This window comes from Streptococcus sp. F0441, assembly GCF_000314775.2.
GTDB lineage: Bacteria > Bacillota > Bacilli > Lactobacillales > Streptococcaceae > Streptococcus.
On sequence record NZ_KB373321.1, the window covers coordinates 601,342 to 659,012 of the forward strand.

The window sequence follows — 57,671 nt, forward strand, 5'->3', positions numbered from 1 at the left end:
TTAGAGACAAGGAGATTGTGTAACTCTTCAATGGTTTTATGATTAAAAGTCATTAGGCATCTCCTCCATCGTCTAGAATAGCTGGTACCTTGATATAGTAGTTGTCTTTTTCAGGTACGTTTTTAAACAAGCGGTCACGGTCAGTTCCTTCTTCGGCCACATCAGGGCGGAGTACGGTCTTGCGGTCAGCCATCGTTGTAGTAGGTGCGACACCAGTTGTGTCGACTTCGCCCAGCAACTCAACCATGTCAACAATTTTAGACAAGGTTGTCGCAAAGGCAGCAGTTTCTTCTTCAGAGAATGTTAATTTTGAAAGATTAGCAACGTGTGTTACCTCTTCTTGCGTAATTTTCATCTTGCATCCTTTCGTGAAATGATGATTTTTAGTCTGTTCTATTTTACCATATTTTCCTATAAATAAGGGAGGTAAAGCTGAAAAAAGACATTTGGCAAGTCGAGAAAGAGGTTTTTAAAAGTGACAAAAAAATAGCCGTCCTAACTTTGGCGAGTTAACGAGCTATTTTTAGTTATGTAACTACAGCCACCGTCTTAAACGGCTCTGTGGGGTGTTGTTAGCGCAACACCTTTTTCTATATTCGTTGTAACATTTATTTTAAAAATTGCAAGGGGAATAAGCTCCCTAGTATCAGGTATTAAAATTGCTAGATAGTTTTTGTTTGTCGTTGATTAGCAAACTAAGATTCTTTGATTTTAATATGTACTCTTTTGGTATTCATTCCATAAAGCCTGAAGTTCATCTGCATTTTCTAAAACATATTGCCTTATTATTTTTATGTTTTTTGCTTTTACTTTACCATCTCTCAAATCACCGTTCAGAAACATTGAACCCACTTCTTATCCGTGGATATAAATGTGAATATGCGCTTTTTGACCTTTATGGTTATGTTCGTTAGGACGAATTTCAATACCATACTTTAAGAAAGAATATTTAGGCATGTAGTAGTCCCACGTAGTCCTTCCATGTTTCAAGGTAGTTATCGCGATTTAACTCAATTTGCTTTTGAGCAAAACGAATGTCATAGTCTGCCAAGTCCAAATTTTCCAAGACTTCTCCGGTTAGAATACTAAAGGTTCCAATTAATTCATCGTCATCATACATGCGCAAAATAGGGTTGCTTGGATTCTTGCAAATAGCATCTTTTGTCACTTCTAAATTGGTTACACCAAATTCTTTGAACATGATTACATCTCCTTTTGTTTTATTATATCATTTTTGCTAGAATTGTCATGATTTTCGATATATTTGACTACAAGGGAAAGCTTTTATCCAAGTTTGTAAAAAAAATTAAACTTTGAGCTAAATTTTAGGAAAAGTGATATAATTGAATTGTATACTTGCGTGGAGGTATTCGATGAAAAAGTTAAAAAATATTGATATTAGTATCAGTTATATTTGGGATTCGATTATGCGACACCCCATTATAAGCACATTCAGCTTTATTGTTACTACGGGTCTATCAGGTTTTTCTTTTTGGTTTACATTCTTAGAAATAAAATCTAATCTTGGAGAAGAGCACTTCTGGAGATATACCTCTTACATAGTTCTTGTGATTGTTGTAGTCTCCATATTCTTATATTCTTGGTCGAAAATAGCAACATATTTATTTTACAATGATTACACTAAAGCTGTTTCTAAATATATGTCCAGCGCTTCAAAACATGATGTATGGCATTTATCTAAAGCTTCAAAAGAATATAGGCGAGTGCCTAAGCCCGAATCTTCGAGCACAGATGATTATAGGCGTAAAGTTTTAGAAAATACTTATAAAAGTTTTTCAACTCTAACAAAACATACTTTTGGTGATATTTTTAATGATTTGGAGGAAGTTTTATCTAAAAGCCTTTATACCTCACTAAAAATTAGTTTGAGATTATTTCCTAAAGATTTTGATATGAATAAGCTAAATTCTTTTCAGGATTTAGCTGAATTGCAATATTCGGAATTTTTTGTTGAAGATGGTAGAATGAACCTTAGAGATAGTGTAAGGTGTCCTTTAAGTGAAGATATGAAGGCATTGATGTTTTCTAAGAATCTAACTCACATCTATAAGATTAAAGATGGTAATAGAGGGATTGTTTTCATACTAACAGCAAAAAGTTTCTCAGAGTTTCCTAAAATATATGGATTTTTAGACTTTAGTTGGACAAACCTTAGTCGTCCATTTATGGATGAAGAGTTTTTGATTGATTTCATAATCCCTATAATACTTGAACGGGTCAATATTCTATGCTATTATATATCAAGTATGGAAACGTATATGTATACTCTACCTTCAAGGATATTTGATGATCCACAAGCGATAGTTTCCGTAGGAACTGAATTTGATTTTTTAAAAACATTATATGATAAATATAATGAGTAAAGGAGATAGTAAAAATGTCAGCATTTTCATCATGCCGAAAGATAACCGTAAAAGAAGATTTATGGGAAGCAGGGCAAGCATTAAAGGTTTTAGCCTTTGCAGATTTAAGATATCTAGACAATGAGGCTTTTTGGGAAGCGGTAAAATATGAACCATATCCAAGAGAAATAGATATATGCAATAAAGAAGAGTCTTAATTATATCGTATCTGCTACTTCGCCCCATCATCGGTCAATCTTTTTCATTTAAGAATAGACTTTTGTTTAATACTTACTAATGTAAATTCACTGTACTGTATTTGTTGGTTAGATCCCTAGCTGATAACTTATAAAATAATAAATTGTTAAACCCAATGATCTTAACTGTATCGTTGAGTTTTAATTATGAATTATGACATAAGAAAACGAGTATCTCCAACTATGGGAATACTCGTTTTCTGATATTTAGAAGTTTTTTGCTCAGCTTCTTTTTTAAATTTGGTCAGTTTTAGTTAATCTTTTGTAGAAAAAATTATTTACTTAATAATTCTCTAAGCACATTTATTTTTCTTTCTCTTCAATTAAGTGACCATATGTATGAGTAATGTGTGTAATGTCTTGTTATCCCATGTTTGAAGCAGCAACTCAGATATCAAATAATATACTTGTATGTGTGTGTCAAATACCAGTCGCTAATAAATTACAGGGGGGACAGGGGAAACTCTAACGGAAAATAGAAATTGAAAAACTCCCCAAAATCCGATATAATGGAGAGTTGAAAGGAATAGTAAAATCCAATGTAAAAATCATTCTTAACTACTGAAACAACTAAAAATAGAAAATCAAAGAAAGAGAACTTATGACTATTCAAGAAGAAATCAAGAAACGCCGTACCTTTGCCATTATTTCTCACCCGGACGCGGGGAAAACAACCATTACTGAGCAGTTGCTCTACTTTGGGGGCGAGATTCGTGAGGCTGGTACGGTAAAAGGAAAGAAAACAGGGACTTTTGCCAAGTCTGACTGGATGGATATCGAGAAACAACGTGGGATTTCGGTAACCTCATCTGTCATGCAGTTTGACTATGATGGCAAGCGCGTCAACATCCTTGACACCCCAGGGCACGAGGACTTCTCAGAAGATACTTATCGTACCTTGATGGCGGTGGATGCTGCGGTCATGGTCGTCGACTCTGCCAAGGGTATCGAGGCCCAAACCAAGAAATTGTTTGAGGTTGTCAAACACCGTGGCATTCCAGTCTTTACCTTTATGAACAAGCTGGACCGTGATGGCCGTGAGCCACTGGATCTCTTGCAAGAACTAGAAGAAGTATTGGGGATTGCCAGCTATCCAATGAACTGGCCAATCGGGATGGGGAAAGCTTTTGAGGGCTTGTATGACCTCTATAACCAACGTTTAGAACTTTATAAAGGGGATGAGCGTTTTGCCAGTCTAGAAGATGGTGACCAGCTTTTTGGCAGCAATCCTTTCTACGCTCAGGTTAAGGACGATATCGAACTGTTGCAAGAAGCAGGAAATGAATTTTCGGAAGAAGCTATTCTTGAAGGAGAACTGACTCCGGTCTTCTTCGGTTCAGCCCTCACTAACTTTGGGGTGCAGACCTTCCTTGAGACCTTCCTTGAGTTTGCTCCAGAACCACATGGGCACAAGAAAACAGACGGAGAAATTGTGGATCCTTATGACAAGGATTTCTCAGGATTTGTCTTTAAAATCCAAGCCAATATGGACCCTCGTCACCGTGACCGCATTGCCTTTGTCCGTATCGTATCGGGCGAATTTGAGCGTGGGATGAGTGTTAACCTTCCTCGTACTGGGAAGACTGCCAAGCTTTCTAATGTCACCCAGTTTATGGCGGAAAGTCGTGAGAATGTGACCAATGCCGTGGCAGGTGATATTATCGGGGTTTACGATACTGGTACTTATCAGGTTGGGGATACCTTGACAGTTGGAAAAAATAAGTTTGAATTTGAACCACTGCCAACCTTTACCCCTGAGATTTTCATGAAAGTTTCTGCTAAGAACGTTATGAAACAAAAATCTTTCCACAAAGGGATTGAGCAATTGGTGCAAGAAGGAGCCATTCAGCTTTATAAGAATTACCAAACTGGCGAGTACATGCTAGGGGCTGTGGGACAACTCCAGTTTGAAGTCTTTAAGCACCGCATGGAAGGCGAGTACAATGCAGAAGTAGTCATGAGCCCAATGGGTAAAAAGACCGTTCGTTGGATCAAGCCTGAGGACTTGGATGAACGGATGTCATCAAGCCGCAATATCTTGGCTAAGGACCGCTTTGACCAACCAGTCTTCCTCTTTGAAAATGACTTTGCCCTCCGCTGGTTTACGGACAAGTATCCAGATGTAGAGTTGGAGGAAAAAATGTGATTCAGTAAGTCTACTTGATTGCATAGCAATCTAAGTAGGCTACGGCAAGTCCTATTAGACTTGCCTAACTGCCTCACTAACTGAGTTTTACAAATGAAATCGATTTGTAAAACTCAGTGTCGTAATTTAACAATCGGTAACCGCTATGGCAGCTTCCCTAAACACTTCATTAGGACAAGTGCCCGAATGATTTTGATTCGTGGAATTTGGATTTATTTTCATATAGTAAAGGTAATTGAAGTCAAAGGTAAATTAAAAACCTCAGAGAAATCATGTTACATGAATTCTTCTGAGGTTTTTCTAGTTTCCATATTTTTGGTAAAAATCGACCTTAACCTGGATAAAGGTTTCGGCTTCGCGTAGTAGCTGCAGGAGGGTGGCGCGGGTCTCAAACTCCTCACGTGTTTTAGGGAGACTCCGATTGCGGAAGACTCGCAGATAACGTTTGATGTCATCAAGTAGGTCATGAGCAGGATTGGTCTGACTTAGCTGGGCAGCAATCTTCGAAAAGAGCTGGGCCAAAATCAAACTCTCACTTGCGGCCAGATGACAGGTATTGATCTGCTGGGCCATATTTCGCAGGATGCGACTTTGTCTCTGTCTCATCTCAAAGTAGTGGATGTGGTAGTCCGTTTGGTGAAAGAGGTGGTCCGAGTGATCCAAATAAACCAGCTTGAGGGCTTCTTCAAGAAGCTCATCCAATTCGTCAACGAGTTGGGCTTGATTGCGTCCGTCTCCTCTTGACAGATAGTATTTAAAGCGAAGCAGGATGTCTTTTAACTTTTCTTCGACCTGAAGGTGGTAGCTTTGGATGGCTTTCTCACGAGAGGGCATATAAAGGTTGACCAATAGAGCAAAGCTTGTCCCGATGAGAAAGAGGAGTACTTCATTAAGCAAGAGCTCTGGGGAAGTAGACTCCTGTACCAAGAGATGACCGACCAAGACACTGCTAGGGGTGATGCCGATTTCCCAACCCATTTTATAGGCTAGAGGCACATAGAGAGCCAGATAGAGGCCTAGGCTCCATATGTGAAAGCCCGTAAGCTGAAAGGCTAGAACGCCGATAGCGAGCGCTAGGAGCATGGAGAAGAGGCGGTTACGTGCTAATTTCAGTGTGCTTCGGCGCGTGTCAGAAAGGCTTAAGAGGGCGATAATACCAGCTGAAACAGCTGAAGATAAATCCAAAAAATAAGCGAGAAAACAAGCGAGACAGGTCGCCAAGATCAGTTTTGTCGTACGTTGGGTGATAGACATGAGAATTTCCTAAACTAATAGAATCGAGTGTTTAACGAGGAATCAGGTACTAGGGCCGAGGTTTTCGGTTTGTAGCATACTCGGCAACCGCTGTAAAGAGAACATCTGTAGAAGAGTTTAGAGCTGTTTCGCAAGAGTCTTGCACGACACCAATCACAAAACCGACTCCGACAACTTGCATAGCCAAGTCGTTGGAAATCCCAAAGAGGCTACAAGCGACAGGAATGAGGAGAAGCGATCCCCCAGCAATTCCAGATGCCCCGCAGGCAGAAATGGCAGCTACTACACTGAGCACAAATGCTGTCCCAAAGTCTACCGAGATTCCGAGTGTATTGACAGCAGCCAGGGTCAGGACATTTATGGTAACGGCAGCGCCAGCCATATTGATGGTCGACCCAAGCGGGATGGAAACAGAGTAGGTGTCAGGATTCAGTCCCAGGTCTTGGCAAAGTTTCATATTGACCGGGATATTGGCAGCAGAGCTACGAGTGAAAAAGGCTGTAATACCACTGACACGTAGACATTTCAAAACAAGGGGATAGGGATTTTTCCTCATAAAAAGAAAGGCGATGAGTGGGTTGATGATGAGAGCAACAAAAGCCATGGTAGCAATCAAAAGTCCTAGGAGGACACCATAGTTTGCCAGACTGGCGATGCCCTTGTCTGAGATGGTCTTGAACACCAAGCCTAAAATTCCAAAGGGAGCTAGGTTGATAATCCATTCCACGATTTTAGAGGTGACATCCGCCATGGTTTTCAGTAATTCTTTGCTGTGTTTACTTGCCTCTCTCATAGCCAGACCAAAGACGACTGCCCAAGAGAGAATCCCGATATAGTTGGCTTCGACAATAGCATTTAGGGGATTGTCCACCAGTTTGAGCAAGAGATTGCTGAGGACTTGACCGATACCGTCAGGAGCAGCGACTTCAGTATTTGCACTGGTCAGGGTGATTTGAACAGGCAGTAAGAAACTAGCTAGAACGGCCACCAATGCAGCAGCAAAGGTTCCAAGCAAGTATAGGAAAATAACCGTTTTCATATTGGTATTTTGCCCCTTTTGGTGTTGGGAAAGGGCATTGGCAACAAGGGCAAAAACTAGAATAGGAGCGATGGCTTTCAGTCCGCCTACAAAGAGATCTCCAAGCAGACCAATTCCTGTAAGGTTCGGAAAGAGCATCCCCAATGTCGCTCCAAAAATCATTCCAATAAGGATTCGTTTGATGAGGCTTGCCTTGGTCCAGGCTCTAATGATTCGTTTCATATCAGTCTCCTTCAAAATGTATTGTTTATAATTATAGTATAAATATGCTATAGAGGCAAGTGATATTTTGAAAACGGAGACGATAATTGAATAATTATGAAAGAAAAGAGAAGGACGATTTTATGGTATAATAGGAAAAAGGAGTTTTATATGCAAGATTTTTTTCAACGTTATTTTGATAAACTTGATTTAACAACCATCTTAGAGAATCTCTTGACCAAGGTGATTTCTCTTTTGATTTTGTTTCTGTTATTTTATATAGCTAAAAAGATGCTTCACGCGACTGTACGAAAGATTGTCAAGCCCTCGCTTAAATTTTCAAATCGGGATGCAGGAAGGCAAAAGACAATCTCGCGTTTGCTGGAGAATGTCTTTAACTACATTCTTTATTTCTTTTTAATCTATTGCATCCTGTCTATTTTAGGCTTGCCGGTTTCTAGTTTGCTTGCCGGTGCGGGGATTGCTGGTGTAGCCATTGGGATGGGGGCGCAAGGTTTTCTATCCGATGTCATTAATGGCTTCTTCATCCTCTTTGAACGCCAGCTCGATGTGGGTGATGAAGTGGTCCTCACAAACGGACCGATTACCGTTTCTGGAAAGGTCGTTAGTGTAGGAATCCGTACAACACAACTGCGAGGTGACGATCAAGCCCTTCACTTTGTTCCTAACCGCAATATTACCGTTGTTAGTAATTTATCCCGTACTGAATAGTCCGACTATTTTAGCAGATTTGTGGTACAATAGAAGGAGTTTGGTAAAGGAGAGAGTATGCTATTTGTAGAGAAAAAATTAGGTCACGATCGTACTTGGATAGACCTTGATGTGGACAAGATTAAAAATATGGAAGATCTTTCTGACATCTATGGATTGGACAAGGAAACCATCGAGTATGCTCTAGATAGAAATGAACGAGCCCACATGGATTATAACCGTGAAACGGAGACGGTAACCTTCATTTATAATGTTCTTGATTTAGAAAAAGACAAAGAATATTATGAAGCGATTCCGATGACCTTTATCGTTGAAAAACAACGGCTGATTACCATCAGCAATCACAAGAATACTTATGTGATTAAACGCATGGCAACCTACCTTGAAAGCCATGAAATTATTTCAATCTACAAATTTCTTTTTGCCAGTTTAGAGATTATTAGCAATGCTTACTATCCAGTGATCGAAGAGATGGATAAAAGTAAGGATGAAATCAGTGCACTTCTTCGTCAAAAAACAACTAAAAAAAATCTTTTCGCCCTCTCTGACTTGGAAACTGGTATGGTTTACCTGACAGCAGCTGCTAAACAAAATCGTCTCCTCTTGGAACACATTCAAGGGCATGCACTTTATCGCAATCTTAATGAGGTGGAAAGAGAGCAGTTTGACGATGCTATGATTGAAGCCCATCAGTTGGTTTCAATGACAGATTTGATATCTCAAGTCTTGCAACAACTCTCAGCCTCTTACAACAACATCCTAAATAATAATCTAAATGATAATTTGACAACTTTGACAATTATCTCAGTCTTGCTAGCTATCCTTGCGGTTATTACAGGATTCTTCGGAATGAATGTTCCCTTACCGTTTACAGATGAACCAAATGCTTGGATTTATATTTTGATAGCTAGTCTCATTTTATGGGCAGTCTTAGCTCAATGTTTAAAGAAAATTGCTAGAAATTAAAAAAAGGAGCCAGAATGGCGATTGAAAACTATATGCCAGATTTTGCTGTGGAAGCAGTCTATGATCTGACAGTCCCAAGCCTGCAGGCGCAGGGAATCAAGGCTGTTTTGGTCGATCTGGACAATACCCTCATTGCTTGGAATAACCCTGATGGGACGCCAGAGATGAAGCAATGGCTACATGACCTCCGTGACGCGGGCATCCGCATTATCGTGGTCTCAAATAATACCAAAAAACGGGTTCAACGCGCAGTTGAGAAATTTGGGATTGATTACGTTTATTGGGCCTTAAAGCCTTTCACATTTGGGATTGACCGTGCCATGAAGGAATTCCACTATGAGAAAAATGAAGTGGTCATGGTCGGCGACCAACTTATGACAGATATACGAGCAGCTCACCGTGCAGGCATTCGCTCGATCTTAGTCAAACCCTTGGTCCAACATGACTCCATCAAAACGCAGATTAACCGAGCTCGCGAGCGCCGTGTTATGCGAAAAATCACTGAAAAATACGGACCGATTACATATAAAAAAGGAATTTAACTATGGAAGAAATTCTCTGTATTGGTTGTGGAGCAACCATTCAGACGACAGACAAGGCTGGTCTTGGTTTCACTCCCCAGTCGGCACTCGAAAAAGGTTTGGAGACTGGCGAAGTCTATTGCCAACGTTGTTTCCGTCTCCGCCACTACAATGAAATCACAGATGTTCAGTTGACAGACGATGATTTCCTCAAACTCTTGCACGAGGTAGGAGACAGTGATGCCTTGGTGGTCAATGTCATTGATATTTTTGACTTTAATGGTTCTGTCATCCCAGGCTTGCCACGCTTTGTATCGGGCAATGATGTCCTCTTGGTTGGAAATAAAAAAGATATCCTGCCCAAGTCAGTTAAACCAGGCAAAATTAGCCAGTGGCTTATGGAACGTGCCCATGAAGAAGGACTTCGTCCAGTGGATGTCGTCCTAACTTCGGCACAAAACAAGCATGCCATTAAGGAAGTCATTGACAAGATTGAACACTACCGTAAGGGCCGTGATGTCTATGTGGTCGGTGTAACCAACGTTGGAAAATCAACTCTTATCAATGCTATTATCCAAGAAATCACTGGCGACCAAAATGTCATCACGACTTCGCGCTTCCCAGGGACAACCTTGGACAAGATTGAGATTCCGCTTGACGACGGATCTTATATCTACGATACACCAGGGATTATCCACCGCCACCAGATGGCCCACTACTTGACGGCTAAAAACCTCAAGTATGTCAGCCCTAAAAAGGAAATCAAGCCAAAAACCTATCAACTTAACCCTGAACAAACCCTGTTTCTTGGTGGTTTAGGACGCTTTGACTTTATATCAGGAGAAAAACAAGGATTTACTGCTTTTTTTGACAACGAACTCAAACTCCACCGTACCAAGCTAGAAGGCGCTAGTGCCTTTTATGACAAGCATCTGGGAACTCTTCTCACACCACCAAATAGTAAGGAAAAAGAAGATTTCCCAAAACTTGTACAGCATGTATTTACCATTAAGGACAAGACAGACCTGGTCATCTCAGGCCTAGGCTGGATCCGCGTAACAGGCACTGCCAAAGTCGCCGTCTGGGCACCAGAAGGCGTCGCCGTCGTCACACGCAAAGCAATTATCTAAACACAGAAAGGAAAGGGTCATATAGACTTGGGCGAGCATTGCGAGCCCATAGAGAATACTTTTCGCCGTGGTGTTAGTTGGTACAAGTGATTGTACCAACTGCGGAAAATTTGAGACCTTGGGCTCAAATTTTAGTCATGAAAGTTCGAAGAACTTTGCTGACGTCCGTCACCACTTCAGAAAAGTATAAAAAGAAACTCTTTTTAAGAAATTATGTCATTAACATCAAAACAACGTGCCTTCCTCAACAGCCAGGCACATACCCTCAAACCCATCATCCAAATCGGGAAAAATGGTCTCAACGACCAAATCAAAACCAGCGTACGTCAAGCTCTTGACGCCCGTGAATTGATCAAGGTTACTCTCTTGCAAAACACAGATGAAAACATCCATGAAGTAGCTGAAATCTTGGAAGAAGAAATTGGTGTAGATACTGTCCAAAAAATCGGACGCATCTTGATCTTGTTTAAGCAATCCAGCAAGAAAGAAAATCGCAAGATTTCTAAAAAAGTCAAAGAAATCTAAAACCTACTCCAAACAACTGTTTTTACAGAGAATTAAAGGAAGACGAGCCTATGGCAATCGAATTATTGACTCCCTTTACCAAGGTAGAGTTGGAGCCAGAAATCAAGGAGAAAAAACGCAAACAAGTCGGGATTCTAGGGGGGAATTTTAATCCCGTTCACAATGCCCATCTTATCGTTGCGGACCAAGTCCGACAACAGTTGGGACTGGACCAAGTCCTGCTTATGCCCGAATACCAACCTCCTCATGTAGATAAAAAGGAAACCATCCCCGAGCACCATCGGCTCAAGATGCTTGAGTTGGCGATTGAGGGGATTGAAGGCTTAGCCATTGAAACAATCGAGTTAGAGCGCAAGGGAATTTCCTACACCTACGACACCATGAAGATTTTGACAGAGCAACATCCAGATACGGATTATTACTTCATTATCGGGGCTGATATGGTGGACTATCTGCCTAAATGGTACCGAATTGATGAGCTGGTCGACATGGTTCAGTTTGTTGGAGTTCAGCGCCCACGCTACAAGGCAGGGACTTCCTATCCAGTTATCTGGGTGGATGTGCCTCTCATGGACATCTCGTCCAGCATGGTGCGTGACTTCATTGCCCAAGGTCGGAAACCTAACTTTCTCCTACCTCAGCCAGTGCTAGACTACATCGAGAAGGAGGGGCTTTACTGATGGCATACCAAGACTATATCAACTGTTCCCGAGAGGCTTTGTTGGAAAGAATGGCAGAGCTTCTGCCTGAAAAACGCTTAACACATTGCTTGGGAGTGGAGCGTGCAGCCATAGAGCTTGCGAAGCGATTTGGAGTCGATGTTGAGAAAGCTGGTCTAGCAGGCCTTCTTCATGATTATGCAAAAAAGCTGTCAGATCAGGAATTTCTGGATTTGATTGACCGTTACCAATTAGACCCTGACCTCAAAAACTGGGGTAATAATGTCTGGCATGGCATGGTTGGCATCTACAAGATTCAGGAGGACTTGGATTTGCATGATCCAGAAATCCTGCGAGCCATTGAAATTCATACAGTCGGTGCTGGTCAGATGAGCGACCTAGATAAAGTTGTCTACGTCGCAGATTATATCGAGCATAACCGCGCCTTTCCAGGTGTGGACGTGGCGCGTGAGATTGCAAGTTTGTCACTCAATAAGGCAGTAGCTTACGAGACAGCTCACACAGTGGAGCATTTAGCTCATCAGGGATTCCCCATCTATCCCCAAACCCTTGAAACCTATAACGCCTTTGTGCACTATTTGAAAGAGGACTAGATGAGGACGGCTTTTATAATCATTGATGTTCAGAATATTTTAGTGGAAACCGGTTTTCAGACAAATAGTCTATTGGAAAAAATTTCTTATTTACAAAACCAGGCTAGAAGCAAGAATATCGAAATTATCTATGTTCAACATATTGAGGACTCTGAAGCTCAAACATCAGAAGATTGGCAGTTATCGGAGCTTTTAAGTCGAAAACCTAATGAAAAGGTCTTTCAGAAGAAGTATAACAGTATTTTCAAAGAAACTGGTTTAAAAGAATACTTGGATAAACAGGGGATTGAAAAATTAGTTTTATGTGGTATGCAGACAGAATATTGTGTGGATACCTCTGTCAAGGTTGCCTTTGAATATGGCTATCAGCTTATTATTCCAGAAGGAACTTGCACAACGTTTGATGGTGATGACATTCCAGCAGAAACGATAAATGAATTTTATGAGGACATTTGGGAGGGGCGCTTTGCAGATGTCCTAGATTACAAACATATTTTCTAGAAAGAGGACTAAATGAACGAAAAAGAATTACTAGAACTAGTCGTGAAAGCGGCTGATGAGAAACGTGCGGAGGATATCCTCGCACTTGATGTACAAGATTTGACCAGTGTTACAGACTACTTTGTCATCACGAGCTCGATGAATAGCCGTCAGTTAGACGCTATCGCTGATAATATCCGTGAAAAAGTAGCTCAAGCTGGTGTTAAAGGCAGCCATGTCGAAGGTGATGCAGCTGGAGGCTGGGTCTTGCTGGACCTTGGCGGTGTCGTTGTGCATATCTTCTCAGAAGAAATGCGTGCCCACTATAACCTAGAAAAACTATGGCATGAGGCGAATTCAGTAGATTTATCTGAAACTTTGGCGTAGAAGATGAACTCAGTTGTAGTCAACTGGGTTTATTTGCTTATTTTAGAAGAAAATTGATGGAAAGGTGAGGGCGAGTGGTGTTTGCCATGGAGGCTCTTGGTATCATGTTTTATGGCGACATATGAAACTTTTGCGGCTGTTTACGATGCTGTGATGGATGATAGTTTATACGATAAATGGACGGATTTTTCCCTCCGTCATTTGCCAAAGACTAAGGGGAGAAAGAAACTCTTGGAGCTGGCTTGTGGGACAGGCATCCAGTCAGTGCGCTTTTCTCAGGCTGGTTTTGATGTAACTGGACTTGATTTGAGTGCTGATATGTTGAAGATTGCGGAGAAGAGAGCGACTTCAGCCAAGCAAAAGATTGATTTTATTGAAGGCAACATGCTGGATTTGTCCAAGGCAGGGAAATATGATTTTGTCACGTGTTATTCGGACTCTATCTGCTACATGCAGGATGAGGTGGAAGTAGGGGATGTCTTTAAGGAAGTCTATAATGCCCTCAATGAAGATGGTGTCTTTATTTTTGATGTGCATTCGACTTACCAGACAGATGAGGTATTTCCTGGCTATTCCTACCATGAAAATGCAGAAGATTTTGCCATGCTCTGGGATACCTACGAGGACGCTGCACCTCACTCCATCGTGCATGAGTTGACCTTCTTTATCAAGGAGTCTGATGGTTCCTTTAGTCGCCACGATGAGGTACACGAGGAGCGTACATACGAAGTCTTGACCTATGATATTTTGCTGGAACAGGCTGGTTTCAAGTCTTTCAAACTCTATGCCGACTTTGAGGACAAGGAGCCAACAGAAACCAGTAGACGTTGGTTTTTTGTCGCGCAGAAGTAGGAGAACATCATGACCATCACAGGTATTATCGCGGAGTTCAATCCTTTTCATAATGGGCACAAATACCTGCTGGATCAGGCTGAGGGGCTGAAAATCGTTGCCATGTCTGGGAATTTCATGCAGAGAGGCGAGCCTGCTATCGTTGATAAGTGGGCGCGGGCCCAGATGGCACTGGAAAATGGCGCAGACTTGGTAGTGGAATTGCCCTTTTTAGTCAGTGTTCAGGCGGCAGATTTCTTTGGCCAAGGAGCTGTGGATATCTTGGCTCGGTTGGGCATTGATAGCCTAGCTTTTGGGACAGAGGAAGTTCTGGATTACCAAAAAATTGCTGACTTATACACAGAGCAAGGTGCTGAGATGGAGAATTTTGTGGAAAATCTGCCTGATTCTCTCTCCTATCCTCAGAAAACCCAAGCCATGTGGAAGGAATTTGCTGGTCTTGATTTTTCAGGCAATACGCCCAATCATGTCCTTGCTCTGGCCTATGCCAAGGCGGTTGCAGGACGCAACATCAAACTCCAGCCGATTCAGCGTCAGGGAGCGAGTTACCATTCTGTGGACAAGAATGTGGACTTTGCCTCGGCGACAGCCCTCCGTCAGCACCAGAGGGACAAAGATTTCTTAGAACGCTTTATGCCTTCTGTTGCCCTCTTTGAGCAAGCCAATAAGGTGAGCTGGGATGACTATTTTCCCTTACTCCGCTATCAAATCTTGTCAAATCCAGACCTAACCACTATCTATCAGGTCAATCAAGAAATGGCTGTGCGTATCAAAGAAGCAATCAAGCTAGCCCAGTCTGTGGAAGAATTGGTGGAAGCTGTTGCGACCAAACGCTATACCAAGGCGCGTGTCAGACGTCTCTTGACCTATATTTTAGTGCAGGCTAGAGAAAGTGACTTACCAGAAGCCATTCATGTCCTTGGCTTTACCGAAAAAGGCAGGCAACACCTTAAATCTCTGAAAGAGCAGGTCCATTTAGTCAGCCGAATTGGCAAAGAACCTTGGGATGCCATGACCCAAAAGGCAGATCAGATTTACCGACTAGGGAAGCCAAGTATAGCAGAGCAGAATTTCGGCAGAGTTCCGATTAGAATAGAAACAAACTAAGTCTACTGAAAGGTGGACTTTTTTGCTTCGTTTTTCGTGGAAATTTAAATTTTTAAAGATTCTTAATTTTGCTTGAATATCCAAGGGATTTCTTCTAAAATTCACACAAAACTCTTCAATTTGGGTTTGTGAAAATCGGTTTTTTATGATAGAATATTAAGGAATGTATGTCATTCGATAAACAAATTTAATGAGGTAAAAACATGGAAATCATGACACTTGCGATTGCTGTTTTTGCCGTCATCATTGGTTTAGTCATTGGATATGTCAGCATCTCAGCTAAGATGAAATCATCTCAAGAGGCTGCAGAGTTGATGCTTCTAAATGCTGAACAAGAAGCAACTAATTTACGAGGACAAGCTGAGCGCGAAGCGGATTTATTGCTAAATGAAGCCAAGAGCGAAAGCAAGTCTCTTAAAAAAGAAGCACTATTGGAGGCCAAAGAGGAAGCCAGAAAATACCGTGAAGAAGTGGACGCTGAATTTAAGTCAGAACGTCAGGAGCTCAAGCAAATTGAAAGTCGTTTGACGGAGAGAGCTACGAGCCTTGACCGTAAGGACGACAATTTGACGAACAAAGAAAAAACACTTGAACAAAAAGAACAAAGTATTTCTGATAGAGCAAAAAACCTTGATGCACGTGAAGAGCAATTAGAGGAAGTCGAAAGACAAAAAGAAGCTGAACTTGAACGTATCGGTTCCCTTTCCCAAACTGAGGCTCGAGATATTATCTTGGCTCAGACAGAGGAAAACTTGACCAAGGAAATTGCTAGTCGCATTCGTGAGGCTGAGCAAGAAGTCAAGGAACGTTCAGACAAGATTGCGAAAGATATCTTGGTTCAGGCTATGCAGCGTATCGCTGGTGACTATGTAGCGGAGTCAACAAACTCTACAGTTCATCTACCAGACGATACCATGAAGGGACGCATTATCGGTCGTGAAGGACGTAATATTCGTACCTTTGAAAGTTTGACAGGGGTCGATGTGATTATCGACGATACGCCAGAAGTGGTAACCTTGTCAGGATTTGATCCGATTCGTCGTGAGATTGCTCGTATGACCATGGAAATGTTGCTCAAGGATGGCCGTATCCACCCAGCTCGTATTGAGGAGTTGGTGGAGAAAAACCGTCAGGAGATTGACAATAAAATCCGTGAATATGGTGAGGCTGCTGCCTATGAGATTGGTGCGCCAAACCTTCATCCAGACTTGATGAAGATCATGGGACGCTTGCAGTTCCGTACTTCTTATGGACAAAATGTCTTGCGTCATTCGATTGAGGTTGCTAAGTTATCTGGTATCATCGCCAGTGAACTTGGTGAAAATGCAGCTCTTGCTCGTCGTGCTGGATTCCTTCATGACATCGGGAAAGCTATTGACCGCGAGGTTGAAGGTAGCCACGTTGAGATTGGTACGGAGTTGGCTCGTAAGTACAAGGAACACCCAGTTGTGGTGAATACCATTGCTAGCCACCACGGTGATGTGGAAGCAGAAAGCGTCATCGCAGTGATCGTTGCAGCAGCAGATGCCTTGAGTGCAGCGCGTCCAGGTGCTCGTAGTGAATCTCTTGAAAGCTATATCAAGCGTCTCCATGACTTGGAAGAAATCGCCAATGGCTTTGAAGGAGTGCAAAATAGCTTTGCTCTTCAAGCAGGACGTGAAATTCGTATCATGGTTAATCCAGGACAAATCAAAGACGACAAAGTCACAATCTTAGCTCACAAAGTTCGTGAGAAAATTGAAAATAATCTCGATTACCCAGGAAATATCAAGGTAACCGTGATCCGCGAACTTCGTGCAGTAGATTATGCTAAATAAATAAGAAAGAGCAGTTGAAAAATTACTGCTTTTTTGTTACACTAGATAGAAAGACTGTAGAAGGATAACTGACGTTATCATCAGTATCCAAGAGAAATTTTACTTTATTTCACAGACTAACTAAAGGAGACATAATGGCAGACCGAGGCTTGCTAATCGTTTTTTCTGGTCCTTCAGGAGTTGGGAAAGGGACGGTTAGAAGAGAGATTTTTGAGAGTTCTGAGAATCAATTTCAATACTCTGTATCGATGACGACACGTGCGCAACGTCCTGGTGAAGTGGATGGAGTGGACTATTTCTTCCGTACTCGTGAAGAGTTTGAAGAGCTGATCCGTCAAGGTCAGATGTTGGAATATGCAGAATATGTCGGTAACTACTATGGGACTCCTCTAACCTATGTCAATGAAACTTTGGACAAGGGAATCGATGTCTTTCTTGAGATTGAAGTCCAAGGAGCCCTTCAGGTTAAGAAAAAGGTTCCAGACGCTGTCTTTATCTTTCTAACGCCACCAGATTTGGATGAATTGCAAGATCGTTTGGTGGGTCGTGGAACAGATAGTGCAGAAGTGATTGCCCAACGAATCGAAAAAGCCAAGGAAGAAATTGCTCTCATGCGTGAGTATGATTATGCCATTGTCAACGATCAGGTGCCCCTCGCTGCTGAACGTGTCAAGCGTGTGATCGAAGCAGAACACTTCCGTGTGGACCGTGTCATTGGTCACTATCAGGAGATGTTGCCAAAATCTCCAACTACTCGATAAACTATAGGAAACAGGTACAAGCAAATGATGTTAAAACCCTCTATTGATACCTTGCTCGACAAGGTGCCATCAAAATATTCACTCGTAATCTTGGAAGCAAAACGTGCCCACGAACTAGAAGCAGGCGCGCCAGCAACTCAAGAGTTTAAGTCTGAAAAATCAACTCTTCGTGCTTTAGAAGAAATCGAGTCTGGAAACGTTACGATTCACCCAGATCCAGAAGGAAAACGTGAAGCGGTTCGTCTCCGTATCGAAGAAGAAAAACGCCGCAGAGAAGAAGAAGAAAAGAAAATCAAAGAGCAAATTGCTAAAGAAAAAGAAGATGGTGAAAAAATTTAAGGTTGGGGGGACTCAATCTTATTTTTTCTATTGCAAGAATTTACTGACAAGAAGGAGGTGAGAAGATGGCGAACGCAAAGATTATCGTGGATGTTCCCCTGATGCAGACGGACCAGCCATACAGCTATAAGGTCCCAGAGGAATTTGTAGAGATGCTGGAAGCCGGTATGCGGGTTCATGTCCCCTTCGGTAAAGGCAATCGCTTGATCCAAGGAATTGTGCTAGGTCTGGAGTCCCAGTTGGATGAAGAGGTGGCTGATCAGGACTTGAAGGAGATTGCAGAAGTGCTAGATTTTTCTCCTGTCTTGACTCAGGAGCAACTCTGGTTGGCTGAGGAATTACGCAAGTCCGTCTTTTCTTACAAAATCTCCATCCTAAAAGCCATGTTGCCTGGATTTTTAAACTCCAGTTATGATAAGATTCTCTATCCTCTGGAAGGTCTGAGTCGGCAAGACAAAGAGCGCTTGTTTGGTTCAGAAGATTCGCTAGCCTTTTCTTCTCTAGACCTTGCCAAACAGGCAGAAATGATGCGCTTGACCAGAAAAGGTCTACTTCGTTTAGAATACCAGGCAGTCGATCAAAAAAAGGTCAAGACCCAGTCTTGGTATGAGGTCCATGTTGACCAGTTAGAACGTATCGAGATTTCTGCGCGTGCCAAGAAAAAGGCAGAGCTGAGAGACTGTTTGCTGTCTCATCCTGAGAGTGCTCCTCTGGCTAGTTTGTTAGAGTCTTATTCGCGGGAGCAAGTCAACTTTTTTGTGGAGCAAGGAGCTGTGTCCATAGTCCAAAAGGAAGTGCAACGCTCAGCTACTTATTTTGAAGGCATTGAAGCCAGCCAACCTTTGGAATTGAATCCAGAACAAAGACAGGCGCGTGATGCCGTTGTCAGTGCTATTGGTAGTCAACAGCCTCCTTTCCTCCTTCAAGGGATTACAGGAAGTGGGAAAACGGAGGTTTACTTACAGATCATCCAAGGAGCCTTGGACAAGGGTAAGACGGCCATTTTGCTGGTACCAGAGATTTCTCTGACGCCACAAATGACGGAGCGTTTCATTGCTCGTTTCGGTGAGAAAGTAGCCATTCTTCACTCAGGCCTATCCAATGGTGAGAAGTACGACGAATGGCGCAAGGTTGAGCGTGGAGATGCCCAAGTTGTTGTTGGCGCTCGGTCAGCTATCTTTGCTCCTTTGAAAAATCTGGGTGTCATGATTATCGATGAAGAGCATGAGGCTAGCTACAAACAAGACAGCAATCCCCGTTATCATGCCAGAGAGGTCGCCATTCTACGGGCCCAGTACAATCAAGCAGCCCTGGTCCTTGGTTCAGCGACACCAAGTCTGGAAAGCCGTGCGCGGGCTGGAAAAGGTGTCTACCACCACTTACGACTAACCCAACGAGCTAATCCTTTAGCCACGATTCCTGAGGTTCAAGTGATTGACTTTCGGGACTATATCGGACAAAATGAGACATCAAACTTCACCCCTCCTTTGCTAGAAGCTATCCAAGACCGCCTGGATAAAAAAGAGCAGGTAGTCCTCATGCTCAATCGTCGGGGCTATTCTAGCTTTGTTATGTGTAGGGAGTGTGGGACTGTGGATACTTGTCCCAACTGTGACATTTCTCTGACTCTCCACATGGATACCAAGACTATGAATTGCCATTACTGTGGCTTTTCTAAGGGAATTCCTCATGTCTGTCCCAACTGTCAGAGTCGCAGTATTCGTTACTACGGGACGGGGACTCAGAAAGCCTACGATGAACTAGCAGAGCTCTTTCCTCAGGCCCGCATTCTGCGAATGGATGTGGATACGACCCGTAGGAAAGGCAGTCACCAAGCCTTACTTGACCAGTTCGGTCAAGGGGAAGCGGATATCTTGCTGGGAACTCAGATGATTGCCAAGGGCTTGGATTTTCCAAATGTGACCTTGGTAGGAGTGCTCAATGCGGATACAGCCTTGAATTTGCCTGATTTCCGTTCTTCTGAGAGAACCTTCCAACTCTTGACCCAGGTGGCTGGCCGGGCAGGTCGTGCTGAAAAGGCTGGGCAGGTCTTGATCCAGTCTTACAATCCTGAGCACTATGCCATTCGTTTTGCCAAAGACCAAGACTACGAAGGTTTTTATGCCTATGAAATGAGTATCAGGCGCCAACTCGGTTACCCGCCTTATTATTTCACTATTGGGATTACCCTCTCTCATAAGAAAGAAGAAGAGGTTGTCAAACGTGCTTATGAAGTCATGGGAATTTTGCACTCAGGTTTATCGGAAACTAGTAAAATCCTTGGACCGACACCAAAACCCATTGCCCGTACCCACAACCTTTATCATTACCAAATTTTGATTAAATACCGTTTAGAAGATGAGCTGAGTCCAACACTCAATCAGGTCTTGGTCTTGACTCAAGAACGGGAAAATAGCGAGCTTCGTCTCAGCATTGACCACGAACCGCAGCAATTTTTATAAGAAGGAGAAGAAATGACAAAACTAATCTTTATGGGGACCCCTGATTTTTCAGCGACAGTTTTGAAGGGTTTGTTATCAGATGATCGTTACGAGATTCTAGCAGTTGTGACCCAGCCAGACCGTGCTGTCGGCCGTAAAAAAGTGATCCAAGAAACCCCAGTCAAGCGGGTTGCTAAAGAAGCAGGTCTTCCTATCTACCAACCAGAAAAATTATCTGGAAGTCCAGATCTGGAAGCGATTATGAATTTAGGAGCGGATGGGATTGTGACCGCTGCTTTTGGGCAGTTTCTCCCAAGCAAACTTCTTGATAGCATGAATTTTGCGGTCAACGTTCACGCATCCCTCCTTCCCAAACACCGTGGTGGCGCTCCTATTCATTATGCCTTGATTCAAGGGGATGAGGAAGCTGGTGTGACTATCATGGAAATGGTTAAAGAAATGGATGCAGGTGATATGATTTCCCGTCGCAGTATTCCCATCACAGATGAGGACAATGTCGGCACCTTGTTTGAAAAATTAGCGATTGTTGGTCGGGACTTGCTTTTGGATACGCTACCTGGCTACTTAGCAGGAGAAATCCAACCTGAACCACAAGATCCTAGTCAAGTCACTTTCTCGCCAAATATTAAGCCAGAAGAAGAGAAACTCGATTGGACTAAAACCAATCGCCAACTCTTCAACCAAATCCGTGGGATGAATCCATGGCCTGTTGCTCATACTTTTCTCAAAGGCGACCGCTTTAAGATCTATGAAGCCCTACCAGTAGAAGGTCAGGGAAATCCAGGTGAGATCCTCTCTATTGGCAAGAAAGAATTGATCGTCGCAACGGCCGAAGGAGCTCTATCTCTCAAGCAAGTGCAGCCAGCTGGTAAACCTAAGATGGACATTGCTTCCTTCCTCAACGGAGTTGGACGGACATTGACTGTAGGAGAACGATTTGGTGACTAAAGTAGAAACGGCTAGAAGTCTAGCTCTAACAGTGTTAGAGGATGTTTTTGTCAACCAAGCCTACTCAAATATTGCCTTAAACAAACACCTCAAGGGCAGTCAACTCTCAGCAGCAGACAAGGGTTTGGTGACAGAGATTGTTTACGGAACGGTAGCCCGCAAACTCACCTTAGAATGGTATTTGTCCCACTTTATCCAAGACCGAGACAAGCTAGATAACTGGCTCTATATCCTACTCCTTATGAGCGCCTATCAAGTCCGTTATCTGGATAAGGTGCCTGACCATGCTGTAGTCAATGAAGCAGTGGAACTAGCCAAAGCCCGTAAAAAAGGCAGTGAAAAATTGGTCAACGCTGTCCTTCGTCGTATTTTGCGAGAAGGCTGGCCGGATATTGCCAGTATTAAGCGAAAAAATAAGCGTGATTCCATTGCCTATTCTCTCCCAGTTTGGCTAGTATCTAAGCTCAAGGAAGAATACGGCGAAGAGCGAGCCCAAGCTATTTTTGAAAGCCTATTGGTGCGCAACAAAGCCAGCATTAGAGTGACTGACTTGAGCCGAAAAGAGGAAATCAAGGCCGTGTTAAAGGCGAGTGATTCACCTTTGGCCGCTTCTGGTTTGGTCAAGGAGCAAGGCCACTTTGCAGGACATGATTTGTTCGCAGAAGGGGCCATAACCATCCAAGATGAGTCCAGTCAACTGGTTGCTCCCACTCTTGATTTACAAGGCCATGAACAGGTCCTAGATGCCTGTGCCGCTCCGGGTGGGAAAACAGCCCATATGGCCTCTTACCTCACATCTGGTAAGGTGACAGCTTTGGACTTGTATGACCATAAGTTGGACTTAATCCAAGAAAATGCCCAACGTCTGAGTGTGGCAGATCGAGTGCAAACGCAAAAATTGGATGCCAGAAAAGTGCATGAGTTTTTCGGTCGGGACTCTTTTGATAAGATTTTGGTAGATGCTCCCTGTTCTGGTATTGGGCTCTTACGTCGCAAACCAGACATCAAATACAATAAAGAAACAGCAGATTTCACGTTCCTACAGGAAATTCAGCTGGAAATATTAGGTAGTGTTTGTCAAACACTACGAAAAGGTGGTATAATAACGTATAGTACCTGTACTATTGTCTCTGAGGAGAACTTTCAAGTCGTTGAGGCATTTTTAGAAAGTCATCCCGAGTTTGAGCAGGTTAAACTAGAACACGAATGTAAAGATATCCTGAAAGATGGCTGCATCCTGATTACTCCTGAATTGTATGGAAGTGATGGATTCTTTATTAGCCAATTTCGCAAGATATCAGAATAGGAAGGAACTGACACAATGGAAATAGCATTATTAACAGATGTTGGTCAGAAACGTACAAATAATCAGGACTATGTCAATCACTTTGTCAACCGAGCAGGACGCACTATGATCATCTTGGCTGACGGGATGGGAGGACACCGTGCAGGAAATATCGCTAGTGAGATGGCAGTCACAGACCTCGGTGTGGATTGGGTGGATACCCAAATTAACTCAGTCAATGAAGTTCGTGAGTGGTTTGCCCACTACCTGGAGATTGAAAATCAAAAAATTCATCAACTAGGTCAGGACGAAGCCTACAGAGGCATGGGGACAACGCTAGAAGCTGTTGCGTTTATTGACAACCAAGCCATCTATGCTCACATTGGAGATTCTCGTATCGGTTTGATTCGTGGAGAAGAATACCACCAGTTGACGAGTGACCATTCCTTGGTTAATGAATTGCTCAAGGCTGGTCAATTGACTCCAGAAGAGGCAGAAACTCACCCTCAAAAGAATATCATCACACAGTCTATTGGACAAAAAGATGAAATCCAGCCTGATTTTGGGATGATTACACTGGAGTCAGGAGATTATCTCTTGCTCAATAGTGACGGTTTGACCAATATGATTTCGGCAAGCGAGATTTATGATATCGTAACCAGCGATATTTCTCTAGCAGATAAGGCAGCAACCCTCATTCGTTTCGCTAACAATGCAGGAGGTTTAGACAACATTACGGTTGCCCTTGTTTACATGAACGAGGAGGCGGCAGAATGATCCAAATCGGCAAGATTTTTGCCGGGCGGTATCGGATTGTCAAGCAGATTGGTCGAGGAGGCATGGCAGATGTTTACTTGGCCAAGGATTTGATCCTAGATGGGGAAGAGGTGGCAGTTAAGGTCCTGAGGACCAACTACCAGACGGACCCGATTGCTGTGGCACGTTTCCAGCGGGAAGCGAGGGCTATGGCGGATCTGGACCATCCTCATATCGTTCGGATAACAGATATCGGTGAGGAAGATGGCCAACAGTACCTAGCTATGGAATACGTAGCAGGACTTGACCTCAAGCGTTATATCAAAGAACACTATCCTCTTTCAAATGAAGAAGCGGTTCGGATTATGGGACAGATTCTTTTGGCTATGCGTTTAGCTCATGCTAGAGGAATTGTTCACCGAGATTTGAAACCTCAAAATATCCTCTTGACACCAGATGGAACTGCTAAAGTTACTGACTTTGGGATTGCAGTGGCCTTTGCAGAGACGAGTCTGACCCAGACCAACTCGATGCTGGGTTCGGTTCATTATTTGTCACCTGAGCAAGCGCGTGGTTCTAAAGCGACTTTCCAGAGCGATATCTATGCGATGGGGATTATCTTCTATGAGATGCTGACGGGACATATCCCTTATGATGGAGATAGCGCGGTTACGATTGCCCTCCAGCATTTCCAGAAGCCACTTCCGTCCGTCATTGCTGAAAACCCATCTGTCCCTCAGGCTTTGGAAAATGTTGTCATCAAGGCAACTGCTAAGAAATTGTCTGATCGCTATCAGTCTGTTTCAGAAATGTATATGGACTTGTCAACTAGCTTGTCTTATAATCGTCGAAATGAACCGAAACTGGTCTTTGACGATGCGAGTAAGGCAGACACTAAGACTTTACCTAAAGTTCCACAAAGTACACTGACCTCGATTCCTAAAGCTCCGGCGCAAGAAGAACGCCCTCAGCCAAAGAAACCAACTCAACCAGTGGCAGAGCCGGCTCCAGCGCCAAAGCCAGCCAAGAAACGGAAGTTTAAGGCTCGCTATATGATTCTTTTGGCCAGTCTTCTATTGGTTGCAGCCTCTTTGGTCTGGATTTTATCAAGAACACCAGCAACGATTCCTATTCCTGACGTGGCTGGACAAACCGTTGCAGAGGCTAAGGAAGCTCTTAAAAAATCCAAGTTTGAAGCTGGTGAAGAAAAGTCAGAGGCCAGCGATACCGTAGCAGAAGGACGTGTTATTCGAACGGATCCAGAAGCTGGTAGCGGCCGAAAAGAAGGAACCAAGGTCAATTTGATTGTTTCTTCTGGTAAGCAATCCTTCCAATTGAGCAATTACGTCGGACGCAAGTATACGGATGTCGTAGCCGAACTCAAGGAGAAGAAGGTTCCTGAAAATCTAATCAAGATGGAAGAGGAAGAATCCAGCGAAAGCAAACCTGGAACCATTCTCAGACAAAGTCCTGCGGCAGGTACGACTTATGATCTTTCAAAAGCCAGCACAATTACTTTAACGGTTGCTAAGAAAGTAACAAGCGTTTCTATGCCAAGTTATATTGGTTCAAGTCTCGAATTTACAAAGAATAATTTGACTCAGATTGTCGGTGTAAAAGAGGCCAATATTGAGGTTGTCGAGGTTTCGACTGCTCCTGAGGGGACAGCAGAAGGTACAGTTGTAGATCAAACACCAAAAGCGGGTGAAGAGGTTGACCTTGCTAGTACGCGTATCAAACTTTCCATCTACAAACCGAAAACACCACCATCAACTTCATCTTCTAGTTCTGCACAACGTGGGAACCAAGGTTCTTCTACAACTCCAAACCAGGGGAACCAACAAGGAAACACTCCTTCAACTAGTCAATCAAATAGTGAAGGAACACGTGAAAGTTCTCGAGATTAAACGAATCTTTGTCATGATTTCATGACAAAGATTTTTTTTCATTGATTTTTGTGATAAAATATAGGAAGCAGAAAAGGAGGAGAAAATGGACGAATCAAGAGAGTTGAATGCCGTTATTGATGTCATTATGTTAGCTGGAACCATTCTCTTAAAAAGCGGTTCGGAGATTTATCGGGTTGAGGACACCATGATCCGTATCGCTCATTCACAGGGAATAGTGGATTGCAACGTTCTTGCCATGCCAGCAGCTATTTTCTTTTCTATTGAGAATACCAATATTTCTCGTATGAAACGGGTAACTTCTTCCTCCTACAACATCGAAAAAGTCTGCGATGTCAACCAAGTATCACGGGAGCTTGTCGGAGGGCAGATCGATCTCTCTACGGCTTTTGAAAGGCTAAAGGAAATCAGAAATCAAGCTCTTCCTTATACCAAGTTCCAAGTGACTATTGCAGCAACTCTCAGTGCCCCTTTTTTCTCGATTATGTTCGGGGGGAATACCTATGATGCTTTTGGTGCAGCCATTGCGACCTTGCTTGGTTTTGCTTTTTCTCTCTATGTAGAGAAGTTTGTCCGCATTCCTTTTGTAACCGCCTTTGCGGGTGCCTTTGTTTTTGGCTTGATTGCCCAGTTCTGGGCCCGCTATACAGGATTTCCTTCGACGGCAGACTTGATCATAGCGGGAGCCGTCATGCCTTTTGTTCCAGGGATTGCTCTGACAAATGCAGTTCGGGATATCATGACCAACCATATCAACTCTGGTATGAGCAAGATGTTTGAATCCTTGCTCATTACCCTCGCTTTAGGGGCCGGCACCTCCGTCGCCCTGGTTTTGATGACATAAGATGACTCTAACAAGTATTTTACTCCAAGCAGTGGCGAGTTTACTCGCCATTATCACCTTTCTAATCGTACTAAATGTTCAGCGCTCCATGCTCCTACCTGGTGGTGTTCTGGGAATGGGTGTCTGGCTCCTCTACCTCGTGCTCAAAGAACCAACCAATGTTATTGTTGCGACCTTTATTGCAGCGGTGGTTGGTTCTTGTATCAGCCAAATTTTAAGTATTGTCTATAAGACGCCAGCAGTGGTCTTTGTCTTGGCCATTCTTGCCCCCTTGGTGCCCGGTTATCTATCCTATCGAACGACAGCCTTCTTTGTGACAGGCGATTACAGTCATGCCCTTACCAGTGCAACACTAGTAGTTATGTTGGCTCTGGTCATTTCCATCGGGATGGCCAGTGGAACAGTGATTCTGAAGCTTTATTACTATATCCGAAAACAGCGAGGCATATCCTCCTAATGCTGTCAAAGCAAAGACTTGATTTGTTGAATCAGGTCTTTTTTCTCTCATTTGTTCCTATTTGTGATAAAATAGAATAGAACGATTTTTTACAATGAATGAAAAAACAGAGGTAAATATGACAATCGGTATTGATAAGATTGGTTTTGCGACCAGTCAATATGTCTTGAAATTACAAGACCTGGCAGAAGCAAGAGGAGTTGACCCCGAAAAATTTAGCAAGGGACTCTTGTTAAACGAAATTAGCATTGCACCATTGACTGAGGATGTTGTCACCTTAGCTGCCAGTGCAAGCAACTCTATCCTCACAGATAAAGAAAAAGAAGAAATCGATATGGTCATCGTGGCGACCGAGTCAGGAATTGACCAGAGTAAGGCAGCAGCGGTCTTTGTTCACGGTCTATTAGGTATCCAGCCGTTCGCTCGCAGTTTTGAAATCAAAGAAGCTTGTTACGGAGCAACAGCTGCCCTCCATTATGCCAAGTTGCATGTGGAAAATTCTCCAAAGTCCAAGGTCTTGGTCATCGCTAGCGATATTGCCAAGTATGGTGTAGCGGCTCCAGGTGAACCAACTCAGGGAGCTGGGAGTGTGGCGATGTTGATTACGCAAAATCCGCGTACCATGGCCTTTAACAATGATAATGTTGCCCAAACGCGTGATATTATGGATTTCTGGCGCCCAAACTATTCAACCACTCCTTATGTAAACGGCTTATACTCAACTCAGCAATATCTTGACAGTCTTACGACGACTTGGGATGAATACAAGAAACGTTATGATTGGACTATGAATGATTTTTCGGCCATCTGCTTCCACTTACCTTATCCTAAGTTGGCCCTAAAAGGCTTGCGCAAGATGATGGATAAGACTTTGTCTCAGGAAAAAAAGGATAGTCTGCAAGAAAACTTTGATAAGTCCATTCTCTACAGTCAGATGATTGGGAATATCTACACAGGTTCCCTCTTCCTTGGGCTTCTCTCCCTTTTGGAAAATGCAGAAAATTTGAAGGCTGGAGATAAAATTGTCCTCTACAGTTACGGAAGTGGAGCGGTTTCAGAGTTCTTTAGTGGAGAACTGGTAGAAGGTTATGAAACTTACCTTGATAAGGATCGCTTGAGCAAACTCAAGCAACGTACAGCATTGTCTGTTGAAGACTATGAAAAAGTCTTCTTCGAAGAGGTAGAGTTGGATGAATCTGGTTCAGCCCAGTTTGCAGGTTTTGAAAATCAAGACTATGCCTTGGTTGAAATTCTCGACCACCAACGTCGTTATAGCAAGGTTGAAAAATAATGAAGAGAAGTTGGAATGGATTTTCTAAAAAGTCATACCATGAGCGCCTTGAGTTACTGAAAGCTCAGGCGCTCCTTAGTCCTGAAAAGCAAACCAGTCTGGAGCAGGATGAACAAATCAGCTTGGCAATTGCAGATCAGCTGAGTGAGAATGTAGTGGGAACTTTTTCTCTGCCTTATTCTATCATTCCAGAGCTTTTGGTGAACGGTCAGGACTACACAGTTCCCTATGTGACAGAAGAACCCTCAGTGGTTGCTGCGGCCAGCTATGCAAGTAAAATCATCAAGCGAGCAGGTGGCTTTACTGCTCAAGTACATGAGCGTCAGATGATTGGTCAGGTAGCCCTTTATCAAGTTGCTGATCCTGAACAAGCGCAAGAGAAGATTGCCAGCAAGAAGGCGGAGCTCTTGGAACTTGCCAATCAAGCCTATCCTTCTATCGTCAAACGTGGTGGCGGGGCGCGTGATTTGCATGTAGAGCAGATCAAAGGTGAAACAGACTTTCTCGTTGTTTATCTCCATGTCGATACTCAGGAAGCCATGGGAGCCAATATGCTCAACACCATGCTGGAAGCCTTGAAACCAGTCTTAGAAGAACTCAGTCAGGGACAGAGTCTTATGGGAATTTTGTCCAACTACGCGACCGATTCTCTGGTGACTGCAAGCTGTCGTATCGCCTTTCGCCATTTGAACCCTCAAAGGGACCAAGGACGAGAAATTGCGGAGAAAATAGCTTTGGCTAGCCAGTTTGCACAGGCTGATCCCTACCGAGCAGCTACTCACAATAAAGGGATTTTTAATGGTATTGATGCCATTTTGATTGCCACTGGTAATGACTGGCGTGCCATCGAAGCTGGGGCCCATGCCTTTGCCAGTCGAGATGGACGCTATCAAGGTCTTAGTCAATGGACGCTGGACATGGAAAGAGAAGAATTGGTCGGTGAGATGACCCTACCCATGCCGGTAGCGACCAAGGGTGGCTCTATCGGTCTCAATCCTCGTGTAGCCCTTAGTCATGAACTACTAGGAAATCCTTCTGCCAAAGAATTAGCTCAGATTATCGTGTCCATCGGCCTTGCCCAAAACTTTGCGGCCCTCAAAGCCTTGGTAAGTACGGGAATCCAGCAAGGTCACATGAAATTACAGGCCAAATCCCTAGCGCTCCTAGCAGGTGCTAGGGAGTCCGAAGTTGCTCCCCTCGTTGAGCGCCTCATCGCAGATAAAACCTTTAACTTAGAGACAGCCCAGCGTTATCTCGAAAACTTAAGATCATAAAAAACTCAGACAAATCAGTCTGAGTTTTCTTGTGCTTATAGTCAATGAAAATCAAAAAGAAAATTAGGAAGCTAGCTGCAGGCTGCTCAAAGCACTGCTTTGAGGTTGTAGATAAGACTGACGAAGTCAGTTACATATATCTACGGTAAGGCGACGCTGACGCGGTTTGAAGAGATTTGCGAAGAGTATTAAATACTTTTTCCTGGTAATAGGGTGACTGGTAAGAAATAACCAGTTGTCGCGACTTCCTTACCTTCAATCTTCTGCAAGAGGAGATCAACAGTGAGGTGGGCAATCTCTTTCATAGGTTGCTTAATCGTTGTCAAATGAGGATAGTAGTTCTCGATAAAGTAGGTCCCATCATAGCCGATGACCTTGAGCCCTTCAGGAACAGAAATTCCCAGCTCCTGAGCGATTTTGATCACCAGAATAGCTGTCAAATCATCCGAAGCAAAAATCGCATCTGGTTTCTGATGGGTCAAGATATTCTTGATTTCCATTTCTTTTCTGACGGGAGAAAAGTCACTCGAAACATTGATAATAGGCGCTTTCGGGAGAACAGAGGCAAAGCCAGCATGGCGTAGTCCAGTTGGTGAATTAGAGTTGTCATTTCCTGTAATCATGATGATAGACTGGGCGCCTGTCTTAACCAGAGTTTGGGCTGCGAGGACCCCGCCACCGTAGTTATCAGAGGAGACGACAGGGATGTCTGGTGATAGGTTTCGGTCAAAGGAAATAATCGGTGCTGTCACACGATTGTAGTCTTCAATTCCCAAGTTGTGACTTCCAGAAATGATACCGTCTACCTGATTGGCTTCCAGCATTTCGATATACTCCCGTTCTTTTTCAGAGTCATGTTCGCTGTTACAGATGATGGTCTTGTAACCATTTTTGAAGAGTTGGTGTTCCAACTTGTCAATCAACTCCGCATAAAAGACATGACTGATGTTTGGAAAAATGAGTCCAATCAACTTGGCAGATTTTCCTTGGAGACTTCGAGCCAGATTGTTGGGCTTGTAGCCTAGCTCTCGCATGGCTTCATTAACCTTTTGAATGGTTTTCTCAGATAGATAACCCTTTTTATTGATGACCCGTGAGACAGTAGTGGGGCTGACGCCTGCAAGTTTTGCGACATCAGTTAGTTTTGCGACCATAATCTAATTCATAGTAAGTTCCAGTTGGGTTTCCAGACTTGATGAGGATCCCATTTTGGTCCGCATGTGGGAAGACACGACCAGAAAATACTTTTTCTCCTTTATTGATGAAAATTTCAAAGACTGACTTGTCGATGAAGATAGTAGCAGTAATAGCTTGGTTATTGACAGGGCAAGAACGAGTCGTCCCAAATTTTTGGGCGTACTGTTCACCAGCCTGACTACGATCCACTGTCACCTGTCCATTGACAAGGTCAAAGTTGATGGAAAGTCCCTTGCCTTCTTGATCAGCAAGTAAGATAATCTCGCTCTGGCTATTGGCCTCCAAGTTGAGCTCGAGTTCATAGGTGTTGTTGGTTTGAGTACGATTTGAGAAGACCTCTTCAGAAGAACGAAGTTCTTTGATAGCTGCGATAGGGTATTGGTAGAGTTTCCCATCTTTGATGGTCAGTTCCTTAACGAGTGAGAGGGCACCTTGATAATCAAATCGATCAGATGGGTAGGCTACATCTGGTAACCCAAGCCAACTTACTGCTAGTGCACGTCCGTCAGGAGCGTTGAAGGCTTGAGTTGCATAGGCTTCGAAACCATAGTCTAGATTATGAAGTTGAGACACATCTACCATTTTAGCGTTTTCAGGATCAAAGGAAACCCCGATTTTGTACATATTTGGAAAGATATTATCGTAGTCTAGAACTTTTTTATCCAATCCTTGTGGACAGTAGAGAAGGACAGGTTGCTCCCCTACAAAGACCAGATTTGGGCATTCCATCATGTAGGCAGTGCGATCGTTAGCGAAGTCAAGGTCGCCAACTGCTTGCCAGTTTGTGTAGTCGTTGTCAACAGCCTTGTAGAGACGGACGAAGCCTTTTTTCTCCAAGTCCTGTCCACCGACGATAGCATAGTATTGACCTTTGAAGTTAAAAATTTGCGGGTCGCGGAAGTGGTCAGTAGAGTCAGATGGTTGGCCAATCAAGATTTTGTCAATTTTCGTAATCTTACCATCTTTATCCATCAAAGCACCAATCTGGTATGGGTGACGAATCCAGTTTTCATCACGGACATTTCCTGTATAAAATAGGAACAAGTTATCGCCAAACTGCATGGCAGAACCAGAGTAGGCACCGTGACTATCCAATGGAGTATCTGGCAAAATTTTGACTCCAGTTTCTGTGAAGTGCACTAAATCATCACTTTCTAGCTGTGCCCAAGATTTCAAACCGTGTGCTGCACCAAAAGGAAAATTCTGGTAAAAGAGGACCCACTTGCCATCAAAGTAAGAAAAGCCATTTGGGTCGTTGAGAAGTCCTGTTTTTGGCTCAACATGGTAATGAGTATGCCAGGGAGATTGTGCCATCTTTTCCTTTATATGTTGAATTTCTTCTTGCGTCCAATCTTCATAGGGTCTATAACGACGCTCGGTTGTCCATTCCATTTTATCTTTCCTCCATAAGTTCTATTCTATTATTAATAGTAAACGTTTTCGGCAAAAAAAGCAAGTCTTTTATGTTAAAAAAAAGAAAAAAATGTCAAACGATTGCCAGAAATCAAACAAAGGGAATCTGGTAAATTTTCACGAAAAAATGAAAGGAAATGTAAATAAAAGCCTTGATTCCTCAAATATAAAGATATTTTTTTGAGGAAAAAGAAAATTTCCTCAAAAACGAGCAAAAATAATCAGAGAAAAAATAAAGGAAATAAAAAGTTCTGCAAAACGCTTGACATATTTTAGAAACGTGATAAAATAATAGTCGTAGGGCGAATAAAATCGCTTTCAAACAAGAACAAAATTTTATAAGGAGATTTTTGCTATGGATTATAGTAAAGTTGCTGCCGAGGTCATTGAGGCTGTCGGCAAAGAGAATCTTGTAGCTGCAGCACATTGTGCGACCCGCCTTCGTCTGGTATTAAAAGATGAAACAAAAGTAAACCAAGCAGCTTTAGATAACAATGCTGATGTTAAAGGTACATTTAGCACAAACGGACAATACCAAATTATTATTGGTCCCGGAGACGTTAACTTTGTATATGCAGAAATCATCAAAAAAACAGGTTTGAAAGAAGCTTCCACAGATGATTTAAAAGAGATTGTGAATAAAGACAAAAAATTTAATCCATTGATGGATTTGATTAAGCTTTTGTCAGACATCTTTGTTCCAATCATTCCTGCATTGGTTGCGGGTGGTCTTTTGATGGCATTACGTAACTTCTTGACATCACCAGACTTATTTGGACCTCAATCTATTGAAGACATGTACCCTGCTATCAAAGGGATCTCAGCGATGATTCAATTGATGTCTGCTGCCCCATTTATGTTCTTACCTGTTTTAGTAGGGATTTCAGCGGCTAAACGTTTTGGGGCAAACCAATTTCTTGGTGCGGCTATCGGTATGATTATGACCACACCAGATTTGGGTGGTAAAGAAGCTTTTTGGGATATTTTAGGTTACCATGTTACACAAACAAACTACGCTTACCAAGTAATCCCAGTCCTTGTAGCTGTCTGGTTGTTGGCAACTTTAGAAAAATTCTTCCACAAGAAATTGCCTTCTGCGGTTGACTTCACCTTTACTCCGCTTTTATCAGTTATGATTACAGGATTCCTAACTTTTACAGTTATTGGTCCTGTGATGTTGGTGGTTTCTGATGCGATTACTAATGTTATTGTATGGCTATACAATACTACAGGTGCATTTGGTATGGGGCTCTTTGGTGGAACATACTCATTGATTGTTATGACGGGGCTTCACCAATCATTCCCTGCTATTGAGACTCAGTTATTATCGGCATACAATAATAACGGTACTGGATTTGGTGACTACATCTTTGTTGTTGCTTCAATGGCAAACGTGGCGCAAGGTGCAGCCACTCTCGCAATCTACTTCTTGACTAAAAATGCTAAAACTAAAGGATTGTCAAGTTCTGCGGCTGTCTCTGCTTTCCTTGGGATTACTGAGCCTGCCCTATTTGGGGTGAACTTGAAATATAAATTCCCATTCTTCTGTGCTCTTGCTGGTTCAGCAGTTGGTGCCTTTGTGGCAGGTTTGACCCATGTCATTGCAGTTTCTTTGGGAGCAGCTGGATTTATCGGATTCCTATCTATTAAAGCAGGTTCAATCCCTATGTATGTAGTTGCAGAAGTGATTTCATTTGTTGCAGCCTTTGCTTTAACTTATTTCTATGGTAAAACAAAAGCGGCAGGTGTCTTTGCTGATGAGGTTGCAGCAGCAACTGCAGAAACAGTTACTGAAACTACAGTAGAAGCACCAGTAGTGGAAGAGTTTGATACTCTTCAAAATGAAACAATCCAAACTCCTATCGTTGGTGATGTTGTTGCTCTTGAGAATGTTAACGACCCAGTCTTTTCAAGTGGTGCAATGGGACAAGGGATCGCTGTAAAACCAAGCCAAGGTGTGGTTTACGCACCAGCTGATGCAGAAGTATCAATCGCCTTTGCAACAGGACATGCTTATGGTTTGAAAACTGAAAATGGTGCTGAAATTCTTATCCACGTTGGTATTGATACAGTGTCTATGGATGGCGAAGGATTTGAACAAAAGGTTGCTCAAGGCGACAAGGTCAAAGCTGGTGACGTTCTTGGAACCTTTGACTCAAATAAAATCGCTGCAGCAGGTCTTGACGACACAACAATGGTTATCGTAACCAACACATCAGACTACGCTTCTGTGACACCAGTCGCAAGCGGTTCAGTTGTCAAGGGTGATGCTATCATTGAAGTGAAAGCCTAGTCCTCTTTGAAAATCAAATCTAAAAACAAAACGAACAAATATCATGTTTGTTCGTTTTTACTTGGATGGTAAGATTTACAGAGGAAAATCTAAAATATTGAGAAATCTAGCCCTTTAAAATGTGCTATAATAGAGAAAATAAAGATAAGAGGTTTATCATGACAAAATTATATGGAAGCTTAGAAGCGGGCGGTACAAAGTTCGTCTGTGCTGTCGGAGATGAAAATTTTAACATTGTAGAAAAAACACAATTTCCTACAACAACTCCTATCGAGACCATCGATAAAACCATCGAGTTCTTTTCAAAATTCGATAATCTTGCAGGTCTTGCCATCGGTTCCTTCGGTCCTATCGATATCGACAAAAACTCAAAAACCTATGGCTTTATCACAACGACTCCAAAACCTCACTGGGCAAATGTAGACCTACTTGGTGCCCTTCGTCGTGCCCTAAATGTACCCATGTATTTCACAACAGACGTAAACAGCTCTGCCTATGGTGAAGTGGTTGCTCGTAACAATGCTGGTGGCCGTATCGAAAACTTGGTTTACTACACGATTGGTACAGGTATCGGTGCAGGTGTTATCCAACGTGGTGAGTTTATCGGAGGTGTAGGTCACCCTGAGATGGGGCACTACTATGTGGCCAAACACCCAATGGATGTAGAAAAAGAATTTAACGGTGTTTGCCCTTTCCACAAGGGCTGTTTGGAAGGCTTTGCGGCCGGTCCAAGTCTCGAAGCCCGTACAGGTGTTCGTGGTGAAAACATCGAACTCAACAGTTCTGTCTGGGATGTTCAAGCCTACTACATCGCTCAGGCTGCGGTCAATGCTACAGTGACTTTCCGTCCAGATGTAATCGTTTTTGGTGGTGGAGTCATGGCCCAACAACACATGCTGGACCGTGTTCGTGAGAAATTCACTGCTCTTCTCAACGGCTACTTACCAGTACCAGACGTGCGTGACTACATCGTCACTCCAGCAGTTGCTGGAAATGGTTCTGCCACACTTGGGAACTTTGTCCTTGCTAAGAGTGTCGCAAAATAAAACAAAGAAAACATCCGCTTGGGCAACCAAACGGATGTTTTCTTTGAAGGCAATTTTTTTGAGCCTTTCCTTAAGTGATTACGGACGGTAGCGACTTTCTTCGAAATTCCATACCTAAACTTTGAGCCTAATGTCTCAAAGTTCCCGAACACCTGAAACCATTAGATTTCAGGTGTTTTTATCACGACGGAAAGGCTGGGTAAGTCCTCAATTCACTATCGAAAAATAGGCATGATTTCCATACTAAAGTATATTTAGTATCAGGCTATTTTCTATTCTCAAAACATCTGCCAGAAGAAATCAATAATATAGGTCAAACCATAAGTATAAACTACTAGGGTAAAGGGCTTGGTCAGAATGATGATAATCATATAGCGCTTGAAGGTCATCTTGGTCAGGGCTGCCAGCATACAGAGAAAGTCAGCTGGGCTAACTGGCCAGATCATCATAAAGATAAAGAAACGATCGAAGCGATTGCCCTTATCAAGCCAGCCGATGTATTTATCATAGGTGCGCTTGCTGACGACGGACTGGACAAAGGCAGCTCCATAGAGTCGCACCAGATAAAAAATAATGGCACAGCCAATCACGATGCCGATATAGTTATAGATAGTTCCGATGATGTGGCCGTAAATAAAGACCCCAGCCACTGAGGTCAAAGCTCCCGGAATAATCGGAACAACAGTTTGTAGGATTTGTAAAAAGATAAAGAGTGGTGGCCCCCAAAGCCCAGCTTGCTGAATAAAGTCTGATAGGGTTTCCTTTGACTGTAAAACACCCGCCTGATAGGCCCAAATGCAGAAAATCAAGGTGCCGACTCCCCCGACGATAGATGAGATATTGATGACTTGCTGTAGAAGGGGAGAAACAGCTTTCATTTGCTTATGCTGTGACATAGAAACTCCTTATAGATAGTATGGTTCTACTATACCATATTTTTCTTATAAAGACTAATTTGATTCCTTATCTTGCTTTTTATATAAGTGTGGTACAATTAAAGGAGTAAGTCAAGAGATATAATGGTGAAAGAAATGTTAGATTTAAAATTTAAAGGAAGATGGAGAAAGTACCAAAAGGAAGTCTTAGATCGTTTTCAGAACTATCAAACAGATGGCCATGTTCACCTAGTGGCGGCACCAGGGTCTGGTAAGACCACCATTGGTATCGAGCTGATCGCTCGTTTTGGCAACCCAGCCCTTGTCTTGGTTCCGACTGTCACCATTCGAGAACAATGGGTGGATAGGATCCAAACAGCCTTTTTAGAGAACGAACAGAAGATTTCAGATCTCGTTTCCCAAAACTTAAAGGAGATGAAAGCATTAACGATTGTGACCTATCAGGCTTTTCATAGCGCCATGAACCAATTGCAATCACAAGAAGATGGAGAAGCAGAGGATTTTGTGGGGTTTGATTTGCTTGCAAGTCTAAGAGCTCAGAAAGTTGCTACTCTTTGCTTGGATGAATGCCACCACCTGCGCAATGAATGGTGGAAAAGTCTGGAAGCCTTTCGCAAGCAGTATGAACAGCTGCAAGTCATCTCCCTGACAGCGACACCACCTTATGACAGCGAGCCTGAACTCTGGGAACGCTATATCCGTATGTGTGGGGAAATTGACCAAGAAATTACGGTACCTGAACTAGTCAAGGAAGACACCCTCTGTCCTCATCAGGATTTTGTTTATATCTGTTCACCAACAGCTGAAGAGTCGGAACGACTCAAACAGTTTGAAGATAGAAAGTGGGAGTATATCCATCAGCTTTTGGTCAATCCTGACTTTCAAGCTCTAGTGTCAGGTTCAAAGGTATTCAAAGGAGACATTTCATCCGATGTTCTACTAGAAGACCCTAAGTACTTGTCGGCTATTTTGATCTATATGCATTCTCAAGGCTTGACCATTCCTGACTCTTTAGAGAATCTTTTGGGGGCGAAACGTCTGCCTCAGGTGAACTCCTACTGGCTCGAGCTGTTGTTGCAGAGCGTTCTCTATCAAACTCCAGATTGGTACGAGGATTCAAATGGATTTAGGGAAAAGTTAGAATCGGAGTTAAAAGCACGGGGGTTGATCGAACAGCGACAGGTTTCTCTAGTCAAGTCCAAGTCTAGGGACAAGATTTTAAATCAGTCTTTGGGGAAATTGTCTGGTATTGCAGATATTTTTCTGACTGAGTATAAGAGTATGGGACAAGATTTGCGACAACTCGTCTTGGCGGATTATATTCGCAAGGATTTTGCCACCTATCTGGGAGATAATCAGGCAACCATTTCTCAGTTGGGGGTTCTCCCTTATTTTGAAAGCATTCGTCGCAAAGCTCAGGAGCAAGAGATAGCTGTATCTTTGGCTGTCTTGTCAGGGAGTATCGTTATTCTTCCCACCAATGTGGCAGCAGAGTTGAAGGAACTCTTGCCTCAGGTTCATCTTAGTTTTTCGTCTATTGGTCAGTTAGACCAAGAGGATTATGTGCTGGTGGGATTCCTTAGTACGGCTAAGGGTATTGTAGCGGCGGTGACGGAACTTTTCCAACGCGGTCGGATCCAAGTCCTAGTCGGAACCAAATCTCTCCTCGGAGAGGGTTGGGATGCTCCTTGTGTCAATTCCCTAATCCTCGGAAGCTTTGTGGGGAGCTTTATGCTGAGTAACCAGATGCGCGGGCGTGCCATTCGTATCTGGCCGGGACATCCAGAAAAGACCAGTAACATCTGGCATCTGGTAGCCGTTCAAGCGCAAGCGCTCATCACTCTTCCTGGTGAGGAGCCAAGACCAGAGAGCAATCAGGATCTGCAAACCTTGTCGCGACGGATGGAACATTTTCTTGGACTGGCCTATAATCAGGAGAGTATTGAGACCGGTTTGGATCGTTTGGATTTTCCAAAGCCCCCTTTTAAGAAAAAGCAAATCAGAGAGTATAACGAACGGATTAAGATGTTATCCAAGGATCGAGCAGGTTTGCGCAAAAAATGGTACGATTCTCTCGTAGTGGCAGATCAATTTGAGATTGTCACTGAAGTTGCGACTCAAAAACAGAAAATTCCAATCATGCTCCAGTTTGATGCATTAAAATGGGTACGCATGTCTTTGCTGCTGTTAGCAGTGGATTTATTGGTTTTGTTGTTTAGAATGAGACTGACTGGAGTTTGGTGGCTTACAGCAGCTTGTCTCCTCTTTTTGGCCTTTGCATCTTGGCGCTACCTCTGCTATAAGAGTCCCTATAAACGTTTGCAATCTCTGGGTGAGCAGATCCGAAAGGCTCTGCTAGATTCGGGGCATCTAACAGATGACCAATCTCGTGTTCAGGTAGAGGAGGATAAGGAAAATTATTTGGTTTTCGCCTATCTCAAGGGAGGTAGTATGAGAGATAAGGAATTGTTTGCGCAGACTGTGGGAGAATTCTTTGCTCCAGTGGACAACCAGCGCTATCTCTTGAAGACAGAGAAAGTCCGACAAGGTCAGTCACCTTACTATGTCGTGCCTAGTCTTTTTGACAAGCGCAAGGAAGATGCACAGAAATTCCTAAACTTTCTGATGCCTACTATCGGACGCTATCACCTCGTCTACACACGAACAGAGGCCGGACGGAAAATCCTTCTCGAAGCTCGTATCAAAGCTCTCTCTAACAAAAACGACCGTATCTTGACTAAGAAGAAGGTTAAAAGCCAGTTGGAGTAGGGTAGGTAGCTATTCGAAGTTTCGAAGATATGAATTTACTAAAGTTTATATGCATTCTAAACTTAGAATGACAAGAAATACATAAATTTATGAGCATTCTAAGCTTCGGATAGTCTATCTGAGAAAGTTTTGAGGTCTTCGAACTTTCGAATAGTCTGCTTTACTAAAATTTATATGTATTCTAAAGCTAGAAAAGTTAAAATCTAAAAATAGTAAGAGTCTCTATCTGACAGACGGGATATGTTTCCAGTCAGATAGGGATTTTTTGTTTTGGAAATAAAAGATTTGCCCTGAAAAGTACATTTTAGACGGAAATATTGACAGTTCAGAGGAAGGGGGACAAATCTTTTAAAGTAACTGTTAGAATGGATTTATAAATTTAAGGGAAAACTCCTTTTTGAAATAATGAAAAAAGAAAGGTTATCATCATGACAAAAATATTCACTATCCGTCCACTAAGCTATACCAACTTTACCAACCGCGAGTTTGAAAGTCTCATGGTTGACACAGGTCAACTACTAGAAGTCTTTGCCAAGGCACATAAGGACGAGCCTATGTATAGCAAGCACCTCGATTCCTTCAAGAGCAAGCTAGCAGACTTCCAAGGCCAACTCGCTATTGTAGAAAAGAAAGAGGCGACGAACCTGACCGAAGTCGATCGCGATCGTGACAGTGCCCTAGTCGGTTTCTTTACTCTTCATCGGGGATTTGCTAAGATCAAGGATACCAAACTCAAAGAAGCCCATGAGACCTTGAAACCAGTCTTTGCCAAGTACAAGGATATCACCAAGCATAGCAATGATGTGGAAACGGCAGAAATCAAGAGTCTGCTCAAAACCCTGAGTGAAGAACCTTACCAGACAGCAGTTACCAGTCTAGGACTGACACCTATGTTGACGGCAGTGATTAGTGCGCAGGAGGAGTATGATAAGGTGGAAAGTCAGGCGCGTGCGCATAAGTCTGCCAAGGAAGTTGGCAAGACCAGACAAGTCCGTACCGAACTAACCAGCATCTACGACCTCTTTATGCGCTATACCGCAGCCAGCGCAGAAGCCTATCCAGAAAAAGAGCACCTAACCAAACTCCTCAAGGACCTGAATACAATCCGAGATAGTAAGCGTCGATTGACTGGTTCAGGTAAGAAGGATAAGAAAGTGAAAGTAGAAGAGGCAGAACAAGTGGCAGGATAAAAACAAACGTCTTTAGATATATTATTATCTAAAGGCGTTTTTTGGTGGATTCGTGGTATAATTTTGATAATTATCTATAATGTAGAGGAGAAAAAAACATGGCAGATACAATTTTAATTCTAGGTAATGGTTTTGATATTGCAATGGGGCGAAAAACGAAGTATGAAGAATTTATTGAGTTTACTAATGATTTAAGTTCAAGAAAGAAGTACATAGTAAACTTTAGAAAATTTATTAAACCGTATAAAAAAATTAAGTTATCCAATTATAAAGATAATTTGTATTTGAAATTTATTAATGAAAACAAAGATAATCTGGGAGAAAATTGGTCAAATCTTGAAATAATGATTTCAAACCTTGCAGATGCGATTATGTATTTTAAAGAGAATAGTAATGATTTATTTAATCATAACGTCAATGAATCTGACAAAGATTATTTAAGAAGATTAAAGAATAAACTCCGAAGGACTAATAATGCTATTGCTAAAATCTTTGTTGTTGAAAAATTTTATGAATTTAATTCAACGAAAAATTGGAATTTGTTACAAAGAGATGATGCATTGGAAAAGTTAAATACAGAATTTATTAATCAACTTGATTTATTGATTGAATTGTTAGAAATATATTTATCTTATATAGACTTTCTTGATTTTAAAGTTAATAAAATTAAACCAAGTCCAACAGCATTGGATGCGGTAAATGGTTTATCAAGATCATATGTATTAAATTTTAATTATACTAATACTTTAGGACGTTTATTCCATTCTTTTAAGGAACGAACTCATTTTATACATGGTCAAATTAATTTAGGTAGACCCATTGGTCAAATTAATACCATGGTTTTTGGAATTGAAGATAAGGAAGTTAATGTTAATAGTGACTTAATACCTTATCAAAAATATTATCAAAGGGTTGTTAAGGAAACTGGAAATAAATTTGAAGAATTTTTTATTAAGAGAAATTATACTGTAAAAAATACTTCTGTTGTAGGGCGTGCTGTTCCGACTAGAGTTCCAGTTTCGAAAAACATTGTAATTTTTGGTCATTCAGTAGATTCTTTAGATAAAGAGATATTTCAAAAGAGTTTTGCATTAGCTGAGGAAGGTGGCTATCCATATAGATTTATTTTCACTTATTTTGATGAACCAGCAAAACGTTCAATTATTAAGAATCTCGCAATCATTCTTGGTAAGGAAAAACTGATAGAGTTAACAGGTAAACAGAATGTTGTATTTGTAAAGAGTGATGATAAAGATGGTATGAAAGAAGTTCTACTACCTTAGTAAAGTTAAAAAGCAATTGAGATTATAGAATGCAATTGTAAAATCTTATTTCAAAAATAGTTTATAGCTCACTCGTCCTCCCTAGTTCGAGTGGTTTTTCTTGAAATATGATAAAATAGAAAAGATAATACATTAATTAAGGGAAGTAAAAATGGCAAGTAAAGAAAATGCAGAACGCAAGGAGCTGCATCGTAAAATTTGGGCGATTGCAGACGATGTGCGTGGGGCTGTAGACGGTTGGGATTTTAAGCAATATATCCTAGGAATTCTGTTCTATCGCTTTATTTCTGAACACATGGCAGACTATTTTGACCGTGCTGAGCACGAAGCTGGGGACTTAGAATTCCGTTATGCTGACTTAAGTGACCAAGAAGCTGAGCAAGATTTCAAACCAGGTACAGTTGAGGATAAGGGTTTCTTTATCCTTCCAAGTCAATTATTTGAAAATGTCGTCAAGAACGCCTCGCAAAATGAAAATTTAAACGAAGAATTGGCCAATATTTTCCAAGACATTGAAAAGTCAGCGATTGGCTTCAAATCAGAGGACGATATCAAAGGCTTGTTTGATAACTTAGATACACGAAGTAACATCCTTGGTGGAAGTGTTCCAGAAAAAAATAAACGCCTATCTGATATCCTCAATGGTATCAATAGCATTAACTTTGGCAACTTTCAGGAAAATGATATCGATGCCTTCGGAGATGCCTATGAATTCTTGATTTCCAACTATGCGAGCAATGCTGGTAAAAGTGGTGGTGAATTTTTCACACCTCAGACAGTGTCTAAATTATTGGCTCGTTTGGTAATGGTTGGTAAGGATAAAATTAACAAGGTTTACGACCCAACATGTGGTTCGGGTTCGCTCTTGCTTCAGATGAAAAAACAATACGAAGACCATATCTTGGAGGATGGTTTCTTTGGTCAAGAAATCAATATGACCAACTATAACTTGGCTCGTATGAATATGTTCTTGCACAATATCAACTACAATAACTTTGATATTAAGCGAGGAGATACCCTTTTAAATCCTCAGCATCTGGAAGAAAAGCCTTTTGATGCTATCGTTTCTAACCCTCCGTATTCTGTCAAATGGGTGGGAGATGGAGATCCAACTCTGATAAATGATGACCGTTTTGCTCCTGCAGGGAAACTAGCGCCCAAGTCAAAAGCTGACTTTGCCTTTATTATGCATAGTCTCAACCACTTGTCTAATAAAGGTCGGGCAGCTATTGTTTGCTTCCCAGGCATTTTCTATCGTGGAGGTGCTGAAAAGACCATTCGTCAGTATCTGGTAGATAACAACTTTGTTGAAGCGGTTATTGCCCTTCCAGATAATCTCTTCTTTGGCACTTCTATCGCAACTACGATTTTAGTTCTGGCGAAGAATAAACTAGAAAACAAAACCCTCTTTATTGATGCGAGTAAAGAATTCAAAAAAGAGACCAATAATAATGTCTTGACAGATAGTAATATCGATTATATCGTTGAATTATTCACTAATTATCAAAGTGTAGACTATAAAGCAGCTCTTGTTGATAATGATGTGATTGGATCAGAACAAGACTACAATCTTTCTGTCTCAACCTATGTCGAACAAGAAGATACACGTGAGAAGATTGATATTGATGAGCTCAATAAAGAAATCGCTGAGACTGTTGCCAAGATTGACCACTTGCGTGCAGAGATAGATAAGATTGTAGAGGAACTTAGCCATGGCAAATGATGTGATTCTCTATAGAACAGATGACGGGGAGTCTGCTATTGAACTTCACTTGGATAATGGAACGGTTTGGTTGACCCAACAGGAACTAGCTGAGCTTTTTCAGACTTCCAAGCAAAACATTAGTAAACATATCAAGGCCATCTTTGAAGATGGTGAATTGGATGAAACAGTGGTTGTCAACTATCAGTTGACAACCACTCGTCACGGTGCAATAGCTGGTAAAACTCAGTCAAAAAAAGTAGCCTACTATAATCTCGATATGATTTTGGCGATTGGTTATCGTGTGCGTTCCCCTCGTGGAGTCCAGTTTAGACACTATGCTTCGACAGTCTTGAAAGAGTATCTGATTAAGGGCTTTGCTATGGATGATGAGCGCTTGAAAAACTTTGGTGGTGGCTCTTACTTTAAAGAACTTCTTGAAAGAATCCGAGATATCCGCTCAAGTGAAAAAGTCTTTTATCGTCAGGTTTTAGATCTCTTTGCTACATCAAGTGACTACAATGCAAACTCACCAGAGGCAAAGAAATTCTTTGCGACAGTCCAAAACAAGATGCATTATGCCATTCACCACAATACTGCAAGTGAACTCATCTATAACCGTGTCAATAGCGAAAAGGAGTTTATGGGCTTGACCACTTTTAAGGGCGACCTCCCTACTCTGTCTGAAGCAAAGGTTGCCAAGAACTATCTGACAGAGAAGGAACTTCGTGGACTTAATCAGCTTGTATCAGGATATCTAGACTTTGCTGAAAGACAGGCAGAGCGAGAAGAAGTCATGACCATGGCTGATTGGGTGGCTCACGTAGATCGTATCCTTCTAGCTACTGGAGAAGACTTGCTAGATAACAGTGGTTCTATCTCTCGTGAACAGATGAAGCAGAAGGTAGATAAGGAATATAAGAGCTACCAAGCCAAGACCCTCAGTCAAGTTGAAAAAGATTACCTCAAGGAAATCAAAAGTATTGAAAATCTAGCCAAGGAAGGAGGTAAGTGATGAACATCCTAGAAGAAATCCAAAACTGTCCCGTTGAGTGGAAAGAGTTGGGGGAAGTGTGTAAAATTGTCAGAGGGGTTAGAATAACTAAGAAAGAGCTTCTAGAAGAAGGGTATCCCGTCGTTAGCGGTGGCACTAGTTTTATGGGATACACTAATGAGTATAATAGAGAAAAAAATACGATAACAATTGCTCAGTATGGAACAGCAGGGTACGTTAATTGGCAAACGGAAAAGTTTTGGGCGAATGATGTCTGTTTTTCAGTTTACCCAAAAGAATCTATTTTGAATAAATATTTGTATTATTTTTTAAAGAATAAACAAGATTATTTATACGAAATATCAAATAGAACAGCAGTGCCCTATTCAATTTCAAAAGAAAAAATTTTAAGAATTAAAATTCCTATTCCTCCTCTAGAAATTCAAGAAAAAATCGTGCAAATACTTGACAAATTAACTGATTATGTTACAGAATTGACCTCAGAATTGACCTCTCGTAAAAAGCAATATTCTTTTTATCGAGATAAATTGTTATCTTTTGAGGATGAAGTTTATCAGGTTGAGTGGAAAACTATTCAAGATATTTCTGTTAAGATTGTTACTGGAGTAACGCCTAAAAAATCATGCGAAGATTATTATCTTAAAGGTACTATTCCTTGGCTTAGAACAAATGAAGTAAAATTTAATACAATAACAACTACAGAAAAATATGTTACTGAGAAAGCTGTTGAAGAAACTGGTTTAAAATGGATACTGCCAAATAGCATAATTATTGCAATTTCAGGAGCAACTGCTGGTAGAGTTGCGATGAATAGTATTCCTTTAACAACTAATCAACATTGTTGTAGTATTAGTGTTGATGAAAGAATAGTAAATTATAAGTATTTGTATTATTGGTTGGTTAATCAAAATAGGCAGATATTGAGTTTGAAACAAGGAGCACGTGGGGATATAAATATGAGTATGATTAAATCATTGAAAATCCCAGTTCCATCTCTTGAAATACAGTCCCGTATTGTTCAAGTTTTAGACAACTTTGATACGGTTTGTAACGACTTAAATATCGGACTTCCCAAGGAGATTGAACTACGCCAAAAACAGTATGAATATTTTAGAGAAAAACTCTTGACATTCGTCGCCGAAGGCGAGTACACTGAGAGTAGAGTAGAGTAGAGTAGAGTAGAGTAGAGGAGTGGGACAACTCCGCTATTATCAAGCTTTTACAGTGGGTGTTTGGACCAATTCGAGTGGAGTTGGGACAAGTTGTCAATTTACAACGTGGGAAACGTCTTGTTAGAAATCAGCTAACTACTTCAGGAAGTTTTCCAGTTTATCAGAACAGTTTGACACCCTTGGGATATTTTACACATTCAAACAGGGGAAAAGAAACCAGCTTTGTTATATGTGCAGGAGCAGCTGGTGAAATTGGGTATAGCGCTATGGACTTTTGGGCAGCAGATGATGTCTACACATTAGAGACGTCAGATAATATTTCTGATAAATTTATGTACTATGTCTTGGTAAGTAAGCAAGATAGACTCAAATCGCAAGTTCGAAAGGCAAGTATTCCGAGATTATCTAAGGATGCTATTGATAAAATTACTTTTTACTTACCATCCATTACAGAACAAGAAATAATCGTCTCTACTCTTGACAATTTCAATACTTTAACCAACTCTCTTTCTGAAGGCCTTCCAAAGGAAATTGAACTAAGACAGAAACAGTATGACTACTGGCGGGAACAACTATTAAACTTTACTAGATAAATTCTTTAATCATTTTGAGATAGAATCTCAATTAAAACAAAAAAGGAAGCATGCTATGGTTGACTATTCAAAAATACATGAAGTAATTGCGGAAACAAATGAAGGGATTCTCTTGGCTGAGTATCAACCAGAGTATCATACGGATAGAGAATATCAGACAGAGGCTGATTTAGAAAATCAGTTAATTTCTGATTTGGTGAATCATCTCAACTATGAACGCTTAAATATTCATACACCTGAAGAGCTCTTAGCAAATGCCAAGGCACAAATAGAAAAACTCAATAAGGTGACTTTTACGAACGCTGAGTGGGATCGGTTTGTAGTAGAGTATCTGGATTGTCCCAATGAAGGATTAGTTGAAAAAACTCGAAAAATCCAGGAGAATTATATCTATGATTTTGTCTTTGATGATGGACGAATTAAAAATATTTTTATCCTTGATAAGAAAAACATTCATAACAACAGCATGCAGGTCATCAACCAAGTGACCCAAGTGGGTAGCCACACTAACCGTTATGACGTGACTATTTTAGTGAATGGTCTTCCGTTAGTTCAGATTGAATTGAAGAGACGAGGGGTTAGTCTCAAACAAGCTTTCGAACAAATCCATAGATATAGTAAGGAAAGTTTCAATAGCGCAAATTCTTTATACAAATACACTCAGATTTTTGTCATTTCCAATGGAACTTATACACGCTACTTTGCCAATACAACAGCACAAAATAAAAATCATTACGAGTTCACCTGTGAATGGGCAGACCGCAAGAATAAAACAATCCACGACCTAGAGGACTTTACTGTCACTTTCTTAAGTAAGCGAGTCCTTTTGGAGGTATTGACCAAGTATTGTGTTTTTGATGCTGATAATACCTTACTCATCATGCGTCCTTATCAGATAGCAGCTACTGAGAGTATCATACGCAAGATTCATTCCACAAATGAAATGAAGAATTTCGGTACGATTAATGCTTGTGGCTATATCTGGCATACGACGGGTTCTGGGAAAACTTTGACCAGCTTTAAGACCGCTCGTTTAGCAACAGAGTTGGACTATATTGATAAAGTGATATTTGTGGTGGATAGAAAAGACCTAGATTATCAAACCATGAAGGAATATCAAAAATTCCAACCAAATTCAGTAAATGGTAGTAACAATACAAAAGACCTCCAACGTAATATTGAAGAAAATGATGGTAAAATCGTTGTCACAACTATTCAGAAGTTAAATAAATTTATAACAGCAAATCCAAATCATGAAATCTACAGTAAGAAATGTGTCTTGATTTTTGACGAGTGCCATCGCTCCCAGTTTGGAAAGGCGCAAAAGCGTATCAAAAAAGCTTTTAAACAGTATGCTTTATTTGGATTTACAGGTACTCCGATTTTCCCGGAAAATAGCTTAACAGGAGAAACAACACAAGAGGTTTTTGGAGAGCAACTTCATAACTACGTTATAACAGATGCTATTCGAGATAAAAAAGTGTTGAAGTTCAAAGTCGACTATAACTATATCAAGCCTGAAATAAACAAGTATAGAGAAGCTGAAAAAGCAGTTGGTCAAGAGATTGATGAGAAGAAACTCAAAAAGATGGAGAAGGAACTCCTTTTGCATCCAGAACGGATAGCAACCATTACAGAGTACCTGTTGAGAGTTTATAATGACAAGACGCATCGGAGTAAATATTACACTCATAAACAAAAAAAGATGCAAGGATTTAATGCCATGTTAGCTGTACAAAGTATTGAAGCTGCTAAGTTATACTATGATGAACTCCAGCGACAACAAGCAACTTTACCAGAAGCTAAGCGCTTGAAAGTTGCAACCATCTTTAGCTTTGCACCCAACGAAGAACAGTCAGCTTATGGGGAAATTCAAGATGAAGAGCTAGAACCTCAAGATACAGCTATGCCTCTATCTTCTAAAGAGTTTCTGGAAAAAGCGATTGATGACTATAATCACATGTTCAAGACTAACTTCTCAACTGATGGGAAAGAGTTTCAAAATTACTATCGTGACCTTTCTAAGAGAGTTAAGTCTAAAGAAGTGGATTTGCTGATTGTAGTTGGTATGTTCTTGACGGGATTTGATGCCCCGACTATGAATACACTCTTTGTCGATAAAAATCTACGTTATCATGGTTTGATTCAGGCATTCTCGAGAACCAATCGGATTTTTAACAAAGTTAAACCTTTTGGGAATATTGTTTGTTTCCGTGATTTAGAAAAGGCTACGCAAGAAGCAATTAAGACTTTTGGGGACACCAATAAGCTTGAAATCATCTTAGAAAAAAGCTTTAGTGAATACATGGATGGTTTCGTCGATCAAGTAACGGGTATCGAGGTCAAAGGATATACTGCGGTTTGTCAGGAAATTCTGGAAAGATTTCCGAATCCGCAAGAGATTGAAACAGAGCACGATAAAAAAGAGTTTGTTAAGTTATTTGGTGAGTTGTTGAAACTTGATAATGTTCTTCGAAATTATGATGAATTCCAAGAAATCAACAAACCTATTTCAGAAGGTTATCTTCAGGATTTAAGAAGTGCTTATGTGGAAATTCGAGATGAATTTTTGAACCTTAAAAACTATGAAAAGGCCAAGGATTTGGATGTTGATCTTTCAGATCTTGAATTTGAAATCGAACTCTTAAAAACAGATGAGATTAATCTGGATTATATCCTTGCATTGATTGTTGAGAAATCAAAGAACTCAGAGTCTAAAGAAGCAATGAAAGCAGAAGTTAGTCGTGTGATTCGTTCTAGTATTGATATCCGTGCCAAGGAAGAGTTGGTTATTGGATTTATAAATGACACCGATTTGCAAAAATTGAAAGACCATGATGGGATTATCAATGCTTTCTACGAATATGGTAAGGAGCGCAAGAAAATTGCGATTCACAACCTAGCTGAGTCTGAGAAACTTGTAGCTGATTATCAATTATTCATCGACAAATCAATTCAACGAGGTTATGCTGAAAACAGTGGAACTGATTTGGATTCGATTATTCCACCAACTTCTCGTAGACAGGGAGCGCGTGAACGGAAAAAGCAAGAAGTTTTACATAAGATTCAGTTGTTAGTAGAGACTTATTCAGGTATTTAAGGATTTGTCGAACAAGGCTTATTAGAAAAATCAGGCTCTACAAAAAATACTCTTTATTCGCTCATTTTTTAGATACAACTTTGTTTCCATATTTCCTGGAAACGGATAGAAAACAAGGAGAAACATGGAACAAACTAACCAAAAATCCCAGTGCCAACAACTCTGGGCTAGAAACAAATACCTCGTTTTGAGCCATTCCAGCAATATTTACAATGACATTCGCCAGTATCTAAAGAAAGAAGTGGTGGAGCTGAGTCAGGTTCAAGAGATGATTGACCGTGCCTGTCAAATCCCAGAACACAGGGGTCAGGTTTGCAATGCCTTTCAGCATATTTGGGGCTATTTCAAAAAGAAAGCGACAGATGCCGAGCGTAAGGACTATATGCTCTTGCTGGATCGCTACCGCTTTGGTCAGGCTTCCAAGGAAGACTTGATCGCTAAAACTCGAGACTTGCTTGACCGCTATCCCAATACCTACTTGCAACATTCGACTTTACTGAAAGGAGACACCCATGAGACTTTGGCATGAGGCTTTGATTTCACAACTTCCCCGTCCGCAACTTTTGGGCCAACATCGAGAATGCTGCGCCCTGCGTGGCAATGGCTGGGGCAGAAAGCATGCTACGGTGGACTATGTCTTTACCCACTCGCCCTATCGTCTCTATGCCTATCATCGCTTGATCATGGAGGAAATGGCTGGCCGTGGCTACAATGTCAGTCCAGAGTGGCTGGACAAGGACTACCGAGGTAAGACCTGCCCTCCTTATCAAGACTTGCCTGAGGAGAACCTAGGTAATCCCGTCTATAGTGAGCATGACGCAGGATACTATGAGGAGTGCTTAGCTAATCTTCGTGAGAAGGGGATTGAGCTGGAGTAAGAGTCAGACTTATCTCCAATTTATAACTCTTCTCGTAATTTTTTTCGAATAATAAAAATGAGACCTTTAGATTTTTTCTAAGGTCTTCTTTTTATGAGTGTTAGGATTTACTTTTAATAACTTTTTAGTTATAATTTATTTGAAAAGAAAAGCGTGAACTGAAGGACTTAAAAGAAAGAGGGTTAAGTGATGAAAAATAGTGCCATTGGGAGTAGTTGGAAGGATGTCCGTTCAGAACTCTTTACCAAAGAGGAAATTCTTGAAAGTGATATGCGAGTAGCTATCATGAGCGAGCTGATTGAGGCTAGGCATGAGAAAGGAATCAGTCAGAAAAAACTGGAAGAACTCAGTGGAGTGAGCCAGCCTGTTATAGCTAGAATGGAAACAGGAAAGACCAGTCCTCAGTTGGATACGGTCTTAAAAGTCTTAGCCAGTTTAGGAAAGATACTAGCAGTCGTACCACTTGAACAGGAAAAAATTGATAGAGATGAGATTATTTTGTTTGCTAAAATCATCCACAGGGTAATTTTACCTCCCGTCTGCATTTTTTCAGGGAAATATCAGAATTACAAAAGAAAACCAACCTATAGTCTTTTCTAATAACAAGTCATAGTCACTTATAAGAATCGTTAATAGCTCGTTTGAGCATTCTAACTAAAATACAGCAATAAAACGAGCTATACAAAGGATTTGAGATACTGGTCTCAAGTCCTTTTCTTTTGTCTAAAAGAGAGATATAGTTTCAAACTATATCAAAGCCTAATTTTTTACAATTATACAGGCGCTTTCTTTTCTGTTAAGATAGTTTCAACAACAAATTTTGGAGGACACATCATGTCAACTACGATCATCGGTTTCCCTCGTTTAGGTGAATTCCGCGAATTAAAATTTACAACTGAAAAATACTTTAGAAAAGAAATCTCAGAAGAAGAACTCCTTGTCGCAGCAAAAGACTTGCGTGCTAAACATTGGAACATTGTCAAAGAAAATGGCATCACTGAAATCCCATCAAACGACTTTTCTCACTATGACAACTTCCTCGATGCAGCCTTCCTCTTCAACGTGGTGCCTGCATCCGTTCAAAACTTGGACTTGTCTGACCTTGAGCGCTACTTTGCTTTGGCGCGTGGTTACCAAGGTGAAAAAGGGGATGTTCGTGCCCTTCCGATGAAGAAATGGTTTAACACCAACTACCACTACATCGTTCCTAAATTTGAAAAAGACACTCAAGTTAAATTGGCAGGTCACAAGATCTTTGATGAGTTCCAAGAAGCAAAAGAACTTGGATTGAACACTCGTCCTGTCCTTGTAGGTCCGTTCACTTTCCTTCAATTATCAGACTTTGAAGAAGGCGTGAAAGCAGAAGACTTCGTAGATAGCTTAGTAGCTGCATACCAAGAAGTTTTTGCTAAATTGGCGGAGCTTGGTGCAACTCGCATCCAACTCGACGAAGCTGCTCTTGTCAAAGACTTGACAGCTGAAGAAAAATCTCTCTTCTTGAACCTCTACAACAAACTCTTGGCTGACAAGAAAGGTCTTGAAGTCTTGCTTCAAACTTACTTCGGTGACGTTCGTGACGTCTACTCTGATCTTGTGAACTTGCCAGTAGATGCCATCGGTTTGGACTTCGTTGAAGGTAAGAAAACTCTTGAACTCGTTAAAGGTGGCTTCCCAGCTGACAAGACTCTCTATGCAGGTATCGTCAATGGTAAAAACATCTGGCGCAACAACTACGAAAAGAGCTTGGCTATTCTTGAGCAAATCCCAGCTGAAAACATCGTATTGACAAGCTCATGCTCACTTCTTCATGTGCCATTTACAACTGCTAACGAAGAATTTGAACCAGCTATCTTGAACCACTTTGCCTTTGCGGTTGAAAAATTGGAAGAACTTCGTGACTTGGATGCTATCCGCAATGGTCAAGGTGCAGAAGCTCTTGCAGCTAATAAAGAACTCTTTGCGACTGAACGTGTTGGTGAAAATGCAGAACTTCGTGCACGCATCGCTGGATTGACAGACGCTGACTACACTCGTTTGCCAGCCTTTGCAGAACGTGAAGCTATCCAAGAAGAAGCTTTCAAACTTCCAGCTCTTCCAACAACAACCATCGGTTCATTCCCTCAAACTAAGGAAGTTCGTGCTAAACGTTTGGCTTACCGTAAGGGTGAATTGTCACAAGAAGAATACGACGCTTTCCTTGCTGAAACCATCGATGAATGGATCAAATGGCAAGAAGAAGTTGGATTTGACGTGCTTGTACACGGTGAGTTCGAGCGTAACGACATGGTTGAGTACTTCGGTCAAAACTTGTCAGGTTACCTCTTCTCTAAGAATGGTTGGGTACAATCTTACGGTATGCGTGGGGTGAAACCACCAATCATCTGGGGTGATGTGACTCGTCTTAACCCTATCACTGTCAAATGGTCTAGCTACGCACAAAGCCGTACTGACAAACCTGTTAAAGGGATGTTGACTGGACCGGTTACCATCCTTAACTGGTCATTCCCACGTGAAGATATCTCTATCAAGGATTCTACTCTTCAAATCGCTCTTGCTATTAAGGATGAAGTTCTTGACCTTGAAGCTGCAGGTGTGAAAATCATCCAAATCGACGAGGCTGCTCTTCGTGAAAAATTGCCACTCCGTCGTAGCGACTGGTACGAAGACTACCTTGACTGGGCCATTCCTGCCTTCCGCTTGGTACACTCTACAGTAGCGCCAGACACACAAATCCACACTCACATGTGTTACTCAGAATTTACAGATATCATCCCAGCTATCGACAACATGGATGCGGACGTTATCTCCTTTGAAGCAAGCCGTTCAAACCTTGAAATCTTGGACGAACTCAAAGCGAAAAACTTCCAAACAGAAGTGGGACCTGGGGTTTACGATATCCACTCTCCTCGTGTGCCAAACGAAGGCGAAATCGACCACACAATCGATGCTATTCTTGCCAAAGTACCAAGCAAGAAAGTTTGGATCAATCCTGACTGTGGTTTGAAAACACGCGGTATTCCAGAAACAAAAGAAAGCTTGATCCGCCTTGTCGAAGCAGCGAAAGCTGCGCGTGAGAAATTGTAAGATCCGATTTCTCTCGTGACCCTGACTGATCAAGGAACTTGCTTGGCCCTAGTTGCTCAGCAATCATGAAATCAAAAAGAAAAGGATAATGACTATGTCACGCCAAACGCCGTCACTTTCATTTGAAGTGTTCCCTCCAAACCCAGCTGTGGGTAATGATAAAATTATTTCAGCCTTGCAGGATATGAGGGAGCTGACACCGCACTTTATCAGTGTGACCGCCAGCAATAATAAATTTAATATCAAGGAAACAACGGTTCGTTTGGCTGACTTTATCCAGAATGATTTGGCGATTCCAACCATTGCCCACTTGCCAGCTATCTATCTGACCAAGGATAAGGTTGCTGAAACCATTGCAGACTTGGATAAGGTTGGGGTACAGAAAATCTTGGCCTTGCGTGGGGATATTATCCCTGATGTGGAGCCACAAAAGGATTTCCGCTACGCAACGGATTTGATTGAGTTCATCAAGGAACAAGCCCCTCACTTTGATATTGTTGGTGCTTGCTACCCAGAGGGGCATCCTGACTCGCCAAACCAAATCTCAGATATTCAAAATCTCAAGAAGAAAGTGGATGCAGGCTGTTCAAGCCTCGTAACGCAGCTTTTCTTTGACAATGAGCGTTTCTATGATTTCCAAGATAAGTGTACTTTGGCAGGGATTGATGTTCCTATTCATGCGGGGATTATGCCAATTCTGAATCGAAATCAGGCTCTCCGTCTCTTGAAAACGTGTGAGAATATCCACCTTCCACGTAAATTCAAGGCCATTTTAGACAAGTATGAGCATGACCCTGAGTCACTCAGAGCAGCAGGACTTGCCTATGCCGTGGATCAGATCGTGGACTTGGTCACTCAGGATGTAGCAGGAGTGCATCTCTACACTATGAACAATGCTGAAACAGCAAAATACATCCATCAAGCAACCCATGCCTTGTTTAACCATCAGTCTTTAGGATAATCGATTCTTTTAGCACTTCGTCTGAAGTGGTTAGGCCGCCAGCAAACCTTCGGTTTCATGGCTAAGCTGAAAGCCTTGGTCTTTCAGTTTGCCTGTAATGTTAGCAAAACTAACCTTACTTTAACCACTGAGACGATAGCTTGTCATTCACTTGCTTTTAAATGAAAAATGACAGTTGTGAGAGCTAAAGAATTCGCTAAATAAGATAAACAACAAACCATTCCTCTTTTCATGGGGGAATGGTTCCTTTTTAATAGAAAAGCCCGCACTTTTTAAGAAAAATATGATAAAATAGACTCTGTACGTACTTGATACAAAGATGAGGGTATAAAATAATACAATGCATTCAAACTGCAAGGTATAGCGACACGAGCGAGTCAAATCGATATTATTTGACAAGGGAGTTAGTAAAGCATTTAGCTAATCGCATGATAGCGATTAGCGTGAAAGGCTTAGATGCTTTAGCATCAATCCTTTCTAATGATTTGTATCATGAGTAATTGAACCCGGCCGAAAAGCTGTGTAAAAAAGATAAACTGTCTTTTCTTCATCGAAGACTTCGCCAGTTTCCTATTTTTACTTTGCTTTTTGCGACCTTAGTATCTTGATCTTTGTAGGCAAGGCGTATAATTTCATCAATCCAAAGGGGATTAAAATGACAAAACAAGTGTTTCAAACGACTTTTGCGGGTCGTGAGTTAATCGTAGAGACTGGTCAGGTTGCTAAGCAAGCAAATGGCGCTGTTGTCGTACGTTACGGTGAGTCAACTGTCTTGACTGCGGCCGTGATGTCTAAGAAAATGGCAACTGGGGATTTCTTCCCACTCCAAGTCAATTACGAAGAAAAAATGTATGCAGCTGGGAAGTTTCCTGGTGGCTTTATGAAACGTGAAGGACGTCCTTCAACAGATGCAACCCTGACAGCGCGTTTGATTGACCGTCCAATCCGTCCAATGTTTGCGGAAGGTTTCCGTAACGAAGTGCAAGTGATCAACACAGTCCTTTCTTACGATGAAAATGCATCTGCACCAATGGCAGCTATGTTTGGTTCATCCTTGGCGCTTTCTATTTCAGATATTCCATTTGACGGACCAATCGCCGGGGTACAGGTGGGCTATGTCGATGGTCAAATCATCATCAACCCAAGTCAAGAACAAGCAGAGCAATCGCTTCTTGAATTGACAGTTGCAGGAACTAAACATGCTATCAACATGGTTGAGTCTGGTGCCAAAGAATTGTCAGAAGAAATCATGTTGGAAGCCCTTCTGAAAGGGCACGAAGCAGTCAAAGAATTGATTGCCTTCCAAGAAGAAATCGTTGTTGCTGTCGGTAAGGAAAAGGCTGAAGTAGAATTGCTTCATGTAGATGCTGAATTACAGGCTGAAATCATCGCAGCCTACAACAGTGACCTCCAAAAAGCGGTTCAAGTAGAAGAAAAATTGGCTCGTGAAGCTGCAACTCAAGCAGTTAAAGACCGAGTGACTGCAGTTTACCAAGAAAAATATGCGGACCATGAAGAATTTGACCGCATCATGCGTGATGTGGCTGAAATCTTGGAACAAATGGAACACGCTGAAGTGCGCCGTTTGATCACAGAAGACAAGGTTCGTCCTGATGGTCGTAAGGTCGATGAAATCCGTCCTTTGGATGCGGTTGTTGACTTCCTTCCTCGTGTGCACGGTTCAGGTCTCTTCACTCGTGGGCAAACTCAAGCCCTTTCTGTCTTGACCTTGGCTCCGATGGGAGAAACTCAAATCATTGATGGTTTGGACCCAGAGTACAAAAAACGCTTTATGCACCACTATAACTTCCCTCAATACTCTGTAGGGGAAACGGGTCGTTACGGTGCACCAGGTCGTCGTGAAATCGGTCACGGTGCTCTTGGTGAGCGTGCCCTTGCTCAAGTCTTGCCAAGCTTGGAAGAATTCCCATACGCTATCCGTCTGGTAGCAGAAGTCTTGGAATCAAATGGTTCTTCATCTCAGGCTTCTATCTGTGCAGGAACTCTTGCCCTTATGGCTGGTGGTGTACCAATCAAGGCGCCAGTAGCTGGGATTGCTATGGGTCTCATCTCAGATGGAAATAACTATACAGTATTGACAGATATCCAAGGATTGGAAGACCACTTTGGAGACATGGACTTTAAGGTTGCCGGTACTCGTGACGGGATTACAGCCCTTCAAATGGATATCAAGATCCAAGGAATTACTGCAGAAATCTTGAATGAGGCTCTTGCCCAAGCCAAGAAAGCGCGTTTTGAAATCCTTGATGTGATTGAAGCAACCATTCCAGAAGTGCGTCCAGAATTGGCTCCAACTGCACCGAAAATTGATACCATCAAGATTGATGTGGACAAGATTAAGATTGTCATTGGTAAGGGTGGAGAAACCATCGACAAGATCATCGCTGAAACAGGCGTTAAGATTGATATCGACGAAGAAGGTAATGTTTCTATCTACTCTAGCGACCAAGATGCTATTAACCGTACCAAAGAAATCATCGCTGGCTTGGTTCGTGAAGCTAAAGTCGATGAAGTTTACCATGCTAAGGTTGTTCGTATCGAGAAATTTGGTGCCTTTGTTAACCTCTTTGACAAGACAGATGCCCTCGTTCACATTTCTGAAATGGCTTGGACTCGTACCAACCGTGTCGAGGACTTGGTAGCTATCGGTGATGAAGTCGACGTTAAGGTTATCAAGATTGATGAAAAAGGCCGTATCGATGCCTCTATGAAAGCCCTTCTTCCTCGTCCTCCAAAACCTGAGCATGATGAAAAAGGCGAAAAGTCTGAGCGACCTCACCGTCTACGTCATCACAAGGACCACAAACCTAAGAAAGAATTTACAGAAACACCAAAAGATTCAGAATAAGAAAAGGAGAAATGTATGGGATGGTGGCGCGAAACCATTGATATTGTAAAAGAAAATGATCCAGCGGCACGCAACAGTTTGGAAGTTTTGCTGACTTATCCAGGTGTCAAGGTCTTGGCTGCCCACCGTCTCTCACATTTTCTATGGAAGCACGGCTTCAAACTCCTGGCTCGTATGCACAGTCAGTTTTGGCGCTTTTGGACTCAGATTGAGATTCATCCAGGTGCCCAGATTGATTCAGGTGTCTTTATCGACCACGGTTCGGGCTTGGTGATTGGAGAGACAGCGATTGTTGAAAAAGGCGTTCTGCTCTATCATGGAGTGACTCTTGGTGGAACAGGGAAGGATGTTGGCAAACGCCATCCGACTGTGCGTAAAGGAGCTCTCATATCAGCCCATGCCCAAGTTATCGGACCGGTAGAAATTGGTGCAAATGCCAAGGTCGGTGCTGCTGCAGTAGTCGTGGCAGACGTACCTAGTGATGTGACAGTTGTCGGTATTCCGGCTAAGATCGTCCGAGTTCATGGACAGAAGGATGAGCCAACGATTCACGAAGTCGAAGAAAAACGAGAGTACTACGTCAATAAACTCGAGCAGGCTAAAGAAGCCAGTCACAGATCGTCGGGGTTGTAGAGAACAGTTATATATAAGTAAGGGAAGTGGTCGGAATGGATATTTTTTTTATTATTTTAGTTTTCTTTTCATTTATCTGTTTTTACTTTTACTCTAAACAAAAAGAAATGAAAATGGACATGGAGGCAGATTATAGCGATATTATAGGTCAAAAAGAAGAAATTGATGGGAAATTGTGCTTATTGTTTGAGTACACAAAGTAT

Annotated in this window: 51 protein-coding genes and 2 pseudogenes (2 of these 53 only partly in view); 44 read left to right on the forward strand and 9 right to left on the reverse strand. The window is 41.9% G+C overall.

Translation table 11 applies throughout. The features are described from left to right. From gatA to HMPREF9188_RS02795, 4 genes and pseudogenes are all read right to left on the reverse strand, one after another. Positions 1-53, reverse strand: partial view of an Asp-tRNA(Asn)/Glu-tRNA(Gln) amidotransferase subunit GatA gene (gene gatA / locus HMPREF9188_RS02780; protein WP_009729834.1) — the start only. The gene continues 1,414 nt to the left of window position 1, outside the view; 53 of the gene's 1,467 nt are visible here — the first part of the coding sequence; it begins with the start codon at positions 51-53; its stop codon lies off the left edge, out of view. After that, positions 53-355: an Asp-tRNA(Asn)/Glu-tRNA(Gln) amidotransferase subunit GatC gene (gene gatC, locus HMPREF9188_RS02785; RefSeq protein ID WP_009729835.1), complete on the reverse strand. Its 303-nt coding sequence runs from the start codon at positions 353-355 to the stop codon at positions 53-55. Before gatC ends, gatA begins: the two co-directional genes overlap by 1 nt. A 356-nt stretch (positions 356-711) precedes the next feature. Beyond that, positions 712-957: pseudogene (locus HMPREF9188_RS10685) on the reverse strand (DUF4160 domain-containing protein). Next, positions 950-1,201 carry a hypothetical protein gene (locus HMPREF9188_RS02795; RefSeq protein WP_009729837.1) on the reverse strand — a complete coding sequence of 84 codons (252 nt, stop codon included), beginning with the start codon at positions 1,199-1,201 and terminating at the stop codon, positions 950-952. Before HMPREF9188_RS02795 ends, HMPREF9188_RS10685 begins: the two are co-directional and overlap by 8 nt. A 172-nt stretch (positions 1,202-1,373) precedes the next feature. On the opposite strand from HMPREF9188_RS02795, the gene HMPREF9188_RS02800 reads away from it, so the two are divergent. From HMPREF9188_RS02800 to HMPREF9188_RS02810, 3 genes are all read left to right on the forward strand, one after another. Continuing rightward, a complete protein-coding gene (locus HMPREF9188_RS02800) occupies positions 1,374-2,384 on the forward strand; it encodes a hypothetical protein (protein ID WP_009729838.1) in 1,011 nt (336 codons plus the stop codon). Positions 2,385-2,398: 14 nt separating this feature from the next. Continuing rightward, positions 2,399-2,581 (forward strand): hypothetical protein, encoded by a 183-nt coding sequence (locus tag HMPREF9188_RS02805; RefSeq protein WP_009729839.1) that lies wholly within the window; start codon positions 2,399-2,401, stop codon positions 2,579-2,581. Positions 2,582-3,221: 640 nt separating this feature from the next. Continuing rightward, positions 3,222-4,766, forward strand: coding sequence for a peptide chain release factor 3 (locus HMPREF9188_RS02810; RefSeq protein ID WP_009729840.1), 1,545 nt, complete (start codon positions 3,222-3,224; stop codon positions 4,764-4,766). Between the two features lie 300 nt (positions 4,767-5,066). On the opposite strand, the gene HMPREF9188_RS02815 is transcribed toward HMPREF9188_RS02810, so the two are convergent. After that, on the reverse strand, positions 5,067-6,020 hold the full coding sequence (locus HMPREF9188_RS02815) for an aromatic acid exporter family protein (RefSeq protein ID WP_000029014.1): 954 nt from the start codon (positions 6,018-6,020) through the stop codon (positions 5,067-5,069). A gap of 49 nt (positions 6,021-6,069) precedes the next feature. Next, on the reverse strand, positions 6,070-7,281 hold the full coding sequence (gene sstT, locus HMPREF9188_RS02820) for a serine/threonine transporter SstT (RefSeq protein WP_009729841.1): 1,212 nt from the start codon (positions 7,279-7,281) through the stop codon (positions 6,070-6,072). Between the two features lie 150 nt (positions 7,282-7,431). Here sstT and HMPREF9188_RS02825 point away from each other — a divergent pair, with 150 nt between their 5' ends. The 23 genes from HMPREF9188_RS02825 (at position 7,432) to HMPREF9188_RS02935 (ending at position 29,374) form a co-directional block, all read left to right on the forward strand. Then, positions 7,432-7,992: a mechanosensitive ion channel family protein gene (locus HMPREF9188_RS02825; protein WP_001150568.1), complete on the forward strand. Its 561-nt coding sequence runs from the start codon at positions 7,432-7,434 to the stop codon at positions 7,990-7,992. A 57-nt stretch (positions 7,993-8,049) separates the two neighbouring features. After that, positions 8,050-8,958, forward strand: a complete 909-nt coding sequence (locus HMPREF9188_RS02830) for a magnesium transporter CorA family protein (protein WP_000899718.1) — start codon at positions 8,050-8,052, stop codon at positions 8,956-8,958. 14 nt (positions 8,959-8,972) lie between these two features. Then, complete coding sequence (locus HMPREF9188_RS02835) at positions 8,973-9,500, forward strand: YqeG family HAD IIIA-type phosphatase (protein WP_000963744.1); 528 nt, start codon at positions 8,973-8,975, stop codon at positions 9,498-9,500. A 2-nt stretch (positions 9,501-9,502) separates the two neighbouring features. Continuing rightward, the gene (yqeH, locus tag HMPREF9188_RS02840) at positions 9,503-10,609 is read left to right on the forward strand and encodes a ribosome biogenesis GTPase YqeH (protein ID WP_000391189.1); all 1,107 of its coding nucleotides are present in this window, start codon (positions 9,503-9,505) and stop codon (positions 10,607-10,609) included. Between the two features lie 213 nt (positions 10,610-10,822). Next, entirely contained in the window at positions 10,823-11,134 is a 312-nt protein-coding gene (gene yhbY / locus HMPREF9188_RS02845) for a ribosome assembly RNA-binding protein YhbY (RefSeq protein WP_000060169.1), read from the forward strand. Between the two features lie 50 nt (positions 11,135-11,184). Then, the gene (locus tag HMPREF9188_RS02850; RefSeq protein ID WP_009729842.1) at positions 11,185-11,814 is read left to right on the forward strand and encodes a nicotinate-nucleotide adenylyltransferase; all 630 of its coding nucleotides are present in this window, start codon (positions 11,185-11,187) and stop codon (positions 11,812-11,814) included. Then, entirely contained in the window at positions 11,814-12,407 is a 594-nt protein-coding gene (yqeK, locus tag HMPREF9188_RS02855; RefSeq protein WP_009729843.1) for a bis(5'-nucleosyl)-tetraphosphatase (symmetrical) YqeK, read from the forward strand. Before HMPREF9188_RS02850 ends, yqeK begins: the two co-directional genes overlap by 1 nt. Beyond that, complete coding sequence (locus HMPREF9188_RS02860) at positions 12,408-12,908, forward strand: cysteine hydrolase family protein (protein ID WP_009729844.1); 501 nt, start codon at positions 12,408-12,410, stop codon at positions 12,906-12,908. A gap of 12 nt (positions 12,909-12,920) precedes the next feature. Continuing rightward, the gene (gene rsfS / locus HMPREF9188_RS02865; protein WP_001003021.1) at positions 12,921-13,274 is read left to right on the forward strand and encodes a ribosome silencing factor; all 354 of its coding nucleotides are present in this window, start codon (positions 12,921-12,923) and stop codon (positions 13,272-13,274) included. 111 nt (positions 13,275-13,385) lie between these two features. Next, positions 13,386-14,126 carry a class I SAM-dependent DNA methyltransferase gene (locus tag HMPREF9188_RS02870; RefSeq protein ID WP_009729845.1) on the forward strand — a complete coding sequence of 247 codons (741 nt, stop codon included), beginning with the start codon at positions 13,386-13,388 and terminating at the stop codon, positions 14,124-14,126. A gap of 9 nt (positions 14,127-14,135) precedes the next feature. Beyond that, positions 14,136-15,233 carry a nucleotidyltransferase gene (locus HMPREF9188_RS02875; RefSeq protein WP_009729846.1) on the forward strand — a complete coding sequence of 366 codons (1,098 nt, stop codon included), beginning with the start codon at positions 14,136-14,138 and terminating at the stop codon, positions 15,231-15,233. Positions 15,234-15,436: 203 nt separating this feature from the next. After that, the gene (locus tag HMPREF9188_RS02880) at positions 15,437-17,050 is read left to right on the forward strand and encodes a ribonuclease Y (RefSeq protein ID WP_000404959.1); all 1,614 of its coding nucleotides are present in this window, start codon (positions 15,437-15,439) and stop codon (positions 17,048-17,050) included. 134 nt (positions 17,051-17,184) lie between these two features. Continuing rightward, a complete protein-coding gene (gene gmk / locus HMPREF9188_RS02885) occupies positions 17,185-17,811 on the forward strand; it encodes a guanylate kinase (RefSeq protein WP_000775041.1) in 627 nt (208 codons plus the stop codon). 24 nt (positions 17,812-17,835) lie between these two features. Next, positions 17,836-18,150 carry a DNA-directed RNA polymerase subunit omega gene (gene rpoZ / locus HMPREF9188_RS02890; RefSeq protein WP_002875802.1) on the forward strand — a complete coding sequence of 105 codons (315 nt, stop codon included), beginning with the start codon at positions 17,836-17,838 and terminating at the stop codon, positions 18,148-18,150. A 65-nt stretch (positions 18,151-18,215) separates the two neighbouring features. Beyond that, on the forward strand, positions 18,216-20,612 hold the full coding sequence (locus tag HMPREF9188_RS02895; protein ID WP_009729847.1) for a primosomal protein N': 2,397 nt from the start codon (positions 18,216-18,218) through the stop codon (positions 20,610-20,612). Positions 20,613-20,624: 12 nt separating this feature from the next. Next, positions 20,625-21,560, forward strand: a complete 936-nt coding sequence (gene fmt, locus HMPREF9188_RS02900) for a methionyl-tRNA formyltransferase (protein WP_009729848.1) — start codon at positions 20,625-20,627, stop codon at positions 21,558-21,560. After that, positions 21,553-22,866, forward strand: coding sequence for a 16S rRNA (cytosine(967)-C(5))-methyltransferase RsmB (rsmB, locus tag HMPREF9188_RS02905; RefSeq protein WP_009729849.1), 1,314 nt, complete (start codon positions 21,553-21,555; stop codon positions 22,864-22,866). Before fmt ends, rsmB begins: the two co-directional genes overlap by 8 nt. Positions 22,867-22,881: 15 nt before the next feature. Then, complete coding sequence (locus HMPREF9188_RS02910; RefSeq protein ID WP_000401533.1) at positions 22,882-23,622, forward strand: Stp1/IreP family PP2C-type Ser/Thr phosphatase; 741 nt, start codon at positions 22,882-22,884, stop codon at positions 23,620-23,622. After that, on the forward strand, positions 23,619-25,508 hold the full coding sequence (gene pknB, locus HMPREF9188_RS02915; RefSeq protein ID WP_009729850.1) for a Stk1 family PASTA domain-containing Ser/Thr kinase: 1,890 nt from the start codon (positions 23,619-23,621) through the stop codon (positions 25,506-25,508). Before HMPREF9188_RS02910 ends, pknB begins: the two co-directional genes overlap by 4 nt. A gap of 85 nt (positions 25,509-25,593) precedes the next feature. Beyond that, positions 25,594-26,352, forward strand: a complete 759-nt coding sequence (locus tag HMPREF9188_RS02920; protein WP_000344546.1) for a threonine/serine exporter family protein — start codon at positions 25,594-25,596, stop codon at positions 26,350-26,352. A 1-nt stretch (position 26,353) separates the two neighbouring features. Then, positions 26,354-26,809 carry a threonine/serine exporter family protein gene (locus tag HMPREF9188_RS02925; protein WP_000176910.1) on the forward strand — a complete coding sequence of 152 codons (456 nt, stop codon included), beginning with the start codon at positions 26,354-26,356 and terminating at the stop codon, positions 26,807-26,809. Between the two features lie 118 nt (positions 26,810-26,927). Then, positions 26,928-28,100 carry a hydroxymethylglutaryl-CoA synthase gene (locus HMPREF9188_RS02930; RefSeq protein WP_009729851.1) on the forward strand — a complete coding sequence of 391 codons (1,173 nt, stop codon included), beginning with the start codon at positions 26,928-26,930 and terminating at the stop codon, positions 28,098-28,100. Then, on the forward strand, positions 28,100-29,374 hold the full coding sequence (locus HMPREF9188_RS02935) for a hydroxymethylglutaryl-CoA reductase, degradative (protein WP_009729852.1): 1,275 nt from the start codon (positions 28,100-28,102) through the stop codon (positions 29,372-29,374). The genes HMPREF9188_RS02930 and HMPREF9188_RS02935 overlap by 1 nt, the downstream gene beginning before the upstream one ends. A 188-nt stretch (positions 29,375-29,562) precedes the next feature. On the opposite strand, the gene HMPREF9188_RS02940 is transcribed toward HMPREF9188_RS02935, so the two are convergent. Both HMPREF9188_RS02940 and HMPREF9188_RS02945 read right to left on the reverse strand, forming a co-directional pair. Then, positions 29,563-30,528, reverse strand: coding sequence for a LacI family DNA-binding transcriptional regulator (locus tag HMPREF9188_RS02940; RefSeq protein WP_009729853.1), 966 nt, complete (start codon positions 30,526-30,528; stop codon positions 29,563-29,565). Then, positions 30,509-31,963 carry a sucrose-6-phosphate hydrolase gene (locus HMPREF9188_RS02945; RefSeq protein WP_009729854.1) on the reverse strand — a complete coding sequence of 485 codons (1,455 nt, stop codon included), beginning with the start codon at positions 31,961-31,963 and terminating at the stop codon, positions 30,509-30,511. The genes HMPREF9188_RS02940 and HMPREF9188_RS02945 overlap by 20 nt, the downstream gene beginning before the upstream one ends. A gap of 376 nt (positions 31,964-32,339) precedes the next feature. On the opposite strand from HMPREF9188_RS02945, the gene HMPREF9188_RS02950 reads away from it, so the two are divergent. After that, positions 32,340-34,277: a sucrose-specific PTS transporter subunit IIBC gene (locus HMPREF9188_RS02950; protein WP_009729855.1), complete on the forward strand. Its 1,938-nt coding sequence runs from the start codon at positions 32,340-32,342 to the stop codon at positions 34,275-34,277. Positions 34,278-34,435: 158 nt separating this feature from the next. After that, positions 34,436-35,323 (forward strand): fructokinase ScrK, encoded by an 888-nt coding sequence (scrK, locus tag HMPREF9188_RS02955; RefSeq protein WP_009729856.1) that lies wholly within the window; start codon positions 34,436-34,438, stop codon positions 35,321-35,323. A 278-nt stretch (positions 35,324-35,601) separates the two neighbouring features. Here the strand turns inward: scrK and HMPREF9188_RS02960 are convergent, their stop codons facing one another. Continuing rightward, on the reverse strand, positions 35,602-36,219 hold the full coding sequence (locus HMPREF9188_RS02960; protein ID WP_009729857.1) for a TVP38/TMEM64 family protein: 618 nt from the start codon (positions 36,217-36,219) through the stop codon (positions 35,602-35,604). Between the two features lie 135 nt (positions 36,220-36,354). On the opposite strand from HMPREF9188_RS02960, the gene HMPREF9188_RS02965 reads away from it, so the two are divergent. From HMPREF9188_RS02965 to HMPREF9188_RS03040, 16 genes and pseudogenes are all read left to right on the forward strand, one after another. Then, a complete protein-coding gene (locus HMPREF9188_RS02965; RefSeq protein ID WP_033588961.1) occupies positions 36,355-38,988 on the forward strand; it encodes a DEAD/DEAH box helicase family protein in 2,634 nt (877 codons plus the stop codon). A 428-nt stretch (positions 38,989-39,416) separates the two neighbouring features. Next, complete coding sequence (locus HMPREF9188_RS10475; protein ID WP_009729859.1) at positions 39,417-40,178, forward strand: DUF6261 family protein; 762 nt, start codon at positions 39,417-39,419, stop codon at positions 40,176-40,178. Between the two features lie 98 nt (positions 40,179-40,276). Further along, positions 40,277-41,461 (forward strand): AbiH family protein, encoded by a 1,185-nt coding sequence (locus HMPREF9188_RS02975; RefSeq protein WP_009729860.1) that lies wholly within the window; start codon positions 40,277-40,279, stop codon positions 41,459-41,461. Positions 41,462-41,612: 151 nt separating this feature from the next. Beyond that, positions 41,613-43,184, forward strand: coding sequence for a type I restriction-modification system subunit M (locus HMPREF9188_RS02980; protein WP_009729861.1), 1,572 nt, complete (start codon positions 41,613-41,615; stop codon positions 43,182-43,184). After that, entirely contained in the window at positions 43,174-44,178 is a 1,005-nt protein-coding gene (locus HMPREF9188_RS02985) for a virulence RhuM family protein (protein WP_009729862.1), read from the forward strand. Before HMPREF9188_RS02980 ends, HMPREF9188_RS02985 begins: the two co-directional genes overlap by 11 nt. Beyond that, positions 44,178-45,350 (forward strand): restriction endonuclease subunit S, encoded by a 1,173-nt coding sequence (locus HMPREF9188_RS02990; RefSeq protein WP_009729863.1) that lies wholly within the window; start codon positions 44,178-44,180, stop codon positions 45,348-45,350. The genes HMPREF9188_RS02985 and HMPREF9188_RS02990 overlap by 1 nt, the downstream gene beginning before the upstream one ends. Positions 45,351-45,424: 74 nt before the next feature. Beyond that, positions 45,425-45,943: a restriction endonuclease subunit S gene (locus HMPREF9188_RS02995; RefSeq protein WP_009729864.1), complete on the forward strand. Its 519-nt coding sequence runs from the start codon at positions 45,425-45,427 to the stop codon at positions 45,941-45,943. A 55-nt stretch (positions 45,944-45,998) separates the two neighbouring features. Continuing rightward, entirely contained in the window at positions 45,999-49,043 is a 3,045-nt protein-coding gene (locus tag HMPREF9188_RS03000) for a type I restriction endonuclease subunit R (RefSeq protein WP_009729865.1), read from the forward strand. Positions 49,044-49,167: 124 nt separating this feature from the next. Further along, positions 49,168-49,572, forward strand: a complete 405-nt coding sequence (locus HMPREF9188_RS03005; RefSeq protein ID WP_009729866.1) for a YbgA family protein — start codon at positions 49,168-49,170, stop codon at positions 49,570-49,572. After that, entirely contained in the window at positions 49,556-49,921 is a 366-nt protein-coding gene (locus HMPREF9188_RS03010) for a TIGR02328 family protein (protein WP_009729867.1), read from the forward strand. The genes HMPREF9188_RS03005 and HMPREF9188_RS03010 overlap by 17 nt, the downstream gene beginning before the upstream one ends. Positions 49,922-50,110: 189 nt before the next feature. After that, positions 50,111-50,398, forward strand: a pseudogene (locus HMPREF9188_RS03015) (helix-turn-helix domain-containing protein); the annotation flags it as partial. 357 nt (positions 50,399-50,755) lie between these two features. Beyond that, positions 50,756-53,005, forward strand: a complete 2,250-nt coding sequence (metE, locus tag HMPREF9188_RS03020) for a 5-methyltetrahydropteroyltriglutamate--homocysteine S-methyltransferase (RefSeq protein ID WP_009729869.1) — start codon at positions 50,756-50,758, stop codon at positions 53,003-53,005. Between the two features lie 94 nt (positions 53,006-53,099). Then, complete coding sequence (gene metF, locus HMPREF9188_RS03025) at positions 53,100-53,966, forward strand: methylenetetrahydrofolate reductase [NAD(P)H] (protein ID WP_002882688.1); 867 nt, start codon at positions 53,100-53,102, stop codon at positions 53,964-53,966. Positions 53,967-54,621: 655 nt separating this feature from the next. Further along, a complete protein-coding gene (pnp, locus tag HMPREF9188_RS03030) occupies positions 54,622-56,835 on the forward strand; it encodes a polyribonucleotide nucleotidyltransferase (RefSeq protein ID WP_000166406.1) in 2,214 nt (737 codons plus the stop codon). A 15-nt stretch (positions 56,836-56,850) separates the two neighbouring features. Next, complete coding sequence (gene epsC, locus HMPREF9188_RS03035; protein WP_000539969.1) at positions 56,851-57,468, forward strand: serine O-acetyltransferase EpsC; 618 nt, start codon at positions 56,851-56,853, stop codon at positions 57,466-57,468. Positions 57,469-57,503: 35 nt separating this feature from the next. Then, positions 57,504-57,671: the 5' portion of a hypothetical protein gene (locus HMPREF9188_RS03040; RefSeq protein WP_009729870.1), read on the forward strand. 501 nt of this gene lie beyond the right edge of the window; only the first 168 of its 669 coding nucleotides appear in the window; it begins with the start codon at positions 57,504-57,506; the stop codon falls past the right edge of the window.

Coding starts and splice junctions, on each gene's coding strand:
- HMPREF9188_RS02810 (WP_009729840.1), top strand. CDS start 3,222: ATGACTATTCAAGAAGAAATCAAGAAACGCCGTACCTTTGCCATTATT.
- HMPREF9188_RS02990 (WP_009729863.1), top strand. CDS start 44,178: ATGAACATCCTAGAAGAAATCCAAAACTGTCCCGTTGAGTGGAAAGAG.
- HMPREF9188_RS02960 (WP_009729857.1), bottom strand. CDS start 36,219: ATGTCACAGCATAAGCAAATGAAAGCTGTTTCTCCCCTTCTACAGCAA.
- HMPREF9188_RS02830 (WP_000899718.1), top strand. CDS start 8,050: ATGCTATTTGTAGAGAAAAAATTAGGTCACGATCGTACTTGGATAGAC.
- epsC (WP_000539969.1), top strand. CDS start 56,851: ATGGGATGGTGGCGCGAAACCATTGATATTGTAAAAGAAAATGATCCA.
- HMPREF9188_RS02805 (WP_009729839.1), top strand. CDS start 2,399: ATGTCAGCATTTTCATCATGCCGAAAGATAACCGTAAAAGAAGATTTA.
- fmt (WP_009729848.1), top strand. CDS start 20,625: ATGACAAAACTAATCTTTATGGGGACCCCTGATTTTTCAGCGACAGTT.
- rpoZ (WP_002875802.1), top strand. CDS start 17,836: ATGATGTTAAAACCCTCTATTGATACCTTGCTCGACAAGGTGCCATCA.
- gmk (WP_000775041.1), top strand. CDS start 17,185: ATGGCAGACCGAGGCTTGCTAATCGTTTTTTCTGGTCCTTCAGGAGTT.
- metF (WP_002882688.1), top strand. CDS start 53,100: ATGTCACGCCAAACGCCGTCACTTTCATTTGAAGTGTTCCCTCCAAAC.
- HMPREF9188_RS03010 (WP_009729867.1), top strand. CDS start 49,556: ATGAGACTTTGGCATGAGGCTTTGATTTCACAACTTCCCCGTCCGCAA.
- pnp (WP_000166406.1), top strand. CDS start 54,622: ATGACAAAACAAGTGTTTCAAACGACTTTTGCGGGTCGTGAGTTAATC.
- HMPREF9188_RS02965 (WP_033588961.1), top strand. CDS start 36,355: ATGTTAGATTTAAAATTTAAAGGAAGATGGAGAAAGTACCAAAAGGAA.
- HMPREF9188_RS02950 (WP_009729855.1), top strand. CDS start 32,340: ATGGATTATAGTAAAGTTGCTGCCGAGGTCATTGAGGCTGTCGGCAAA.
- HMPREF9188_RS02875 (WP_009729846.1), top strand. CDS start 14,136: ATGACCATCACAGGTATTATCGCGGAGTTCAATCCTTTTCATAATGGG.
- HMPREF9188_RS02920 (WP_000344546.1), top strand. CDS start 25,594: ATGGACGAATCAAGAGAGTTGAATGCCGTTATTGATGTCATTATGTTA.
- HMPREF9188_RS02930 (WP_009729851.1), top strand. CDS start 26,928: ATGACAATCGGTATTGATAAGATTGGTTTTGCGACCAGTCAATATGTC.
- HMPREF9188_RS02815 (WP_000029014.1), bottom strand. CDS start 6,020: ATGTCTATCACCCAACGTACGACAAAACTGATCTTGGCGACCTGTCTC.
- HMPREF9188_RS03000 (WP_009729865.1), top strand. CDS start 45,999: ATGGTTGACTATTCAAAAATACATGAAGTAATTGCGGAAACAAATGAA.
- yqeH (WP_000391189.1), top strand. CDS start 9,503: ATGGAAGAAATTCTCTGTATTGGTTGTGGAGCAACCATTCAGACGACA.
- pknB (WP_009729850.1), top strand. CDS start 23,619: ATGATCCAAATCGGCAAGATTTTTGCCGGGCGGTATCGGATTGTCAAG.
- scrK (WP_009729856.1), top strand. CDS start 34,436: ATGACAAAATTATATGGAAGCTTAGAAGCGGGCGGTACAAAGTTCGTC.
- yqeK (WP_009729843.1), top strand. CDS start 11,814: ATGGCATACCAAGACTATATCAACTGTTCCCGAGAGGCTTTGTTGGAA.
- rsfS (WP_001003021.1), top strand. CDS start 12,921: ATGAACGAAAAAGAATTACTAGAACTAGTCGTGAAAGCGGCTGATGAG.
- HMPREF9188_RS02935 (WP_009729852.1), top strand. CDS start 28,100: ATGAAGAGAAGTTGGAATGGATTTTCTAAAAAGTCATACCATGAGCGC.
- HMPREF9188_RS02940 (WP_009729853.1), bottom strand. CDS start 30,528: ATGGTCGCAAAACTAACTGATGTCGCAAAACTTGCAGGCGTCAGCCCC.
- sstT (WP_009729841.1), bottom strand. CDS start 7,281: ATGAAACGAATCATTAGAGCCTGGACCAAGGCAAGCCTCATCAAACGA.
- yhbY (WP_000060169.1), top strand. CDS start 10,823: ATGTCATTAACATCAAAACAACGTGCCTTCCTCAACAGCCAGGCACAT.
- HMPREF9188_RS02880 (WP_000404959.1), top strand. CDS start 15,437: ATGGAAATCATGACACTTGCGATTGCTGTTTTTGCCGTCATCATTGGT.
- HMPREF9188_RS02800 (WP_009729838.1), top strand. CDS start 1,374: ATGAAAAAGTTAAAAAATATTGATATTAGTATCAGTTATATTTGGGAT.
- HMPREF9188_RS02860 (WP_009729844.1), top strand. CDS start 12,408: ATGAGGACGGCTTTTATAATCATTGATGTTCAGAATATTTTAGTGGAA.
- HMPREF9188_RS02850 (WP_009729842.1), top strand. CDS start 11,185: ATGGCAATCGAATTATTGACTCCCTTTACCAAGGTAGAGTTGGAGCCA.
- metE (WP_009729869.1), top strand. CDS start 50,756: ATGTCAACTACGATCATCGGTTTCCCTCGTTTAGGTGAATTCCGCGAA.
- HMPREF9188_RS02870 (WP_009729845.1), top strand. CDS start 13,386: ATGGCGACATATGAAACTTTTGCGGCTGTTTACGATGCTGTGATGGAT.
- HMPREF9188_RS02895 (WP_009729847.1), top strand. CDS start 18,216: ATGGCGAACGCAAAGATTATCGTGGATGTTCCCCTGATGCAGACGGAC.
- HMPREF9188_RS02910 (WP_000401533.1), top strand. CDS start 22,882: ATGGAAATAGCATTATTAACAGATGTTGGTCAGAAACGTACAAATAAT.
- HMPREF9188_RS02795 (WP_009729837.1), bottom strand. CDS start 1,201: ATGTTCAAAGAATTTGGTGTAACCAATTTAGAAGTGACAAAAGATGCT.
- HMPREF9188_RS02975 (WP_009729860.1), top strand. CDS start 40,277: ATGGCAGATACAATTTTAATTCTAGGTAATGGTTTTGATATTGCAATG.
- HMPREF9188_RS02925 (WP_000176910.1), top strand. CDS start 26,354: ATGACTCTAACAAGTATTTTACTCCAAGCAGTGGCGAGTTTACTCGCC.
- HMPREF9188_RS10475 (WP_009729859.1), top strand. CDS start 39,417: ATGACAAAAATATTCACTATCCGTCCACTAAGCTATACCAACTTTACC.
- HMPREF9188_RS02985 (WP_009729862.1), top strand. CDS start 43,174: ATGGCAAATGATGTGATTCTCTATAGAACAGATGACGGGGAGTCTGCT.
- HMPREF9188_RS03005 (WP_009729866.1), top strand. CDS start 49,168: ATGGAACAAACTAACCAAAAATCCCAGTGCCAACAACTCTGGGCTAGA.
- HMPREF9188_RS02980 (WP_009729861.1), top strand. CDS start 41,613: ATGGCAAGTAAAGAAAATGCAGAACGCAAGGAGCTGCATCGTAAAATT.
- HMPREF9188_RS02835 (WP_000963744.1), top strand. CDS start 8,973: ATGGCGATTGAAAACTATATGCCAGATTTTGCTGTGGAAGCAGTCTAT.
- HMPREF9188_RS02825 (WP_001150568.1), top strand. CDS start 7,432: ATGCAAGATTTTTTTCAACGTTATTTTGATAAACTTGATTTAACAACC.
- gatC (WP_009729835.1), bottom strand. CDS start 355: ATGAAAATTACGCAAGAAGAGGTAACACACGTTGCTAATCTTTCAAAA.
- HMPREF9188_RS02945 (WP_009729854.1), bottom strand. CDS start 31,963: ATGGAATGGACAACCGAGCGTCGTTATAGACCCTATGAAGATTGGACG.